Genomic DNA, 57,671 nt, shown 5'->3' with positions numbered 1-57,671 from the left:
AAGTGCGTTCTTGTATTCGAGGACCAGGCTCGAATAGCCGGCGACGCCGGGCACGGTCTGGCTGACGATCACGCCCTCGGCGTAGCGCGGTCCGAGCAGCATCAGCTCGCTGGCGAGCGCCGAGCCCGCGACCGCGGAGATGTTGGCGAAGATGACGCCCGGAAATACGCCTTGGGCCTTCTCGATGAATTTGGCCGCGGCGCGCGTCGTCGCCAGCATCACCACCGCCTTGACCGGGGTCTTCAGCAGCTTCAACTGATTGATGGCGTCGTCGACCTCGACCGTGTTGCGCGGGTAGTTGACCCGCACGATCGAATTGTCGCTGGCGCCGAGCGTGCGGAACGCCTTGGCCACGCCGGCGAAGCCCGCGTCGCCGAAGGCGTCATTCTGCGCGAACACGACGATCTGGCGCGGATGCAGCCTTCGCATCTTCACGAGATAATGGACCAGCGCGTCGGTCTCCTCGGCATAGCTCGGCCGGTAGTTGAAGACGTAGCGGTCGGGCGGATCGTGGCGCACGACGTTGGCGCCGGTATAGGGCGCGAAGAACAGCGTGCGGCGCTCGAGCGCGTAGGGGATGGCGACCGCGGCGGTGGCCGAGCCGAAATTGCTGATATAGCCGAACACCTGCTCCTTCTCGTAGAGCAGCTTCATCGCATCCAGCGTGCGCGCGGGATCGTAGCCGTCATCGGCGGTGACGAGCTTCAGCATGCGGCCGTTGACGCCACCGGCCTCGTTGGCGCGATTGAACGCCGCCTCGACGCCGATCTTGAGCAGCCGGCCGCTCTCCTTCACCGGTCCGCTGTAGGGAATGACCATGCCGAGCTTGATCTCGCTCTGCGTCACTCCGCGCACGTTGCCGGCCGGCGGCAGCAGTTGCGCCGGTACGGTCGCGGCCTGCGCGGTCGCAGGTCCGATGCTCACGGCGGGCAGGTTCGCGCGCGTCGGAGGCGGCGCGGCGATGGATCGTTCGAGATCGGCAAGCTGCCGATCGGCGCCGCCGCAATCCATCCGGCCTGACGTGACGAGACTGCGACCTTCGGCCACGTAGCGGTCGAGCAGGCGCGTCAGCTCGTCACGGTCGGCCTCGCTGGAGGCGGCCTCGCGGATGACGAGCTGGAATTTCTCGATGATGGCCTGGATGCGCGGCCGGGCGATGTCGCGGCACGCGAGCGCGGCGCCAATGATCGGGCCGACGCGGCCGCCGAGCTGGCGCGCCACGCTCACATTCTCGCCGGGCGCAGCAACGGCCTCGCTGGCCACGAGGGACGCGAGCAGGATGGCTGCCACACGGGCATGAGCCAGCGGACGGCGTGCTGCCGCTTTCTGCGGTAGGACGTCGATCATCGTCGCCTGTGATGTGTTGGAAGTCGGATCAGTCGTGTAGAGGGTTTAGCGAACCCGCTCCATCTGACCCGTCTTCTGGTTCCACTGCATGAACTGCTGCAGCATGGGCTTTTCGGGAGTGTCGGCCTCTGCCGTCGGCGCCGGAGCGTCCGCGAGCAGCGACTTGAACTGCGACAGCGCGGGAGCCTGCGGCTCGACCCGCTCCGGCAGCGCACTGGTCTGGTCCGCCTTGGCGTCCTGCACGTCGGCGGCGACCGGTGGCAGCGTCTTCATCGACTGCACGGCGGCGACGAAGGACGAGCTCGCGTCGGGCTGGCGCCACACCGGCACGATGTTGACGAAGAACAGCGCGACGACGGCGGCGACGCCGGTTGCGGCGGCGAAGCGGCCAGCCACCTTGAACACGACCGAGCGGCGGTCGCGCTCGCGCTCCAGATCCGGCGGCTCGCGCATGACCTGCGGATTCAGCGACTGACGAAGGGATTCGAACACGGCGGTCTCCAGGCGAGCATCGAGCGGTCCTTGCTGTCCCGAAGCGGGACGCTCGGCCGCCTCCGCTGCCTTGGCATTGTCACCGACGAGAGATAGACGCGCGGCTTCCGGACGTTCGCGCAGCCACCGCGGTGCGTAGTGCAGCGGGTCCTGCGGGTTCATCGGATTCTGTTCACTCAACGAACTCATACGCTACTCCTCTGACGCTCGATTCCGGAAACTGATACGCTTCTGCCACGGTTCGTATGAGAGCTAGTTTCAAACGAAGAGCGGGAGCTGGTCTGCCACTTCAGTCCACACGGAATCACTCGCAGAATCAGACGTTTCGCGTCGATCAACGATCGCACGCCAGCGGTCCCTTCCTGCAAGGCGCCGTGGCACGTTTGCCGTGCCTTGGGCGCCTCTATCGATCCCATGCCCCGCCCCCTGACGAGTGTCAATCGATCGGAACCTCCTAAAGTCGTCGGTTCCGAATTATATGTACGTTAAAGTTATCATCATGATGTGATTAAAATGAGGCATGATAGGTCTTGACGCAGATGCTCATGAATTGCGTCTCATTGATGCCAAGATTGCGCCTTGATTCGATCATCATCGAACTATGTCGGGCGGGCCGCTGTCGATTTTTGAGCGGCTTAGCGTCGATTTAACCATCCGTTAACCATCTGGCGCCGACAGTTAACCAATCACTAAGAAGGTTGGGTCGGATGGTCATGAGTGCCAGCGCTGAAACGGTGCGTCCTGTTATTCGTCTGCGCGGGCGCTCCTACGTAGCCTTCGTGTTTTCGCCGGTGGTGCCGATTGCCGACTGGCTCAGCGAGCTCGATGCAACGCTCGCGGGCTCGCCCGGCTTCTTCGTCGGCAAGCCGATCGTGCTCGATCTCTCCGCGGTGGATCTGAGCCCGCTCGCCATCACGCACCTCATCAAGAGCATCGAGTCGCGCAACATCCGCGTGCTCGGGCTTGAAGGCGTCGAGCAGGGCCGGCTGTCGCTCGGCATGCCCCCCTTGTTGTCCGGCGGCCGTCATTGCGCCGTGCAGGAGATCGAGCCGGAGAAGCCACAGCTGCAGCAGCCGACGTCGCTCTTGCTCGACCAGCCCGTGCGCTCCGGCCAGTCGATCGTGTTTCCCGACGGCGACGTCACCGTGCTCGGCGCGGTGTCGTCGGGCGCCGAGATCGTCGCCGGCGGCTCGATCCACGTCTATGGCGCGCTGCGCGGTCGCGCGATGGCCGGCATCAACGGCAACGCGGCGGCGCGCATCTACTGCCAGAAGATCGAGGCCGAGCTGGTCGCGATCGACGGCTACTACCAGACGGCCGAGCAGATCGACGCCGCGTTGCGCGGCCGGGCCGCGCAGGCGCGGCTCGAAGGTCATTCCATGAAGATCGTTGCATTGAACTGAGTAGCAGGAGGATTCGTGACATGTCGAAAGTACTCGTAGTGACGTCGGGCAAGGGTGGCGTCGGCAAGACCACCACGACGGCGGCGATGGGCGCGGCGCTGGCGCAGGCCGGCGAGAAGGTCGTCGTCGTCGATTTCGACGTCGGCCTGCGCAATCTCGACTTGGTCATGGGCGCCGAGCGCCGCGTCGTGTTCGATCTCATCAACGTCGTGCACGGCGTCGCCAAGCTGCCGCAAGCCCTGATCCGCGACAAGCGGCTGGAAAATCTGTGGCTGCTGCCGGCCTCGCAGACCAAGGACAAGGACGCGCTCACCGAGGACGGCGTCGGCCGCGTCATCGCCGAATTGCGCAAGACGTTCGACTGGGTGATCTGCGACAGCCCGGCCGGCATCGAGCGCGGCGCCATGCTGGCGATGCGCTATGCCGACGAGGCGGTCATCGTCACCAATCCGGAGGTGTCGTCGGTGCGCGATTCCGACCGCATCATCGGCATGCTCGATTCCAAGACGGTGCGCGCCGAGAACGGCGAGCGCGTCGAGAAGCACATTCTCATCACGCGCTATGATGCCGGCCGCGCCGCGCGCGGCGAGATGCTGTCGATCGAGGATGTGCTGGAGATTCTCGCGACGCCGCTGCTCGGCATCGTGCCGGAGAGCCAGGACGTGCTGCGCGCTTCCAACGTCGGCTGTCCCGTGACGCTCAACAGCCCCGCGAGCGCCCCCGCGCGCGCCTATCACGATGCGATGCGCCGCCTCCTCGGCGAGGAGGTCGAGATGCAGATCCCGACCGAGCGCAAGGGCCTGATGAACCTGCTCTTGGGACGGAGGGCTGCATGAGCGTGCTGCGGCTCTTTACGGGGCGTGCGGCCTCCGCGCCTGTCGCGCGGGAGCGGCTGCAGATCCTGCTCGCGCATGAGCGCAGCCTGCGCGGACAGCCCGATCTCCTGATGCAGCTGCGCGAGGAAATCCTCGCCGTGGTTTCGCGCCATGTGGTACTCGATCCGGACAAGGTCATCGTTCGCATGGATCGGGGAAAGCATGTCTCGACGCTCGAGGTCGACATCGAACTGCCCAATGGCGCCGACCGCGCCTTTGCCAGCGCCGGCTGAGACGTGGCGAGGCGCGCGCTGATGCGGCCGATCTTCCGCATCGCGGACAATCGGGTCGCCGTCAGCTCCGATGCTGCAGGACCGTGGGATCCGACCATGCAACACGGGTCCGCGCCGTCGGCGCTGGCCGTATGGGCGGCCGAGCGCATTCCGACGACGTCGCCGATGCGCATCGCCCGCGTCACCATCGACCTGATGCGCCCGGTGCCGCTCGCAGAGCTCCTCATCGAGACCGATGTGCTGCGCGAGGGCCGCAAAATCCAGCTCTGCGCGGTGCGGCTGCGCGCCGGCGATACGGTGGTGGTCACGGCGACGGTGCTCAAGATCAGGCAGGATGCCGTGCCGCTTCCGGACGATGTCCGCGAGCTGCCGGTCGATCTGGTCGGTCCTGACGATGCGTTGCCGGAGCCTGCGGATTTCTCGACCAGCCCGTTCGTGCGCGGCATGACCCTGCGCGCCGCGCGCGGCCGGTTCGGCGTCAAGGGACCCGGCGCGATCTGGTACCGCGTCGACTGGCCGCTGGTCGAAGGCCACGCCGTGTCGCAGGCGATGCGCGCCGTGGTCGCGAGCGACTTCTGCAACGGCACCTCCGCTGCTCTCGACTTCCACAGCTACACCTTCCTCAACGCCGACCTCACCGTGAACATGGCCCGCGAGCCGGTCGGCGACTGGATCCTGCTCGATGCCGAAAGCTGGATCGGCCCGGACGGCGCCGGTCTGGCGATGGCGCGGCTGGGTGATGTCAGGGGCTATTTCGGCCGCGTGGTGCAGAGCCTCGTGATCGAGAAGCGGTGAGGGGGCGGTCAGCCGTCCGGATTGCGTTCACAGCGAGTTGGCGAACTGATCACCGCACCGGCGCTGCTTCGTTTCCAACGGCGCGCCGCGGCGAGGTGTTATTAAGTTGGGCCGGTGATCGGCAGTTGCCTGCTTCGTTTCCGGTGAACCGATCAACCCCGCGCCAAGCTCCGCTGCGCCCTCTCCCCCGCTTGCGGGGGAGAGTTGGAGAGGGGACGCCACGCACACCGCCGCTGGAGCGGCCCACTCCCTAGCCCTCCCCCGCAAGCGGGAGAGGGAACACACTGCCGTTGTCGCGAGTGAACGAGTTCAACGACGAACGATTTCGCTCTTGCGCCGCCCGCACCGTGTTCAAGAATCGTCCCACCTCCAGCTTCAGCCGGTTGCTGTCCTGTGACAGCGACTGCGCCGCCGACAGCACCTGGGACGAGGCCGAGCCGTTCTCGTTGGCAGCCGTGCTGCACCTCGGTGATGTTGGACGACACCTCGTTGGTGCACTGTGCCGCTTGGCCGTGGAGTTATCAATATTGCTCTAAACTTGAGCAGGCCAAGATGGTCGTATAACTACGACGCGGACTACACGCAGGTGAAACGACAAGCAGGTGGACGGGAACAAGCGTCATGGCGAAACCAACGAAGGCCACGAGCGTCGGCGAGGGGAGCCAGTCTCCGTCGGAGCCGATCGACGCCCGGATCAAGGAGCTCGGGGATTGGCGCGGCGTCACGCTCAGCTACGTCCGCGATCTCATCAAACGGGCCGATCCCGATATCGTCGAAGAGTGGAAGTGGCGCGGCGTTCCCGTATGGTCGCATGCCGGCATCGTCTGCACCGGCGAGACCTACAAGGCCGCGGTGAAGCTGACCTTCGCCAAGGGAGCCTCGCTGCCGGACCCTTCCGGCCTCTTCAACGCCAGCCTCGACGGCAACACCCGCCGCGCCATCGACCTTCATGAAGGCGACGTGATCGATGAGACGGCGTTCATGGCGCTGATCCGCGCCGCGGTGGCGCTGAACATGACGAAGGGGAAGCGCTAGGGCTGGTGCATCGCTCCGCGCAGTCAGTATCAACGATCCAGGTCGCTGCTCACTCACCACGTCGTCGCGAGCGCAGCGAAGCAATCCAGGGCCAAGTCGAATCATCTGTCTGGAAGGCCTGGATCGCTTCGTCGTTTCGGGAGGGCCCGCGACGGCGGTGCCGGTCGCCGACAACCTTTCGCAACGATGACCCGTGTGCATCGGGCTGGGAGGAGGCGGCAGCCATGGTTGCGCTCTGCCGAGAAACACGCTAGTTCAGCGCATCCCAACTTCAACGCAGGAGGCGACGATGTCCAGACTCACGCGCTTCCCGGGCTCGCTGCGCGATCATTGACGCGGCCGACCGGGATGATTGTCCCGGCCATGATTTGACCCTTTCGCATCTCATCGAAAAGCCCGCGGCCCTCGTGGCCTGCGCTTGAACCGTCGTGTCATGACATCAAATCTCTTGCTGACTCCCAGCCGGGAGCCGGAGCGTTCCGACCTGCGCGAACGCCGGCTGCGGCGCTATTCGTCTCGTCTTCAATCCCGCGTGCGCGCATGCGCGATGCGACATCCTCATCTCGCCGACCTCGCGCTCAGCTTTCCGGCGCTGCTGTTCGCGCTGGCGGTGCCGCGCCCGGACGTCGATCCGGAGCGGGCGATCGCGTGCGTGATCGCGGGGCGTCCGCTGGCCGAGGCGGCGGCCGCGGCCGGTCTGCCGCTCTGGCTGCGCAAGCTGCCACCGGAGGCGTTCGTCCGTCAGATCCCGCCCCTGCCAAACGGCGAGCTGTTCCGGCGGCAGATCGGCAACCATTTGCCGCGCTCGCCGAAGCTGATGCCGACCTGGCTGCAGCTCGTGGCGGAGATGGCGGCGCTGGCGCATGAGGCCGCCGCCGTCTGGATCGCTCGCGAGTATCTGCGGGCGCCGAAGCGCGATCACATGCATCTGCTCGGTCTGTGGATCTGGTTCTCGGGACAGCCCGGCTGCTTCGGCCGCGAGCTCATCGAACGGCCGTGGACTCCGGCCATGAAGCTCGACGCCGCACGGACAGCCGCCTTCGCCTGGCGAGCGAACACGACGCTGCACCTCAACATCGGTCAGCGGCCGATCCGCAACATGTGGCTCAACCCGGGCCGTGTGGGTGATTATGAATTCAGGCCGCTCGATGACATCCCGGCCATCGTCGAGGAAGCGGTCGTCATGCGCAACTGCGTCCGCACCTATGATGACGACATCGCCCATAACCGCTCGCGGCTGTGGAGCGTCTGGCGCAATGGCGAGCGCGTCGCGACGTTGGAGACCGGGCTCCATTGTCATGATCCGTTGCTCAACATCATCCAGCTCGAAGGCCCCGGGAATGCCGCCGCGCCGCGCGAGCTGTGGTGGATCGCACGGCGGTGGCTGCACCTGCACGACCTGCCGCAGATCGAGACGGGCAGGATCAAATGGCGCCAGGCCCCGCTCGATCTCGCCACCTGGCGCAGGCTGTGGCGACCGTACTGGCTCGCCAAGCGCCGCATCCCGGACTGGTTGCCGCTCGCACCGTCGCGCGCTGCGTTCGCGGCGTTGTGAGATGGTTGTCGTGTCCGGACGCTCGTTCGACAAAATCAGTGTCGTCCCGGCGAACGCCGGGACCCATAACCCCAGGGCCATATTCGAGGCACGCGCGTTGATGCATCTGGGCTCGCCACGTCCTGTGGTATCGGTCCTGGGTCGCGCGAACGCGCCGATGCCTGCACATCGTCCGGCTTCGCTTGTTCGGCACGACAGCGGGTCGGAGTGCAGACCGGCTTTACGTTGGGCCCTCTGTTGCGCGTCGCGTGGGATTCGTTGTGCCGCAGCGAGGTTGATTTGGCCGACGAGCAGGCTTGCTTCCCCATCGATACCTTCCGGCGCAGGTCGGGCGTCCGCAGCGGCGCGCGCAAAGACGAAATTCGCTCGCGCGATCAAGCTGATTTGGGCTGTCCAGATGCGGAGCGAAAAATATTCGACTTTGCATTTTCAGAAATCCATGGTCTTTTCTCCCCATCCCGCTTCACTGACGAGGGGCGCTTCGCGAACGTCACGATGCGTTGGGGTGGGATGCGGTGGCCGCGATGGGGCGCAGCATGCTTTGGGCATGCCGACGTACGCCACGTCGCGGACGGTGAAGTCGCAGGGTCCTGGCCTCCCGACGCTGAGGCCCGCGCAACGCGTGAAACGCGTTGTCGCCACGGTGGCAAACAAGCCGGTCACCGAGGAGACTGCGTATAAATCGTAAAGCCACCGCGCAGGGAAGGCCGGGTCTATCCGGCCGAACCTGTGGTTCTGCCGCGTGCTTTTTTGCTGCACGCGGACCGCAGGCCTCGGTCGAGGCCTGGCCTTCCCTGCACCCTCCGTGAGTTGGAGGGGAACGACACCAGCAAGACTCGGACGCAGGTGCGCCGCGAGGCAGCAATGTCATGTCTGCAATGGGGGCAACGCATTCAGTGGTGTTTGGAGACAGCGGATCGCGTGGCGAGTATCGCGCCACACAGAGGCTGTCGTCCCGGCGAACGCCGGGACCCATAATCACAGGACGATGGTCGAGGCACGCGGGTCGCGACGTCAGCGCTTACGACGCTGCCCTGCGGTTATGGATCCCGGGTCGCGCTTCGCTTGCCCGGGACGACAGCGGAGCGCGGCGGCTACGGGCGAGAGCTTCCATCGGCATTGCAGAGCCGCGAGTCTGGATTGCCGTCGTTGCGAGCGGAGCGAAGCAATCCAGGGCCTCATCCGCGGCCCTGGATTGCTTCGGCGCAAGAGCGCCTCGCAATGACGGTGGCGATCGAGGGAGCTGATGATGCCGCTACCCCACCATCCGCCCGCGGCCCTCCCAGAACCGTGCGCGCAGCACCTTCTTGTCGACCTTGCCGACGCCGGTCATCGGCAGCTCCTTGACGAACGAGATGCTCTTGGGCGCATGGGCCGAGCCCTTGCGCGCCTTCACGAGCTCGATCAGCTCGGCAGCGTCGATCTGCGCGCCGGCGCGGGGCACCACGATCGCGGTGACGGCCTCGCCCCATTTGTCGTCGGGCACGCCCACCACCGCACACATCGCGACGTCGGCGTGCTGCGTCAGCACGTCCTCGATCTCGCGCGGGAAGATGTTGAAGCCGCCGGAGACGATCATGTCCTTCTTGCGGTCGAGAATGTACATGTAGCCGCGCTCGTCGCGGCGGGCGATGTCGCCGGTGTGCAGCCAGCCGTTCTTCAACGTCTCCGCCGTGGTGTCCGGCCGCTTCCAATACTCCGCCATCACATGCGGCGCGCGCACGCAGATCTCGCCCGCTTCGCCCTGCGCGACCTCCCGATCGTCGTCGTCGAGGATTTTGACCTCGCAGGCCGCGATCGGGAAGCCGCAGGACAGGAACAGCTCCGGCTGCTTCGGATCATGATCGGCCTTGCGCAGCACCGAGACGGGATAGCATTCGGTCTGGCCGTAGAGCTGCGAGAACACCGGGCCGATGCGCTCGATGCCCTCGACGAGCCGCGTCGGCGACATCGCCGAGGCGCCGTACAGCACGAGCTCGAGCGAGGAGAGATCGGTCCTAGCCAACGCGGGATGATCGAGCAGCACGTAGATCATCGTCGGCACGAACAGCGTGAAGTCGATGCGCTCGCGGGCGATGGTCGCCAGCACGGCCTCGGGATCGAATCCCTTCAGCATGTGCACGGTGCCGCCGCGCATCAGGGTCGGCAGCACCTTGGTGCCGGCGACATGGCTGATCGGCGCCACCGTCAGGTAGCGCGCACGCTCCGGAATCTCGAAATCGGCGAGGATCGCGGTGGCGAAGCCGCCATACTCCCGGTGATGGCGCAGCGCGCCCTTCGACTTTCCGGTGGTGCCGCCGGTGTAGTTCAGGGTCGCGATGTCGTCGGGCGTGGCGAAATTGCGTGCGGTGGCGTGGCCGGCCTGCTCGATTGCGGCGAGCAGGTCAGCGCCATAGCCGGCCTGCCCCAGCGTGAACACGTGACGGAGGCCGTCGGCGCGCGCGGCGAGCTCACCGCCGCGGTCGCGGAACGCTGCCGCATCGATCACCAGCACCTGCGATTCCGAATCCGACAGCTGGAACAGCTGGTCCTCCAGCGATCCGAGCGGATGCAGCCAGGTGATGGCGAGCCGCGACAGCTGTGCCGCCGTGCCGGCGCACCAGGTATCGGCGCGGTTCGCGGTGAGCAACGCGACACGTGTTCCCGGCGAAAGGCCGAGGCGCATGAACACGCCTTGCATGCGCCCGATCAGGTCGATCGCGCCCTGATACGACAGCGATCCGCCGGGCCAGCTGAAAGCGGTGCGCGAGGGGTGACGCGACAGGGTGAGCAGGGTCTGCTCGCAGACGACTGGAAACGTGTGAAGCTGATGGCTCATGGAACGTCCTCCCGGGAGGCCGCGATCGTTGTGGCGTCGCATGGCTTGTTGCCGACGCTATCAGAAAGTGCCTCGCGCTCAAGGCGCGCTCTGCCGTTCCCGGAACATCGCAGCGCGCCCCGCGTTGCCCGGCCGAAGAATAAGGAGCAAGGCCATGCGCACCTCGACAGCCTTTTTTGCAGGAGCCGGAACGGTCGCCATCGCCGTCGCGGCCGGTCTCGGCGGTGGGCTCATTCTGGCCGAGGGCATGCATCCGCGATCGCTGGTGATGGAATCGACCAAGCTCGAGCGCTCCGGACCGGACGCGCCGTCGCCAAGTCCGACCGCCACCTCGTATCTTGCGGCGACGCAGGCGGCTGCGAAGACGCCGATCAAGGTGTCGCCTGCAGCAGCCGAGACGGCGCCTGCGACGTCGGCCTCGGCCAGTCCCGCGCCGTCGCAGCAGGCGGCTGCGCCGGACGCGAACGCTGCGCCCGCGGCTTCTGCGGTGGCGGCCACCACCCCGGCCACCACGTCCGACGAAGCCCAGGCCAAGCTCCAGGAGAAGGCCGCAGAAAAAGTTCAGGACGCGGACCTGAAGGCGCGCGGGGCCGAGCGCAAGCGCGTCGCCGAGCAGCGCCGCGCCGACCGGCACCGGCAATATGTCGAGCGCCGGCGCCAGCGCCGCGAGCAGGATCTGCGCGCCGTCGAGCAGGCGGTGCGCGAGGATACGACGCCCCGCGCCTATGCGGCGCAGCCGCTCGGCATGGAGGGGCCGCGCTTCAGCTTCTTCGGCAACGATTGATCGCATGCGGCTGCGTCGTTATCCCTGAGCCGAACAGAGATCAGGGAGGAAGCGCCGTGCGGGAGACTCGATGGGCCGGGCTGCGGACGCGGCTGCGCCTGCCGCTGATCGCAGCGCCGATGTTTCTGGTGTCGGGAATCGAGCTGGTGAGCGCGGCCTGCGCCAATGGCGTGATCGGCGCGTTCCCGACGGTCAATTGCCGCACCCCCGACGAGCTCGACGCCTGGCTGTTCCGGATTGCGGATCGGCTTGCGCGCAGCAGCGATACCAGCGGGGCGGCGACTGCGCCGGTCTGCCCGAATCTGATCGTGCATCACTCCAACGCGCGGCTGAAGGACGATCTCGCGGTGCTATTGCGGCACCGGCCGGAGATCGTGATCACATCGGTCGGCTCGCCGGCGAAGGTCGTTGCGCCCTTGCATGATGCGGGCGCGCTGGTGTTGGCCGACGTCGCCTCGATCCGTCATGCCGAGCGCGCGGTGGAAGCCGGCGCCGATGGGCTGGTGCTGCTCACGGCCGGCGCGGGTGGCCAGACCGGCTGGCTCAACCCGTTCGCCTTCGTGCGCGCGGTCAGGGCGTTCTTCGCCGGGCCGATCGTGCTCGCGGGCGGCATCAGCGACGGCGTGGCCTTGCGGGCGGCCGAAGTGCTCGGCTGCGATCTCGCTTATATGGGCACGAAGTTCATCGCCACGCGCGAAAGCATGGCCGATGATCGCTACAAGGCGATGCTGGTGGCAAGCTCGGCCGACGACGTGCTGCTCACCTCGGCCTTCACGGGCCTGCCGACCAGCATGCTGCGGCCGTCGATCGTCGCGGCCGGGCTCGATCCCGAAGCGTTGCCGGCGCGCGGCGCGATCGAGATCGGCAGCGACATCGACATCGCCGCGCGCGAGGCGCGGCCGAGACGCTGGCGCGACATCTGGAGCGCGGGGCACGCGACCTCGGGGGTCACCGACATCCCGTCGGTCGCCGTGCTGGTCGCGCGGACGGCTGATGAGTACGGCGGCGCGGGTGGCCTCCGATCATGAGAGAAAACGTGATGTGTGTCCTTAAGGCACCATTAACCATCGGGTCCCACAATCCGCGGAGCTTGAACTTGGCGGAATCGTGCGATGGGCATCGGGCTACGGCAGGACAAGGAGCGGGCGACGCTCGAGGAGATCCGGATCCGCGTCGGGCATGCTTTGCAGCGGCATCCGCTGTGCCGCAACGTCCAGTTCGACATCATGAGCGTTCCCCGCACCGCTCGCGGCGGGAACTGGACCATCAGCCTGCATTCGGTGGAACCGGCGGCGCTTTGGGAGGCCTCCGACATCGTCGCCGACATCCAGGCCGCGTACGATCTGCTGATGCCGGCCGAGCTGTATTCGGCGGCGTGAAAAAATATCCGTCATGTTCACAGGGCAGAATGGTGGCCTCTGTGTTTCTGTGGCATCGTAAAGCCTTAATTAACTCCCACTTTTCGGCAAGCTGCGGCTTTCCGCCGGGATACGGAGAATTGCGTGACGAAGTCGATCGCTTTTGTCGCTGTGCTGGGCGTGCTGATCGCAGGCGCGGCCGTGACAAGCGTCCTGATGCGGGACAGCGTGCCTTCGGCCGGTGCGATGATGCCGCCTGTGGTGGCGAAGAGCCCAATCTCCAACCGTGAAGCCAAGGGCGACCGCCTGGCGATGGTCACACTTGCGGCTCCCGAGGTGCAGCAGCCGAGTGCCCCGTCGAAGGCGACGCTGCGCCAGGCCTTTGCCTATGCGCCGTCCGAGCCGGAAATGGCGAAAGCGTCGGCCGTCGTCGCTGCCGAGCCGGTGGTGCCGAAGTCAAAGATTCTCGCCAGGAGCGAGCCGGCCCCGGCGCCGCTGAAGCCGGAGGTGCAGAAGGCCTATTCGTTGCTGTCGGACGGCCAGATCGCGGGCATCAAGGAGCGGCTGCGGCTGTCGTCGAGCCAGGAATATTATTGGCCGGCGGTCGAGACGGCGCTGCGCGCCGTCGCCCGCAAGATCCACGCCGGCCGCCAGGGCGCGGCGAAGCCGGGCGCGGTGGCGATCGATCCGGATTCGGATGAAGTGCAACAGCTGAAGTCGGCCGCGATGCCGCTGCTGTGGCAGCTGCGCGAGGACCAGAAGGACGAAGTGCGGCGGCTTGCGCGTACCATCGGCCTCGACAAGGTCGCAGCCGCGATCTGATTGGTCCGGCCACGTGAACATCAGAGAAGGCCGCGCATTGCGCGGCCTTCTTACTTCCAGGGGGTATTTTTTACCTCGCCGGCGGATTGGCCTCCGGATGCCCGCCGCTCTCGGCACCGGCTCCAGTCGGCGACGACGCGGGCGCGGTGCGCAGGTCCGGCCGGGCCCGCCGCGATCTCGCGGTTGTGTCGCGAGCGCAGGAAGGCCAGGAACGCGCCGGCGGCAATGATGATCGCGGCCGCGAGCGTGAAACATCAGCCAGCTGATGGGTTGATCGCCTTGCACGTCGAACATCCGTCGTGTGAGGGGTGCACGACGTGCAGTCGCGTCAAACCCGCATGACAATCTCTGTTCGTGGCAATCGCGAGCGCGGCGGAAGGTTTCGCCGGTGTCCCAGAAAATCTCGCGTCAGCGCCCTTCGCCCGCGGCCCACAGCGCGTCGAGCCCGGCACGATATGTCGGGTAGGCAAAGACGACGCCGAGCTCCTGCTTGGCGCGGACGTTCCGGATGCGGCGGTTGCTGGCATAGAAGCTGCGCGCCATCGGCGACAGCTCGGCGCGGTCGAACGGCTGCTCGGGCGGCGGCGCGATGCCCGTCAGCGCGGCGGCGTAGGCGATGACATCCTGCGGCGGCGCCGGCTCGTCGTCGACAATGTTCCAGGCGCCGCCTTGCCGGCGCTCGATCGCGCCCATGATCGCGCGGCCCGCATCATCGACATGGATGCGGTTGAACACCTGTCCCGGCTTGACGATGCGCCGCGCCCGCCCGGCCCGCAGCTCGACCAGCGCATTGCGGCCCGGCCCGTAGATGCCGCCGAGCCGGAGCACCGCGAGCCGGTCGCCGATCCGCGCGCGCCAGTCCGCCTCGACGCGGACCCGGGCCTGCACCCGGTCGTGCTCAGGCGCCAGCGGCGTGTCCTCGTCGATCCAGCCGCCCTGATGGTCGCCATAGACGCCGACAGTCGAGAGATAGACTACGCGGCGCGCGCGCCCTGCCGTGATAGCGTCGCCGAACGTGGCCAGCACCGGGTCGTCGCCGGCTCCCGGAGGCACCGAGATCAGCACGACGTCGGCGCCCGCGGCTTTCGCCAGCGTCGCGGCCGGCGCCGTGCCGTCGAACAGGTCGATGTCATCAGGCGCCAGCTGCGCGCGCTTGTCGGCGCCGCGCACCGTGCCGCCGACGCGCGCGAACGCGCCGCGGTGCAGTTCGACGAAGCGCTGCGCGGTGTAGCCGAAGCCGATGACGAAGAGGTTCATGGATGCCGTTCACCCGGATGGCGCGAAGAAGCGAGCCTCGAGTTACCCGGCACCGGGTGGCCCGCGCAATTCAAATGACGCGTGCGGAGGTCACAGCCTGCGCCCCTGGCGGTGCTGGCCTGCCGCCCTTGTTATGGCTCCCGTCATGGTCCATGTCGTATGATCAGGTGACAGGAGATGGACTGCCACGATGAATTTCCATTCGATCTACCGGCACGGTTTTGCCCGCGTCGCCGCCTGCGTCACCGCCTCCAGCGTCGCCAACCCCACCGCCAACGCGGCGGCGATCCTGGCGGCGGCGCGCGCCTGCCATGACCAGGGGGCGGCGGTCGCGGTGTTTCCGGAGCTCTGCCTGTCCGGCTACGCGATCGAGGACCTGGTCAAGCAGGATCCGCTGCTCGACGCCGTCCAGCGCGGCCTGCTCACCTTGGTCGAAGCCTCGCACGACCTGATGCCGGTCATGATCGTCGGCGCGCCGCTGCGCTTTGCGCATCGCGTCTACAATTGCGCCGTCGTGATCCATCGCGGCGAGGTACTCGGCGTCATCCCGAAGAGCTACCTGCCGACCTATCGCGAGTTCTACGAGGGCCGTCACTTCGCCTCCGGCGCCGGCATCCGCGGCGAGATGATCGAGGTCGCCGAGACCATGGCGCCATTCGGCACGGATCTGCTGTTCGCCGCCGCTGACGTCGCCGGGCTCGTCATCGGCGTCGAGATCTGCGAGGACATGTGGATCCCGGTGACGCCGGCGTCCGAGCTGGCGCTCGCCGGCGCCACCGTGCTCGCCAATCTCTCGGGCAGCCCGATCACGGTCGGCCGCGCCGAGTCCCGCTCACTCTTGTGCCGCTCGACCTCGGCGCGCTGCCTCGCAGCCTATGTCTATGCGGCGGCGGGCGTCGGCGAATCCACCACGGATCTCGCCTGGGACGGCCAGACCTCGATCTTCGAGAACGGCGCGCTGCTGGCCGAGAGCGAGCGCTTCCGCCAGATCGGCCAGACCATCTTCGCCGATGTCGATCTCGATCTGCTGCGCCAGGAGCGGGCGCTGATGGGCACGTTCGACGACAATGCGCGCGCGCAACGCGCCGGCGTGCACTACCGCCGCATCGGCTTCGAGCTGCAGCCGACCCTCGATGACATCGGCTTCATGCGCAGCATCGAGCGCTTTCCGTTCGTGCCGAGTGATCCCGCGAGGCTCGATCAGGACTGCTACGAGGCCTACAACATCCAAGTCGCGGGTCTCGTCCAGCGGCTGCGCGCCACCGGCACCAAGCGCATCGTGATCGGCGTCTCCGGCGGGCTCGATTCCACGCATGCGCTGATCGTCGCGGCGAAGGCGATCGACCTGCTCGGCCTTCCCCGCACCAACATCCTGGCCTATACGATGCCCGGCTTCGCCACGGGCGCGCAGAGCAAGTCCTACGCGCATGCGCTGATGTCGTCGCTTCAAGTCAGCGCCGCCGAACTCGACATCCGCCCCGCGGCGACGCAGATGCTGAAGGACATCGACCATCCCTTCGGCCGCGGCGAACAGGTCTACGACGTCACCTTCGAGAACGTGCAGGCCGGGCTGCGCACCGACTATCTGTTCCGCCTCGCCAACGACCGCGGCGGCCTCGTGCTCGGCACCGGCGATCTCTCGGAGCTGGCGCTGGGCTGGTGCACCTACGGCGTCGGCGATCAGATGGCGCACTACAACGTCAATGCCGGCGTGCCGAAGACCCTGATCCAGCATCTCATCCGCTGGGTCATCGCCTCCCATCAGTTCTCGGCCGATGTCGACCGCACGCTCGAGGCGGTGCTGTCGGCCGAGATCTCGCCGGAGCTGGTCCCGGTGAAGGAGGGCGAGACGCCGCAGAGCACCCAGGCCACGATCGGCCCCTATGAGCTGCAGGACTTCAATTTGTTCTACACGCTGCGCTACGGCATGCGCCCGTCGAAGATCGCCTTCATGGCGCATCACGCCTGGAAGAATGTCGGCGACGGCGCCTGGCCGCCGCATTTCCCTGCCGACAAGCGCCACGCCTATACGCTTCCCGAGATCAGGAAGTGGCTGGAGGTGTTCCTCAAGCGCTTCTTCGCCTTCAGCCAGTTCAAGCGCTCGGCGATGCCGAACGGCCCGAAGGTGGTGGCCGGCGGCGCCCTGTCGCCGCGCGGCGACTGGCGCGCCCCGTCCGACGGCAACGCCACCGCGTGGCTGGAGGACCTGGAGCGCAACGTGCCGAAGTGACGACCATCTTGCTCCGCCGCCGCGCTTGCCATATCCGAGACGTGCGCGTCCGCCTTTGCGGCGTCGTCATCGACATCGTTGAACGGAGCAGATCATGAGCGTGACCGCCGCCGGCATTTCCTCGATGGCGACGAGGCAGATCCTCGCTGAGCTCGCCGCCGCCTATGAGGAGGCGACCGGCGAGGTGATCACGATCGAATCCGTCGGCGGCGTCGATGCCGCCAAGCGCATCCGCGCCGGCGAAGCGTTCGACTTCGCGGTGCTCGCCTCGGATGCGCTGCAGAAGCTCGAGGCCGACGGCCATCTCGTGCCCGGCAGCATCATCGAGATCGCGGAATCACCGATGGCGATGGCGGTGCGCGCGGGCGCCGCGAAGCCAGATCCGTTGGACGAGGCCGCCGTGCGCAAGGCGATGGAGAATGCCAAGGCGATCGGCATCTCCACGGGCCCGAGCGGAACGCACGTGCAGAAGCTCGCCCGCGACTGGGGCCTGGAAGGCGAGGGTGCGTCGCGCCTGGTCCAGGCCAAGCCGGGCATTCCGGTTGCAAAACTGCTCGCCGATGGCGAGGTCGAGGTCGGCTTCCAGCAGCTCAGCGAGATGCTCGGCGCGCCTGGCATCGACATCGTCGGCCTGCTGCCCGCGTCGCTGCAGCCCGGCACCGTGTTCGCGGCGGCGTTGTGCAAGGCCGGCGCGCATACCGAGGCGGCGCGGGCCTTCATCGAATATCTCGTCTCGGAGGAGACCGCCGAAACCAAGCGCCAGCACGGCATGACGCCGGTGTGAGGCGCCGGCTCCACAGCCCGCGAAAAAATCCGATCGCCGCGTGTCGTCTCGGCCTTGTCCCGATCGTCTTCCAACCGAACAATCGGGAAGGAGACGGCGGATGAGCACATCGTACTATCGCTGGGTGATCGTGGCGGCCGGGGGCGTGCTCGGCTGCGTCGCCGTCGGCGGCCTGTTCTCGCTGCCGGTGTTCCTCAAGCCGATGGCCGCCGAGACCGGGTGGTCGGTCGCGGGGATCTCCACCGCGATGACGATCGGCTTCCTGGCGATGGCCGTCACCAGCATGGGCTGGGGCACGCTGTCCGACCGCATCGGCCCGCGTCCCGTGCTGCTGATCGGATCGATCCTGCTCGCCGTCAGCCTGCTGCTGGCAAGCCTGACATCCTCGCTGTTGGCGTTCCAACTGCTGTTCGGCCTGATCGCAGGCATCGCGACAGCGGCGATCTTCCCGCCGGTCATGGCGACCGTCACCGGCTGGTTCGACACCCATCGCAGCCTCGCGGTGTCGCTGGTCTCGGCCGGCATGGGCGTGGCGCCGATGACGATGTCGCCGCTCGCGGCCTGGCTCGTCTCCAGCTACGACTGGCGGACCGCGATGCAGTGCATCGCCGCGATCGTGGCCGCCATCATGATTCCCACGTCGCTGCTCGTGGGCCGCCCGCCATCGTCAGCGCCCCGCGACGCCGTCGCGTCGGGTCCTGCCGCCGGGCCGGCCGAGATGACGCGATCGGCGGCGCTGCGCTCGCCGCAGTTCCTGATCCTGCTCGCCACCAACTTCTTCTGCTGCGCCACGCATTCCGGCCCCATCATCCACACCGTGAGCTACGCCGTCACCTGCGGCATCCCGCTGATGGCGGCGGTGACGATCTACAGCATCGAGGGGCTCGCCGGGCTCGGCGGCCGCATCGCCTTCGGCCTGCTCGGCGACCGCTTCGGCGCCAAGCGGGTACTTGTTCTCGGCCTGCTCGCGCAGGCGTTCGGCGCGCTCGCCTACGTGGTCGTGCGCGACCTCGCCGCGTTCTATGCGGTCGCGGCGATCTTCGGCTTCCTCTATGCCGGCACCATGCCGCTCTACGCCGCCATCGCGCGTGACAATTTTCCGCAAGGCATCATGGGCACGGTGATCGGCGGCACGGCGATGGCCGGCAGCCTCGGCATGGCGACCGGCCCGCTGGCCGGCGGCCTGATCTACGACAGCTTTGCGAGCTACACTTGGCTCTATGTCGGCTCGTGGGTGATGGGCCTCGGCGCTGTCATGATGATGATGACCTTCCGGCCGTTTCCCAAGCCGACGTCGCAGCCTGGCGCCGTGCCCATGCAAGCGCCGGCCTGACGCTGCTGCATCGCACCTTCACGCGCGCCGTCGGAATCGAACAACAACGCTTGATCCCCCGGCAGGAACTGTGATGTCGCAGCCGGGTTGGGCGAGCGTGGAGTTCAACCGGATAGAGATCGGATCCATGAAGAAGACCCAACTCGCCATTGCACCCTCGTCGCCGCCACCCTCGCCGCCGTCCCGCTCGCCGCGCAAGCGAAGCACCACAAGAAGCACAACGCCGCGACGTCGACCACCTCGTCGCAGACCACCGGCAGCAACATGAAGTCCGGCCGCGATTCCACCTCGTCGAGCCAGGGCAATGTCGGCCCGGGCACGAACCAGGCGGGAAGCATGGGGAAGTAGGACGGATTCGTCCGTCGGATTCAGCGTCGGAGTGCCCGGTGCCCGGGCTTTCCGACGCGCGATGGCGCTCCGCGCAGCGGGACAGCACGAAACCACGGGAGCGAACAAACGTTGCGACCACCAATCGGCCTCGCCAATCGGGCGAGGGATCCCGATCAGCAAAACCCGATCACTTCGAGGCTTCCTTGATCTTGTGATCCAAATGCCCGGTGCCGTGATCCCGGCGCAACTGGCTCAGCGACGTCTCGTTGAGCTGCAGCAGCACGTCACTGAGCTTCGTCGAATCCGGGTAGCCGGCCGCAAACGACTTCCCATAGATCTTGCGCAACGTGGCGACCAACGTATTGCCGTGCTTCCTGCTGATCTCGCCATCCTTGTCCCGATGGCGGCCGTCGAGTCCCGGTTCCTTCATGCGTCTCTCCCCATGATGCGACTTGCGCGCTTGGGGAGGAGCCTGCGCTCAATTCGCCCGATTGGCAACGCTGCAGCGCGAAGAAGCGAGAGTGAACAGTATTCTTGGATGCCTTCGCTCTGCATCTATCATCCTCTGTCAGGCGGTGGCGGTGTTAACTATTCCGTCCGCGGTTCGCTCAGCTACCCTACAGGTGGGCTAGGCGCGGCAGTCGTGGTCATGGCAGCGGATGCTGGTCTTCTCGGTGACGTGCTCGGAGCTGGCGAATAGTAAGGATAGAAATTCTGCTCGATGGTCCGCTGCAGGCACTTGTAGCGCGTCTTGTTTGAAAGGCCGGTTTCATCCCTGTTGCGTGAGTAGAATTTGCAGTTTTGGGATGTCGCCCAGTCGGCAAGGTTCCGGGTAGCCGCGGCGAAATCTCGTTCATTGATCTCGATGCCACGCATAAAATGATCCCATCATCTTTCCAAGCCGGATCTTTCGATCGGGTTTGGGCGCATCGCTGACCCGAATCCCGCGATCGCCGAACGTGATATCGAAGATGTATTCCGCTTGTCCCGTCGGCGTCCTCCAGCATGATGGATAGGCGAGGCCGTTTCCATTTCGGCGCATTAGATTGAGCACGTCGAGGTGATACCTCTCCCGTTCAGCTTCCGCCGTTGCAAGTTTTTGGGCAACTTCAGATAGCGGCTTGATCTGGCTCCGCTGCGGATCTTTGCCTAAGGGCTGAGAACATCGACCGCACGCTTCAGAACGGCCGGCGGATCATTAGGACCGATTTCCGACGCCTGCGCGGTGGAAAACGAGTGGAGTGTCTGCGCGCTGTCGAGGCCGAGTGACTTAAACAGCTCAGATTGCTCAGCCCGCTTGGCTGCCTCCCCCTTTGAGGGCTGTCTTTTCCGCTTCCAAGTCTGGGAGCCGTTCGAAACGCTCAACGAGCTGCCGCACGCCGGTGATATCGACCGCGCCACCTACATACAGTACTTGCTGAAGCGGCTTCAGCTGCTCTTCAGCCGCATTAGCTCTGTCCTGCCAAATCTTGAGTTCGGATGTAAGCGTGAGCAGGAGCAGGATCTCCGCCAAAGTTAGCGCGAGAATGAGGCCCCGGCGCTGTTCGCGTTCACGGATGGGAGACGCGGTCAATCGCAGTGCGACTCAAGACGCTTGACGGGGTAAGAAAACGGATCGCGCCATAGATCCCGTACCTCGCGGGGACAGCTACAAGCCCAGCGCCTTCCAATCGCTTCTTCATCGGAAACCACGGAGCGTTCGTGTCTATCCGATGAACGAGGACAACGAGATGCTCCACGCCGCCGGCTTTTGCATCACGATTGGCCTCAGCGATAGAGAGCTCCACTCGGCAAACGACAATTGAAGAAGGATGTCGAAACAGTATCACGTTGAGGTTGTATTGAGAAGGCTTGGGTGTAAAATCTTTACGATGCCAGATTTCCGATGGGAGCGACGGGCTTCCCAATAGTTCTACTGGCTGAGAGAGGGTTGTGCCGGCATGCCTCTCATTGTCTACCCGCATTGCGACATGCACGTCGCGCTGAAGAAGCCCGCGACTAAGGTGCTGCCGTTCCGCGTGTTCGACCAGGATTTGCCGAGCGGGTCGACGACCTACACGCTGACCGACGTCACCGCGGATTGCAATTTTCGGATCCTGGCGCCGTACAACCCGGTCGGCTCCCGGCTGACCAGCTTCGTGACGATCGATCCTGCGGCGCGCACCATCACCGGCGACGACGTCGGCATCAATCTCGTGGTGATCGAATATGGCCCCGGCTACGTCGTCGCGCGTATCCAGGTGCACGACGATGTGCTCGGCTGGTGGTTCGGCAACTCCTCGATCACCACGGCGCTGCATCCGACGGTCGGCCACAGCCAGCCGACGCTGTGCGCGCTGTTCAGCGACGATCCGACCGGGACCGATCTCGTCGGCGACATCACCGGGCACGGCTTCGTCACGCTCAGCTCGGCCAGCCCCGGTACCTTCGTGGTAGCAAATACGAACAATGAGGGACGGTTGAGGGGCGTGAGCGAGGGGGCGGCCCAGCTCAACGGCAGCTTCCTCGGCGTCAACCAGAGCCTGTCGGTGAAGGTGGTCGACTACGCCAAGACTCGCGACAACATCTCGACGGTGCGCGCCGGCGACCTCGCCAATGCCGCCGAGATGCACAACATCCTGTTCCTCGCCGAGGGCTTTCGCGCGTCCGAGAAGGACAAGTTCGACAAGATCGTGCAGGAAGCGGCGGACGGTCTGTTCTCGCAGAAGCGCCACGAGCCCTACGGCACGCTCGCGGGCAGCTTCAACGTATTCAAGGCCTTCCAGGCGTCGGAAGAGCAGGCGGTGACCTGCGGCTGGCGCGTCAACGACGAGGAGACCTCGGAGCTCGGCAGGGGCGGACCGATTCCGTGGAACTACAGCGTTTCGGACGACAAGAGCATCTACGAGGTCGACGAGTTCGTGGCCCGCGTCGGCCTGCCGCTCCGCAACGAGACTGCGACGCCGGCGCAATTGAAGGCGCGCTGGGCGAGCCAGTCGCTGTCCAACTACGACGCGGCGAAGGTCAACGACACCCTGATCGAAGCGTGGAGGAAGCAGAAATCGCTCGGCATCCTGGAGGCACGTGACACCTTCTACGGCCTGATGCTCGGCTCCCGCTGGGGCGATCAGTCGGCGAAGTCCGGGGCCGCTTTGACGATGCCGGCGGCGGATGCGGCGGGCGATGCCAACCTCGCGCCCCTGATCGCCCGCGCCTATCAGTTCTTCAAGCCGGCCAGCGCCACCCGGCACCTTGCCCCGGATCCGCGCCGGCACCCGCCGGAACTCGCTAGGACCGGCCGCGCGAACGTTGCGGCGCCGATCATGGCCTACCTGTCCGGACTGCGGCTCGGGTCGTCGCCGCACACCGCGCTGGGCGCCGAGTGGATACCGGACGGCACCTTCAAGCGCAGCCGCGGCCTGATCGCCATGATCACCAACGAGGACATGATCGGCGGCACCAATTTCAACCAGTCGACCGTGACCGCCAATTCGCTGCAGAGCCTGAAGACGCTCGACTTCGAATATCCGGCGACCAACACGGCGACGAAGAAAGTGATGCGGCGCAAGCCCGCCAGCGACATCGACGCCGACCTCACCGATATCATCGACACGGTTGCGCACGAATTCGGCCATTCCTTCAATCTCGGCGACGAATACGAAACGAGCGCCGAAGACAATGCGACCGCTTCGAGCGAGCACGACAACATCGTCGCGCTCGCCGGCATCTTTCAGGATCCGAACTACGCCGCCAATCACTCCCGTCTGGTCGATCCGTCCAAGGTGAAATGGTTCGAACTTCTCAGGGTCCAGCTTTCGGCCAAGCTGACCCAGGCTTCGACCCAGCAGGGTGGCTCGATCGAGGTCAGGATCGACCCGCGCCAGATCCCGCGCTGGGTGCAGGCGAAGGCGGCCGGCCGCCAGGCGTTTCTCCGCCGCATCCAGATCACGGCGATCGGCCGGCAACTGCCGCTCACGTTCACCGATTCCGATTACCTCGTCAGACTCGACATCGGCGACATCGACCAGAACCTCGGCTCGATCCGGCTCGGCGGGCTGGAATTGCCGCCGGCGCCGTTTCCCGTGTTTCCGAAAGGCTCGCTGCTGTTCGTGCCGCGCCGCGACGATGCGGACGCGCTGGTCTATGTGGTGGAAAAGAAGGTGCGCGACTTCATCGCAGGCAACCATCTGCCGCTCAACAAGGATCCCGACTTCGCTCATGTGAACGACGAGGGCGACGACCCGAAGGACATCCCGAACTTCAAGCCGCCATGCAAGGCGCAGCGGCTGGTCGGCCTGTACGAAGGCGCATACAACTTCACCGGGCTGGTCTATCGTCCGGCCGGCGACTGCAAGATGCGGAACAACAGCGGCACTTTTTGCCATGTCTGCAAATGGCTGATCACCAACCGCGTCGATCCCGCGCTGCACGACGTCGTCGACCGCGAATTCTATCCGGAGGCCAAGAAAAATGGCTGAACCGGGCGCCCTCGAAACGATCGTTGCCGAGATCGGCAAGCTGCTGCTGCCACTGCGGGCGGCGGTGGAGTCGCCGGCCGCGTTCCAGGGCCTGCTGCTCAAGCTGGGCTGGGATTCCGACGTGATTCCGAAGCCGATCGCCGATCTCGCGGTCGACTTGCAGCTGCTGTTCGATCGGCTGCAGGCGCTGGTCGGCGGTGGGCTGTCGCTCGATGGCGAAGTGGCGTCCGACGGCGAGACGACGGTCGTGTCCGGCTCGCTCGAAGACGCCTTCAAGACCATCGAGGCGATCGCCGGCGTCGTGCAGGCGATCGACGACCTCGTCTCGGCGCCCGGCGGCGCATTTTCGGCGACGCTGAACGCCGATAATTTCAAGGGCGAGTTTCCGGAGCAGCTCGTCGGCTATCTCTTCATCGCCTATCTGCGCAACCATCATCCGGGCATCGGTTTCGCGCTGCAGGCGCTCGGCGTCATCCGCACCCGCTACACCGCGCCCGCCGGCAACCGCCCGGACTACATCGACTACAAGTTCAGTTTCCCGGACCTGCCGAAGATCGTCTCCGACCCGATGACCCTGTTCGAGAACGCCTTCGGCTGGGGCACCGACAGCTTCGACTTCTCCAGCTTCGCGCGGCAGATCGACAGCCTCGCGGCCGGGCTCGGGCTCGACGTCCGGATGGTGGAGGTGCCGGATCGGGTCGCGCGCGCGCTCGAAGGCGGCCCTCCGATCGGGCGTGCCGCCGTGCGCAAGCGGCTGCGCTTGGTGTTCTTCGAGCGGGCGCGCGACGCGGGACGGCTATCGGCCGAGCTCGGACTGTTCCCGCTGCCGAAGTCCGGGAGCAAGAAGCCGGGCTTCGCGCTGCTGCCGTCTTTCAGCGGGCTGCTGTCGGTGCGGATGCAGCTCGGTCCGACGATCGCGGTGACGATCTCGAGCGACCTCGATCTCACCGGCGGTGTCGGCCTGATGGTGCGGCCGAGCAGCGGCATCGACATGGTGATCGGCTTCGCAGGCAGCGGCGCGCCGACGTCGGCCAAGGGCACCGCGCGCGTCGAAGTGGAATACTCCGCCGCATCCGGCAGCCCGACCATCGTTCTCGGCACCGGCGAGGGCACGCGGCTCGAATACCAATCGGCGAGCGGTGCCGGCGGTTTCACGCTGGTGGCAGGCAAGGACGTCGAGGTGTTCGCCGAGGCGGACCTCAAGGGCCTCGCTTTCGTCCTCGACGCGTCCGGCTCGGACGGCTTCATCTCGACCATCCTGTCGGGTATCTCGACGCGGTTCGAGTTCGATCTCGGCCTCGGCGTCGCCTATCCGCGCGGCGTGTATTTCCGCGGCACCTCGCATCTCGAGATCCAGATCCCAGCGCATATCGACCTCGGTCCGATCGAGGTGCAGGGACTGACGCTCGCGGTGACACCGTCGGGTGACGGCCTCCCGATCGATGTCGGCGCGACGCTGAAGGCGGCGCTCGGTCCGCTCGTCGCGGTGGTGGAAAACATCGGGCTGCGGACCGATCTCGCTTTTCCGGGGAGCGGCGGCAATCTCGGCCCGATCGATCTATCCTTCGGATTCAAGCCACCGAACGGCGTCGGGCTGTCGATCGATGCCGGGGCGGTGAAGGGCGGCGGCTATCTCTTCATCGATCCGGACCGCGGCGAATATGCCGGCGCGCTGGAACTGAAGATCCTCGACTTCCTCTCGGTGACGGCAATCGGCGTCATCACCACCAAGATGCCGGACGGGTCAAAGGGCTTTTCCTTCATCGCCATCATCACGGTCGAGTTCAATCCCGGACTGCAGCTCGGCTTCGGCTTCACCCTGCTGGGAGTCGGCGGACTGGTCGGGCTCAACCGCTCGATGGACCTCGACGCGCTAGTCAACGGCGTGCGCGCCGGCTCGCTGGACTCGGTGCTATTCCCGCACGACGTCGTCGCCAACGCGCACCGGATCATCTCCGACCTCCGCACCTTTTTCCCGCCCGAGCAGGGGACCTTCCTCATCGGCCCGATGGCGAAGTTCGGCTGGGGCACGCCGACGCTGATCAGCCTGTCGCTCGGGATCATCATCGAGATTCCCGGCAACATCGCCATCATCGGCAAGCTGACGGTGGCGATCCCGGACGAGCGGCTGCCGCTCATCATCATCCAGGTCGCCTTCATGGGCGCGATCGAATTCGACAAGAAGCGCGGCTGGTTCTTCGCCATCCTGTACGAATCCCGCGTGATCTTCATGCCGCTCGACGGCGGCATGGGCGTACTCGCGTCGTTCGGCGGCGACGCCACTTTCATCGTCTCCGTCGGCGGCTTCCACCCGGCCTACAATCCACCGGCGCTGCCGTTCCCGCCGATCCCCCGGATCGCGATCAACATCCTCAACACGCCAGTGGCCCGCATCCGGGTCGACGCCTATTTCGCGGTGACGTCGAACACCGTGCAGTTCGGCGCACATGCGGAGCTGTATTTCGGCGTCTCGATCGCCAACATCGAGGGCCATCTCGCCTTCGACGCGCTGTTCCAGTTCTCGCCGTTCTATTTCATCATCACGATCTCTGCCTCGCTGTCGGTGAAGCTGTTCGGCGCGGGGCTGTTCAGTATCCGCTTCCGCGGCTCGCTCGAAGGCACATCGCCCTGGCACGTCGAGGGCACCGGGAGCATCTCGCTGCTGTTCTGGGACGTCGACGTCGACTTCTCCCACACCTGGGGCGACAAGGAGGACACCAGCCTTCCGCCGGTCTCCGTGCTGCCCCTGCTGGTGGCGGAATACTCGAAGGCGGAGAACTGGACTGCCGCGCTGCAGAACGGCAGCAGGCTGTTGGTGACGCTCAAGACCGTGGACGCGGGCTCCGACCTTGTCCTGCATCCGGTCGGTTCGCTCAAGATCACCCAGCGTGCGATCCCGCTCGGCATCACCCTCGACAAGATCGGCGCGCAGCGCCCGGACGACGCCAATTACTTCTCCGTCGCGACCGCGACGTCGGGCATCGAGAAGCGCGCCACCATCCGGGAGTCGTTCGCGATCGCCCAATTCAAGGACCTCAAGGACGGCGAGAAGCTCAGCGCGTCCGACTACGAGGCCGAGGAGGCGGGGCTGGAGCTGTCGGTCACTGGCAACCAGGCAAAGACCAGCTATGTCACCAAGCGCATCGCCCGCTACGAAGAGATCATCGTCGACAACAATTTCAAGCGGGCCCGCCGGCGCTTCGTCACGCTCATCTCCGGGCTGTTCACGCACTTCCTGGCCAACAACGCCGTGGCGCGGTCGGAGATCTCGGCGAAGTCACGCGATCTGAAGCACGCATTCGACGACAAGATCGCGGTCGATCAGGCGTCCTATGTGGTGGTGAGCCTGGCCGACAATTCGCCGATCGCCGGCGCGCCTGCGTCGTTCCAATCGCGCGCCAGCGCCGGTGAATTCATGGCGGCGGAGACGCGGCGCAATCCGAACTTCGCCAGCGAGGCCCATATCGTGCGCCCGCACGAGATGAAGCGCGCGGCGTAGCGGAGGCACGATGATGGCGGGCGGTCCGGCGAGGTGGCGGGGAGGGACGGGATGAGTGATACGATCGGCACCTATTCCTTCCTGCCCTGGCTGCGGCTCGGCGTGGCGAACAACATCACGGCGGCCGACAACGACAACTCGGTGGCGCTGCGCGCGACGATCAAGGTCGACTTGTCGCTGGCCGGGCGGCCGGTCCAGGGCGACACGGATCTGACGGCGACGATTTCGCGCGACGTCGCGCTCTATGGTCCCGGCGACATCGTCGGCATCGATCCGAAGGCGGTGGTGAAGGTGGAGCCGCGCGACTGGATCACCAATTTCGAGCCGAACTACCTGCCCTTCGTTGAGTTCTACGACGAGGATTTTCCGTGGCGCTACACGCCAGCGGCGCCGGACGAGTCGAGCCACCGGCTGCGCCCGTGGCTCGCACTGCTGGTACTCAAGATGGAGGAGTTCAAGGAAGTCGCGGTGTCGTCGGCGCGGCCGCTGCCGGCGATCGACGTGACGGGCGATCCGGCCTCGGTATTTCCGCCCGCCGACCAGCTTTGGGCCTGGGCGCACGTCCACGTCAACCGCGACCTGATCCAGCAGGACGGCGTGGTGGAATCGACCAATGCCGACCAGGCGAGGGCACGGCTAGAGAGCCTGCTGGCCAGCAATCCGGACTACGCCTATTCGCGCGTCCTGTCGCCGCGTCAGTTGGAGCCGAATACGTCCTACCATGCATTCGTGGTGCCGACCTTCGAGAGCGGCCGTCTCGCCGGCCTCGGAATCGCGCCGGCGGCGAATCCCGCATTCTTCGCCACCCTGTCGGCCTGGGCGGACTATACCGACCGGCCGTCCCCGACGCTGCATCCGGTGTACAAGCGGTGGTACTTCAAGACTGGGACGGTGGGCGATTTCGAGTACCTCGTCCGTCTGCTGAAGCCGCGTCCGCCGGACTCGCGGCTCGGCCGCCGCGACATGGACACGCAGACGCCCGGCTCCGGGATGCCGCCCATCGCGGTCGCCGGGCTCCACGGGGTGCTGCGGCTCGGCGGCGCGCTCAAGGTGCCGGACGAGGCGCTGACCGGCGCGCAGGAGGCGGAAGCTGCGGCCTACGAGGGCTGGGACGAACCCTACGCGCACGAATTCGAGAAGGCGCTGGCGGGCTTCGTCAACCTGACCGACGACTATGCCCGCGAAGGCGCGCCCGACCCAGTGATCACGCCGCCGCTGTACGGCCGCTGGCACGCGCTCACCGAGCGGCTGCTTGAGGAGGCGGACGGCAGCGACGCGCCGCAGCCGCGCAACTGGGTGCACGAGCTCAATCTGGACCCGCGGTTTCGCGTTCCCGCCGCGTTCGGCACCGCGGTCGTGCAGAAGAACCAGGAGGCCTATATGGACGCCGCCTGGGACCAGGTCGGCGACATCCTTGCGGCGAACCGGCGGATCAGGCTGGCGCAATTCGCCAAGGCCGCGGCCGCGATCTGGCATGCGCGCCATCTCGGGCCGCTGAAGGATCTCAGTGCGGAACGCGGGCTGACGATGATGGCGCCGGTGCAGCGCCGGGTGATCGCCGACGGCTTCACGCTGCGCCATCGGCTCAAGGAAAGCACGGTGCCCCGCGCGGCGCTGTCTGCGCCGTTCCGGCGCGCGGTCCGGCCGCGCGACCACATCGCGGCGACGCTCGGCTTCGACTCGCCGAAAGGCGCCGAAGAGCTGCTGGAGAAGATCAATCGCGGCGAGGTCAGCGCGGCGCCGCCGCGGGTCACCCCGGAAGCCTTGCCGGCGGTGGAGGATGTCGCCGCGCAGCTTCAGCCGAAGTCGCTGCCCGCGGAGCTGACCAACTGGCTCACCAAGCACCGCTGGGCGAAGTGGGTATTGCTGGTCGTTCTGCTGCTGCTCGCCGTGCTGCTGCTGGCCGTCGCCATTCCGCTCGCGATCATGGTCGCGGCAGCGGCGCTGGCGCTGTTCCGATGGCTGGTGCGGCTGGAGAAGCAGGCCGGCATCGCGACCGGCGTGTTGCCGCAAGGGGCTTCGCCCGACATCATCGACGCGCTGCCTGGCTTTCCGTCTTTCACCATCCGCGATCCCGATCCCGCCGCGCCTGAGCCGGTCGGCGGCGCCTCGTCCGCCGACAGCCCGGAGGCGGCGCGCTTCAAACTAGCCCTCAAGGACCTCAACCGGCTGCTCACAGTCAGCGCCGATCTCGGCAAGCCGCCGTTGCGTAAGCCGATCGACATCGCCGCGCTCGGAGCGTCGACCTTCGCTGCGATTGATCCCGACAAGACGGTGCCCGCCTTCACCTTCTCCTCGATCACCATTCCGCCGCGAGTGCTGGCCATCAACGGGATCGCGACGCTGCTGCAGCCGGAAGTGTTCAAGCCGGTGATGGCATATCCGGAAATCGACCTGCCGATGTACAAGCCGCTTCTCGGCCTGTCCGACGAGCACTTCCTGCCGAACATCGACAAGATTCCGCAGAACACGATCACGCTGCTCGAGACCAATCAGCGTTTCATCGAGGCCTACATGGTCGGCCTCAACCATGAATTCGCCCGCGAGCTGCTGTGGCGTGAATATCCCACCGACCAGCGCGGCAGCTGCTTCCGCCAATTCTGGGACCCGAGCGGCGTGATCGACCGGGAGGGCCTGTCGAAGGACGAACTGCGCGAAAAGCTCCGCGATATTCCGCCGCTCCACACCTGGTCGCTGTTCTCCAAGCTAGGCGATCACGACCATCGCGAGAAGCCGGGTGAGAACGAGGAGGAAGTCGTCCTCGTCATCCGCGGCGAGCTGCTGAAGAAATATCCCACCGCGGTGATCTACGCCCAGAAGGCGCGCTGGCAGCGCGACGACGGCGGCGCGATCAATCCCCGCGTCGAGCGGGTGCTGGAGACCGACGGTCCGGTGGAAGACCGCCTGCGCACACCGCTCTACGAAGCCAAGGTCGATCCCGACATCACCTTCATTGGCTTCGACCTGACCTCGAAGGAGGCAAAGGGAGGCACCGGCCGCGGCAATTCGACGGCGCCGGGCTGGTTCTTCGTCATCAAGGAGCGGCCCGGCGAACCGCGCTTCGGCCTTGATATTTCTCGCGACGGGCCGCTCAACGTCTGGAACGACCTCGCCTGGCCTGACGTGCTGTCCGACGCCGACAAGGGCTTTCTGCAGATCAGGCCGGGCGGGCCGACGCTCACCCTGGACGATCCGGTGGCGCCGGAGCTGCAGGAGAAGAAACAACAGTACGACGAGGACAAGGCGCTACGCTGGCATCCGGACAGCAACTCCGCGGAGCTCGCCTACATCCTCTACCAGGTTCCCGTGCTGGTCGCGGTGCACGGCAGCGAGATGCTGCCGAACTGATCGCGCAGCGGACACGACAGGGGGCGGCGGAGGCGAAATGTCCGAGTTCGATGATATCCGCAAGGAGCTGGAAGCGTCGCGCGCCGCGGTCGATGCGACGTCGCGCGAGATCGGCCGGCTTCGCCACACCCGCGCGCGGCTGATCCGCGACCGCGCACGGGCCGAGCGCGTCAGCAAGGGCGCCGACGATCCGGCGCTGGCGGCGATCGACAAGGAGATCAAGGCGGCGGCCTCCGAGATCGAGCGGCTGGGCGGTGCGCTGAAGGCGGCGAAGGACGAAGTGGTCCGCAATATCGGGCTGTTCGCGAACTTCACCGACCCGCGCCGCAACATCGGCCTGCTGTCCGATCAGACGCCGATCCTGCTGATGCCGCTGCGGATCGAAACGCGCTTCAAGCAAGCGACGGAATTCGGCGGCGACCGCGACGAGCTGTGGGTCCGGGCTTATCCGGACGACATCGCGGTCGACAGCTTCGAGGAGGCGTTGTCGGAAGACGAGGTGAAGCGCGCCCAGGCCTATTGGGCCGACGTCTGGCGGGCGAACCGCGACACCGCCGGGGAGCGGGCCGCCTGGCGAACGCTGCTGAGCGGACAGGGCTCGGGGCGGTCCTACTACGTGACCCAGACTCATCGCCCGCTCAACGAGGCGGCGCGACCGGCCAGGGTGGAAGGCGTGCCGACTGTGATCCTGACGGTGGTGACCAGCGCGCCGCTGGCCGATCCCGAGCGAGGTGCGGTCAGCACGTTCTGGACGGCGCTGTGGCGCGCGGGGACGGATGCGGCCGCGCAGATGAACGCGATCGCCGCGCTGGACAACGCGCTCGGCGCCGAGCGCGCCGCGGCGGTCCGTGAGGCGTACCGGCCGCGGAATCTCGCCGACGCGCCGCCCGAGGGCGCGGATCGCACGACCACCACGGTCATCGCCGCGTATCTGGAGTTTCCCGCCGCGGACGCCACGCCGATGCGCGAGACCGGCTGGTCGCAGCCGGCGACCGCCCGGACCTTGCCTGATCGCCTCGTCCTGCTCGGCTACAACGGCGGAACGCTCGAACTCGAGCAGCTCGGAAAACCGATTCCGTCGCCGCTGCCGGTCACGCCGTCGCCGACCGGAACGGACGACGCATCGGTCGCGCACGACGGCGACGACATCAAGTTCGGTCCGGAGCTCGAATGGGTGCGCAACTTCGACCGCGCCGTCGAGATCGGCATGGGATTCCGGGTGCCGCTAACGCCGCCCGCCTTCCGTCGTGGCTTCGATCAGTTGATGGTGCTCGGTGTGCGGCTCGGGGCCGATGCAGACGCCGGCCGGGTCGCGCTGGAGCAGTTGTTCACCCATCATCATCAGTCGAAGGCGGGGTTCTCGATCCTGCCGCAGGGCCAGCCGACCAACAACGTCGAGGGCGAGGGCGCCGCCTACAGCTGGCGCGAGGAGTCCGACGTCAGCTTCGATCACTACTTCGGCACTCCGCCCCTGGACCCCGACGGATGGTTCGAGCGGACAGACGGACGCTGCCTCGCCGCCACGCTCGGTCTCGATCCGGCCGCGCTGGCGGCGATCCCCTTCTACCATCGCCACGACGTCAACGACGCCCGCGCCATGAACACGGCGCTGTGGCCGGCCACGCTCGGTTACTTCATGGAGAGCATGCTTCATCCGGTCTTCGACGATTCGACGGTGGAGCGGACCCGCGACTTCTTCGTCCGGCACGTGTCGGCACGCGGGCCGATGCCCACGATCCGCGTCGGTCGTCAGCCCTACGGCATCCTGCCGGCGACGCCGCGCTCGCGCATCCAGTGGATCTTCGCGGGGTCGAACGTCGTAGTCGGGGCCGCGCACGCGCCGGACGATCCGGAACTTCGGTTCCTGACGCGGTTGTATCAGTTGCTGCGCAAGGTCGAGGCCGATCTCGAGCCGCTGATGTCGCGGGTGTCGTACATCGGCAAGCCGGACGGCGACCGTCATCAGATACTGCTCGATGTCCTCGGCCTGCACGCCGGATCGGTGGAATTCCAGCAGCGCTTCGCCGAAAGCTTCAAGGAACTGTACAACCGCCTCGCGATGCAGGGGGCGGGCGGCGCCTTGGTCGCGCTCCTGCTCGCCGCGGGCTATGTTGGAAGCGGGCTCGATCTGCTGAAGCAGCTCGGCTACACGCCGCCCGAGGGGATCGAGGTGCCGGACATCCTTGAGAAACTCTTTCTCAAGGCGCCCAACCAGCTCAAGGGCCCGCTGATCGACGACCGTCCGTTGTCGGAGACCGAGCAGATCCGCGCCTACACCGCCGGCGGCGACAACTACATCGGCTGGCTGATCAAGGCTGCGGCGACCTCCCACGACGCGCTGCGGCTGCAGCAGGGCTTCACCCAGCGCCCGAACGCGCTGCTGTATCTCATGCTGCATCACGCGCTCGACCTGAGCTTCGTCGAGACCAGCATCCGCCTGTTCTTCAATGCCGGGCTGATCGGCGAGACCGAGCTGAAGGCGGCGCGGCGCGAGCCGAAGTTCTTTCAGGTCGAGGAGGCGAGCCTCGCCGTGCCGGCTGCGGCCGGCGGCAGCCGCTGGTGCTACCTCCACCGCAGCGACGCCGCGGTCACCGGAACGGGACTGAGGACGGTCGGCGAGTTCATCCCGACGGTGCTGACCTCGATGGTCGCCACCGCGTATCTCAAGCGCCAGCTCGATGCGCTCGAACGGCTGAAGAGGTCCCCGACGGCGGTTCTGGAACGGGTGTTCGCCGAGCATCTCGACCTCTGCACCTACCGGTTCGACGCCTGGTACGGCGGCATCATGAGCCGCCAACTGGAGCGGATGCGCTATCCGAACGGTGCCGGCCAGGGGACCGCCCAGCCGGGCGCACCGACCGGCGAGGCGAAGACCGGAATCTATCTCGGCGCCTATGGCTGGCTCGAGAACGTCAAGCCGGAGTTCAAGAAGCTGACGGCGGTCGAACTGCCGGCAAACCTCGCGGCGATCTTCGCCGATCCGGATGCGCCGCAGCTGATGCGCGACCGCAGCAACCAGGGCTACATCCACGCGCCGTCGCTGAACCAAGCGGTGACCGCCGCGGTGCTGCGCAACGGCTATCTGTCCAACGCCACGCCCGACAATCCCGGCAGCCTCGCCGTCAATCTCAGCTCGGAACGAGTCCGCATCGCGCTGTCGATCATCGAGGGAATGAAGGGCGAGCAGAGCCTCGGCGCGCTGCTCGGCTATCAGTTCGAGCGCGGCCTGCACGATCGCCACGACGTCGAAGTGGACGGGTTCATCTACGACCTCCGCAAGGTGTTCCCGCTGGTCGGCGACCGGCTGGCTCCGACGCGTACCGGCCGGCTCGACGCGTTCGGTCGGCGACTGCGGATCAACCGGGTGGAGGCGCGCAACGTCATCGACGGCCTTGCTTTGGTCGAGCACATCAAGACCAGCGGCGTGAGCAGCTACCCGTTCGGCCACGATGCCGACCTGCCGGCGGCGAGCCCGCAGCAGGCCGCGGCGATCACCGCCGAGGCCGCGCGGATTGCCGACATCGCCGACGCAGTCGCCGACCTCGCGATGGCAGAGAGCGTGCATCAGGTGGTGCAGGGCAATTACGACCGCGCCGGCGCCGTGCTCGACACCTACTCCAAGGGAAAATTCCCGGCGACCCCCGACGTGGTCCGCACGCCGCGGTCGGGGGTGACGCTGACCCATCGGGTGGCGCTGCATCTCAAGGCCGGGCTCGACCCGAACGACGGCGCGCTGACATCGCCGCGGGCGAAGGCGGAGCCTGCGCTCAACGCCTGGCTCGCGGGCATTCTGCCGCCGCCGGCAGCGGTCGCCTGCTCGGTGACGGTCACCGACCCGCTCGATCTTTCCTCCGTCGCCTACAACGTGACGCAGGCCGATCTCGGCCTGCTGCCGATCGACCTGCTGTATCTACTCGATCCGGACAACGATCCAGCCGCCAAGGCGCTCGACGATCTGATCGAAGCGCATGTGATCGCCGTCCATGCACCGCGCCCGGACGCAATGCTGACGATCGCCTACCGCGAGAGGATTGCGGCGATCGCCGGGCATGTGCCGCTGTTCGAGCTGTCGGCGTTGGTGCGGCATCTCAGAAGCCTGCTGCTGCGCTCGCGTCCGCTCAAGGCGAGCGACATGGCGATGGCCGGCGAGGCGAACGAGGCCGCCGATCTTGACGCGGCGCTCGCGCGCGAGCGGGCGACGCTGCCGCGCGATCTGCTCGCCGCGCGGCTTGCGGATCTCGACGCCTTCCGTACGGCGCTGCAGGCCCGCCTCGACGCCAAGCAGGAGGCCCAGATCGCCACCGAGATCGAGCAGACGATCACCGGCTTCGTGTCGGTGATGCAGGGTCTCGGTCCGTTCGCGGCGCTGCAGACCGGTACCGGTGCCGTCTACGCCGACCGGCGGCGGATCTTCTCCCAGGTGCACGCCGCACTCGCCGGCTACATCGCTCGATGGACCAGGCAACTCGCCGAGTTCGACGCACGCATAGTCGCCTACGACGCTGATTCCGCCGCGCCGGACGCGGCGAAGTTCCTGGCGCTGCGGGTGGCCGAAAAGCTGATCGCGACCACGGCGACCGACCCTCTACCGGCGCAGCCGGACGATTTCCGCGACGATCTCATGAGCGGCAAGCGCGCCGCCTTCGTTGGACAGCGCGCCGTTCTGATCATGCTCTACGACAATGCGTCCGATCTCGCCGCCCTGCATGACGGCATCGAGGCGTCGAAGGCTGCGAACGCCGCGTTCGACGCGGCGGCGATCGACATCGCGGCACAGCGCACGGCGATCGTCGCGCTCGCAGAGGACATGGCGAAGCGCACCGCCGCGCTCGCGCTCGAGCTGACGACGCGGCTGCCGGCGATCCAGGCCCGGCTCGATCAATACGATGCCGCGGCGGAGGCGAAGAACAAGATCGAGGCGTTGACCGCGGCGGCGAAGCTGCTGTTCGGCGAAGATTTCAAGATCGTTCCGGATTTCGGCCTGCCAGCGGCGCAGGCCGGTGAATGGAGCAACGCCTGGGGCGCGGGCGCGCAGGCGGACGAGACCATTCTCGGGTTCGTCAAGACCACGATCGGACGCCGCTTTCCGCTCGACGACTGGTTCATGGGTGTCGCGCGGGTGCGGTCGAAGCTGCACGATCTGGAAGCCTCGCAGCATCTCGCCGACGCGTTCACGGGGGCGGGCGTCGCGCTGCAGGCGCTGCAATTTCCGCATCGTCCCGAGTTGCCGTGGCTCGGACTCGAATTCCCGGAGACCGATGCCGACGGAAAGCCGTTCGTGATCGACGAGGACAAGCTGCTCTATACCGCGCATTTCGCCGAAAGCTTCGATCCGGCGCGGCGGCAACTCGGGCTGTTGCTCGACGAGTGGACCGAAGTGATCCCGCGCCCGACCGAGGATACCGGTCTGGCGTTCCACTTCGACCGGCCAAACGCCGAGCCGCCGCAGACTCTGCTGCTGGCGCTGCCGCCGAAATTTGTCGGCTCGTGGCAGTGGCAGGATCTCGTCGACACGGTGCGCGAGACGATGGACCTCGCCAAGAAGCGCGCGATCGAGCCCGACCACGTCGACACGACCGCCTATGCCCGCTTCCTGCCGGCGCTGGTGTCCGCCGTGACCTTCCATCCGATCACGGCCTCGCTCAACTTCGCTTTCAACAACAACCTCGCCGCGGTGCTGGCCGAGACGGAGACGGGCAATGGCTGACTATGTCGCGGTTCAGAACCTCTCCGCCGTGTTCTCCGGCAAGGTGAAGCTGCCCACCATCACGTTGTGGAACAGGCTCGAGGGTCGCCCACGCACGCACGACTTCGACCGCGCGCTCAAGGCCGAGGTCCGTGATCCGCTGTGGCTGCTGACGAAGCAGTGGCAGATGGGCGAGTTTCAGGGCGACGACGCCGGCTCGCCCGTCGTCGCCAAGGTGCACATCGAGACCACCGAACTGACGAAATACCGCGCGGCCGGCAATCCGCCGGAAGCGTTCGCCGACGACGTGCCGCTCGAAGCCAAGGTCGAGCGGCGGCCGATCCCGTTCCGTCTCGCCGGCCAGAAGATCGCGTTCGATCTCCGCATCGCCCTGGGCCGGCGCTGGCTGAAGCTCGTCGCCGGCATCGAGCCGGGGCTTGCCCAGCAATTCATCGCGGCGCTGCCGGTCGCCATGCCAGATCCCGCGCTCAAGGCCGATGCGCCGGTCGCCGCCCATCGCGAAGCCTGGCAGACGATGGCGGCGCTGGCCGGCCGGTCGATGGACGGCTACGACCTCGTCGAGCATCTGACGGCCGCGCCCGGCAATCACGCGCACGACCTCGTCGTGCTCGGCAATCCGGCCAGCGCCGCTGCGATCGAGACGGCCGAGGCGGAATTCCTTGGCTGGTACCGGGAGGCGTTCTACCAGTCCGCCGCGGGGGCCGCCGATGCCTGGCTGCCCGATCGCCTCGAATACGCCTTCGCAGCGTCGGCGCCCAAGGCGGGCGGTGAGAAGCTCGTGGTCGCCGACGAATACTTCCAGGGGCATCTCGACTGGTACAATTTCGACGTCGACGCCTCCGGCGCAGGACTCGGTGACCTGGCGGACGCGCCGCCGCCGGCCGCCGTCGAGACGACCTTCACGGCGTCGTTCATCCCGGCGCCGATCCAGTTCGACGGCATGCCGAACACACGCTGGTGGACCTTTGAGGAGGGACGAACGAATTTCGGCGACATCGATCCGGAGACGACGGACGTCAACAAGCTGCTGCTGATCGAATTCGGCCTCGTCTACGCCAACGATTGGTTTTTGATGCCGTTCACGGTGCCGGCCGGGACGATCACCCGGGTCGCCGGCATGAGCGTGACCAACGTCTTCGGAGAGCGGATCTGGGTCGAGGCCGCGGGCAAGGGCGGGGACGCGGATTGGCAACGCTGGTCGATGTTTACGCTGGCGACGAAGGGGAGCGACGACATTCCCGCCGATCTCAGCCTGTTCATCGTGCCCAGCGTGCCGAAGATCCAGGAGAGCGAGCCGCTGGAGTCGGTGGAACTGTTCCGCGACGAGATGGCCAACATGGTGTGGGGCGTCGAGTCGCGGGTGATGTTGGCTTCGGGCGACAGCAAGAGCGGGCGCAGCGCCGCGCTCGACACTCGCCGCTATTTCCGTCGCCTGGTCGAGGAGAGCCTGCCGCCGGGCCCACCACCTGCGCCGCCGATCGAGAACGACGCCGCGATCCGCTATCGGCTGATGAGCGAGATGCCGGAGAACTGGATTCCATTCATCCCGGTGCACATCGACAACGACAGCCGCGAGATCCAGCTGCGTCGCGCAGCAATGCTGCGGGTCATCGACCGCGACCCGGATCCGCCGGTGCGCGTCGAACCTCGCACCGATCTGCTGCGCCACGGTCTCGACCTCCCGCAGCAGCAGGGCTACAATCTCCATGAGGAGGAGGTGCCGCGCGCGGGCATTCGTGTCACCCAGAGCTTCCAGCGCACGCGCTGGTACAACGGCCGCACTTTCGTCTGGCTCGGCATCCGCAAGGAGACCGATCGCGGCGAGCGGTCGAGCAGGCTCGCTTTCGACGCGATCCTTCCGAAGCGGAAGGCATGAACGCATGAAACGTCATCGTCGAAATATAGCGGTGGCGCGGCCGCCGGAGATGGAGGGTTGAACGGGCGCGCGCCATTCCCAAGTCGGCAATTTCTCGCGCGACGGCAGACGCTCGGCGCCCCAAGATTACGTAGCGGCAGGCAAGTGTTATCCGAAGACCCATTCCCGACCTCAGCGCTTCCTTCATGACATAGGAGAAGCAACGGAGAGCCAGCACGAGGAACACCGCTCAAGGTTGAGCGCGGAGAAGTTCGTCTTGATTGTTCCGAATCTGGAGTCACTGCGTTATTGTACGTTGCGGCCTGAGCCTCTTCGGCAGAGGCCCATAGCCATAAGGGCAGAGATCACGCGGCATCGCTTCTAGCATGGGCAACCGCCGGCTCTGCTCAAACCTGGTGACGGGTAGTCCCACCGCAGGCCGTCTCAGCCGGGCTCGTGACTTCTGTGCAGCCCCGTCATCAAGGCTGCAATCACGCTTATCAACGCGTTCGTACCATGGTCATTCAAGAACGAATCTCTGCGTCATAGTTGTCACGGCACCCCAGTCTGCCACGTGGAGCGCGACGATGGTGCTGGTTGGTGACACCGTCGCACTTTAGGGGAGAACGGTGATCGACACTCCGAAGTTTGGATCCCTTGAAGCCGTCGAATCCGCTAAAGCTCGACAAAGATTCGCAGGCTTGCCTAGCATTCGTCAATTCAGCACGAGAATTCAGTGACCACTGCTCTTCGTACGCTCCGTGGCTCAACGCCGCGCAAGAACACATCAGCAAAGCGCTCCGCGTCACCAAAGGCCGCCCCGCGGAAGAAGACATCGGTTGCGACAACAACGAAGGCTCCGATTCGGACTGGCATTTCCTCCTCGTCTCCACTGGGCATGTTGGCGCTGTATCTTACGGCGCGATGGCGTGCTTCGGGCCGAGGCGGACTTGTGTTCCTCGCCGAAAATGAGAGCCGAGCCGAGCTGTTGGGTTCGATCATCCCAGTTATCGAGCCGGGCTGTGATGTGCTCGTCTATCCCCGTTTGAACACGCTTCCGTTCGATCAGCTTGAGCCTTCACGTGATATCGCGGGCCGGCGGAGCTCCGTCTTGAGACGCCTTGCCAGGGCAAAGAAGCCGATCCTGCTGATCACGGCGGCGGAGGCCATAATGGAGCTCCTGCCGTTGCCTGCGAACTGGTCTCGTATCGGATTTCCACTTCGGACCGGGGCCGTCTATTCCGAGGAAGACCTTGAGGCCCGTCTGAAAGCTCTCGGGTACGACCTGGACGATAGTCCGGATTATCCCGGTGGAGTTTTGTTTCACGGCAACACCTTCGAGATATTCCCAGCCGGCGCGTTCGGACCTTTTAGGATAGAGCATTCCGGAGGGAGAATCCGGCGCATTGCAGCGATCAATCCGATAGACCAAGAGGTGATTTCCGAAACGAAGGAGCTCCTGATTGACCCGATGTCCGAGCGGCTGACGTTCACGGGCCGGGCTCGAAGAAGGTCCAGCCTATTGGACTATTGTGCGCGCGCCAAATGGATCGCCGACAGCACCGTGCCCAGGCACGCCGACACCTGGTTGAGCACGATCGAGGATGCGGCCGCCCGCAGTGAGCGCGACCGTGCCTATCTCAGCCGACGCGAATGGGAGCTGGCGGCGAAGAAGATCACTGTGTTGCCGCCAACCACTCCGTATCGTGCGACGCCAGAGTTCTACAAGGCAGCCTCTCCGCGGAAGGCCCTCCGTGCATTTGTCGAGGAAGCCCAGCGCGGTAGGGCACGTGTGCTTTTCGTCGCTGCGGTCGAAGCGGATTTGCGTGTGATGGCCCGGATGAGCGCTATCAAGGCCGAATGCGTGCCGGATTGGACGCACGCGACCGCAACGGGCAGGCAGCAGGCCGCATTGCTGGCAGGCTTCGATGCGGGCTTTGTCGTTCCTGGAAAGAAGCCGCTCGTGGTCATCACTGCTGCCGACGTGCTCGGCAGCAGGGCACACCAACCGCAACCGATGAACTGGGCATGGACGCCCGGCTTCGATTCGGGAGACCTCCCCGAACTCGGATCCGTGGTCGTTCATCTGCAACGTGGACTCGCACGCCTTGGCGGCTTGAGATCCATGGGCACGGGAGATCTTTCGGCGCGCGAGATGGTCAGGTTGGTATTCGCCGGAAACGATGCCGTTCTCGTCCCTCTTGCAGAATTGGCCCTGATCTGGCCCTACGCCGCTGAGCTCGGAGACACCTCGCTGGACAAGGCCGACGGCAGCTCATGGCGGCCGCGGCGAGCTGCTGCCGAGACGGAGATTCATGTGGTCGCAAAGGAGCTGGCCAAGCAGATGAGTCAGCGCCGTCGGCGTCCGGCTCCGAAGCTCGTGCCGCGCCCTGCTGTCTATGAGAAGTTCGTCGCGCGTTTTCCCTATTTCACTACCCCCGATCAGGCGAAGGCCATCCGCGACGTTCTGGATGATCTTGCATCGGGGCACCCGATGGACCGGATCGTCTGTGGGGACGTCGGCTTTGGCAAAACCGAGGTGGCACTGCGAGCAGCGGCAGCCGCCGTGCTGGCCGGAAAGCAGGTCGCTATCGTCGTGCCGACGACAGTGCTGGCACGACAGCATGTCGAAACGTTCCGCAAGCGCTTCGCGCCTCTTGGCATCGATGTTGGAAACCTGTCGCGGGTTGCCTCGACCGCCGAAGCGCGAAAGGTAAGGGAGCGCCTCAAGAGCGGAGAACTCAGGGTCGTCGTCGGGACCCTCTCGCTCGCATCCAAGGAGGTGAGATTTGCCGAGCTTGGCCTGATCATCATTGACGAGGAGCAGCATTTCGGCGCTGCTGAGAAGGCCATGCTGTCGGGCCTCAATAAGAACGGCCACAGGCTCTGGATGAGTGCGACTCCGATCCCCCGCACACTTGCGGCCGGCTTGACGGGCTTGAGGGATCTCAGCGTGATCGCGACCCCGCCGGTCCATCGTGTTCCGGTTGCCACCAAGGTGGCACCGCTCTCGGACATAGCTATCGCCGCTGCCCTGGTTCGTGAGCACAGACGTAACGGTCAGAGTTTTGTCATTTGTCCGCGGATCCAGGATCTCGATCCCCTGCTGGCCAGGATCCACGCGCTGGTGCCGGAACTACGTATCATTACCATTCACGGCAAGTTGCCAACGGACGAGATTGACGAGCGATTGATGGGGTTCGTCGAAGGTCGCGCCGATGTACTACTTGCAACCAACATCGTGGAAAGCGGCCTCGACATTCCACGTGCGAACACTATCGTTGTGTGCTGGCCAGAAAAATTTGGCCTGGCACAATTGCATCAGCTCAGGGGACGCGTAGGACGCGGCGGCATCCGGGCGTTTGCACATTTCCTGACGGAAGGCGGCTCCGAACGCTCGGAAAAACGGCTTTCCGCCCTCGAGGAATTGAGCCGTCCGGGCGCCGGCTTCGCGATCAGCGCTCGCGACCTCGACCTCCGCGGCGGCGGCGACCTGCGCTCCGATCGACAATCCGGCCACACGCAGGTGTTCGGACCGACGCTTTACGGCCACCTTCTTACGCTAGCCCTGGAGGGAGACCGCGATGGAATGTCCGCGCTCTGGATCCCTGAGTTGAATCTTCCCATCCCTGAGCTGCTTCCCGCGAGCTATGTGCAATCGGAGGCGGTCAGGCTGGAGATCTACGCTCGAGCCGCTCGGTGCCGGAGTGATGACGAGCTGGAGGAGCTCGAGGATGAAACGCACCGTCGATTCGGCAAGCTGCCATCCGAGGCCAGCAATTTCTTTGCTGTCGCCAAGCTCAGGGTAGATTGCCGGCAACGGGGGATCATGCGTCTCGATGTCGGCCCGGATGCGATTGCTGCAACGATGCTCGCAGGGAGGATCGGTAAATTACGCTCGCGGTCACTGCAGCGCGAGGGCGATCGCGTCGTCTATCCCGGACGCAGCGATGAGCCTGCCCTACGAAGGGTCGAACAGTTCTTGGATCTATTGGACGAATGAAGGGTGACGCGTCACTCGACTTGAAGCGATCCTGTGGACCCTCCTCGGCGCCTGAAATGAAAGCGATGGAGCTTGACCCTTGGCAAGGACGATTGAGAGAACCTTGTTGCGCTGACGCAGAGACGATCGTTGTTCTGAAGCGGCTCGTCGGAGGAGGCTTCCTTTGGCTTTTCTTTCGTGGCCTTCGCCCGCGTCATCAGTCGTGCGCGTGGACTGCGTTGCGACCGTAAGCGATCGCGTCTGCCGCTCCACAACCTCTCGGATGAAGCGTGACGCCGCTAGAACTGTTGGGCTGGCAGCGAGTTGATGATTGATGTCCGATGGAGGCCAGCCGCGGGATAGGCCTTATCCCTCAGCTTGTCATATGAGAAGTCTGGTTCCGTTGTCTGTAGCTTGCGAACCATCTCGAAAGAAAGCTCACGGTGCCCATTATGCGCATAGAGAGCCGACAAATATCGCAAGGGGGGAGCAAAGGTCGGAGCAAGAGCATGGCTGGCTTCTGCAAGATGGACGGCCTTGTCCAGTTCTCCCGCCATCGTCCCCGCAATGCAGCTCAGGGCATCGAGCTGAAAACGGAATGGTGCCGCACCAGCGATCGTACGGGCAAGCAATGTGTGCTGGAAGCCGTCCTCTGGTTTGCCGAGATAGCTCTTTGCGATTCCCAGGCAGGCCCAGGCGATCGGGTTGGCGTGGTTCAGTTGAATGGCTCGCTCGGCCAGCTCATAGGCGGCAACGTACGAGCGTCGCATCATGGAGTGGACATGCGCGCTCAGGCCAGCAACATAGGAGTTGTAGGGTTCGAGCTCCAGCGCCCGGTACATCAGATCGAAAGCCTCCGCCTCGATCGTCTGGCGGCAGTTGAATTGGCGCTCGGCGAGCATGAAGGTGCGCAAATAGGCGCGCCACGCGAGGTAGATACCGCGTGGCTCGGCCGCGAAAGCAGCCGCGAACAGCTTGTCGGCGGACTCGAAGTTGGCTCTGCCAAGTCGAAACAGGCGCAGGATACCAGCATAGCATAGATGGGAGGCAGACCTCGGAGCGCCATCCTCGATATGAGCGAGCTGATCGACGGCGAAGTTGACCACCAGGTTGATGGTTCTCATCACATTGGTGTCGTTCAGGTCGAGCGTACCGTCGCCGTTGATCTGCAATGTCGACGACCATGCCAGCGTGTTCGCAGGGCGCTGCAGCAGCGCGAGCCGAACGATCTTGCTCGTGTCAGATCCGAACACATCAGAGCGCAGGGACAGCGTGCTGACCGAGGCGCCATCGTCACCAGTCAAGCCATCTCCGGGCAAAGTGTCCGCCGGCCAGGCGGCCGACGCGCTCATGTCGCGACGATCTTGGATCGTGGCTACGCCCAGTTCCTTGATCGTCTTGGCGATGGAATCGACGAGGCTATCCGTCACGACCGCGGCATCCGACGGGCCTGTCCGGCAGCCGGGGATCAGGACGATCCGGTTTCGTGAGGGCCGCTCCTTGGGGGGCTGCAGGTGCTCTGCAAGGTCGGTCGCGAGATTGGCGGCGTGGTGGAGTTCAGGCGCCGGCGCGACGTGCGTCTGGAATCGCGCACGCTCCTCGCGCAGCCAATCCTCGAACTCCTCCTCTGCAATGTCAAAGCCTTCAAGAAACTCACCTTGGGGAGGCGCCATCGTCTGCTGCGGTGACGCGGTAGCGTAACGGGCGATGTCGGTCTCAAATAGCTTTGGATCGAGCGAAATGACGAAGCTGTCAGCGCAAAGCAGAGAGCGGTAGTCGCCCAGCGCCTTGCGGATTTCGGTCAGGCTTTGGCGAAGGCTGGCCGCGCCTTGCTCCTTGCCGCGGCTACCCCAGAGCCTGTCCTGGATCCAGACCCGCGATCGCTTGTGCTCACGCGCCAGCGCCAACATCGCAATGAGGGCGCAAGCCTTGCGTCCTCTGGGCGTGCAATCCTCGCCAGAAGCCTTGACCACGCGAAACGGACCAAGAAGCTTGATCAGCAATTTTGGATCGGAGCTCACATTCGTCGCCCACAACCATGATGTAATCAGTCGTTAAAATACGGAAACCAATGATTGAGTAGTGAAGTCTCCAACACCCTTGCTGTCAACGTGAAAAATCCGTGAAACGCCGTCATTTCGAAAGCGGGCGGCTTGACCGCGCGTGCCGTCAAAACGACCATTCAGTGGTAACGGGCGGAGCAAGTCCGCCGGGCCAGGCAGGGAGGCGGCAGATGGCATGGCTAAGCGGTGAGAGCGGAGAAAGCGGAGAAAGTGGTGAGAGCGGCGAAAGCGGTGAAAGCGGCGAGGGCCGCCGTGCCCACGCCTCATCGCGCGCACGCGCGCTGATTACCAGCCGGGAGGGCGTCGTCGGCTACTGGAACCAGCCGTCACACATTCCTGATCACTATACTGCCGGGCCGGAGGCGCTCGATCGCTGGTCGCGCGACGTGCGACTGCGCATCTTCGCTGGCGAGCTGTTGTCGGGCCTTGTCTATGACGAAGGCGAGACCTCGATCTCGCTTCAGTACCGTGGCCGCAGCGATGAGACGTTCACGCCGATCGTGCACATGATCCGTCCCAATGCCGCGGACTTCGCCAGACAAGCGGCTTGGGTGTTCAACTATGCCGCGCTGCGGATGGAACGCAGCAGCGAGATCCTCGCCGAGCTGCACGATTTCACCAGCTTCTTGGGCCTGGTCGGATACTGGAATCCGAGCCGCAGCCCGCACACCGCCGAGCTGCTGGCGCTGATCCTGCAGGTGACGACCACGATCGAAATGCGGGTCAAGCATGCGCTCACCTGCCGGCGCCCAATCGAATACTCACCGCAGATACAGCCGATGATCCAGACGCCGGGGCATGGGTCGCTGCCGAGCGGCCATGCCACGGAATCCTTTGCCGCGGCCTTCGTGATCAATGCCCTCATGCGCAAGGCGAGGACCGGGCGAGACGATGTCGATGCGACCGATCCAGTGTTCGTGCAGCTGATGCGCCACGCCGAGCGCATTGCCATCAACCGGACGGTCGCCGGCGTGCATTTTCCGGTCGACAGCGTGGCCGGTATGGTGCTGGGCTGGACCTTGGCGGAGCTGTTCATTGCGCGCTGCTCCGGCTGCGGCCAGGTCACGATGCGCAAGTTCGACGGGCGGGGGTTCAACGACGATTTCCGCTACGACGATGTGCTGGCGATGTCCTACAGGCGATCGGCCGCTGCGAACGTCGCCAGCGAGCAGGGTGGGGGCGGCGCGATCATCGAGGCCGGCACGCCATCGACCGTTCCAGCCTCGCCGATCTTGCAGCATCTCTGGACGCAGGCGTTCGCCGAGTGCCGCCTGATCGTCGGCTGACACGAAAGGACAGACGCATGAGAGACTGGCGAGGAGATCGGGCCGAACGAGCCAATCCCTATCAGGACTGGGAGCTGCGCAACAGGCCACTTGGCAAGAGGCTGGACTGGTGCAGCGCGCAGATCCAACTGCTGCCGGAGGCCAACGGCAGCTATGTGGCCCATCTCGGCCAGTTGGCCGCCATCGTGGCCGCCGGCCACGAGCCGGATGAGCCTGTAGGCGCGCTGACCATCCGCATGTCGGCCGACGAATTCGATCTGCTGACGAAGCTGATCGACGACATCCGCATCGGTCGCGTCCGGCCGCCGGACGATCCGCGCGATGTGCAGTTCTTCATCTACCGGCCCGAAGACATCGCCAATCGCACTGCCGCCAACGATCTCTTCACGACGATCCATGTCGGCCCGCCGATTCCAGGGCTCCGCTTCGACGCAGTCATCGCCGCGCCGACCGATCTCGGCAAGCCGTTGACGGATTTGACGCGGCAGGTCGCTATCGGCGTCATCGATGACGGCATCGCCTTTGCCAACCGCCGTTTTCGCAGCAGGAGCGGCAGATCGCGCATCCGAGCGATCTGGTTGCAGGATGTCGAGCGCCGGACCAAGGATTTCGGCGTCGCCGCCGGGCAGCGGCTCACCGGCGATGAGCTCGACGTGCTGTTTGCGGCGAACGCGAGCGAGGCCGACATCTATCGCGCGTTCGGCATGACCGATTTCGGCAATGAGCAACGCAAGCCGCTGGCGCAACGCGTCTCGCACGGCACACACATCCTCGATCTCTCCAGTGGCTACGATCCGACCGCGGAAGATATCGGCAGCAAGCGGCCTCTGTTGGCGGTGCAGCTGCCGTCGCCGGTGTCGGGCGATACGACGGGCGTTACCATGGCGAGCTACGTGCTGCAGGGAGCGCGTCAGATCATGCTGTGGGCCGATCGGATCAGCCCGAAGCTGCCGCTCGTCATCAATTTCAGCTACGGCATCGCGGCCGGCCCCAAGAACGGCAGCCACGAGATCGAGCAGGCTCTGTCGCGGATGATCGAGCGCCGCAACCAGCGCGGCGGGCCGACCTATCTGGTGCTGCCGGCCGGCAACAGCTATCGCGAGCGGACTACGGGCCGGATGGCTGTGCAGCCCGGCGCCTCTGCTCAGATCGATTGGATCATGCTGCCGGATGACGGTACGTCCAATCATCTCGAGATCTGGCTCGACGGCGAAGCGATCGCGCAGCAATGGCCGCGTGTCGGCGTCAGCCTGACGCCGCCCGGCGGCGTGCCGCGCATGATCGATGGATTCGGTGATGGCGATGTGCAGGTGCTGGAGGATGACGGCAAGCCGATCGCCGCCATCAATGGCCACCTGGCCAAGGTGGCCGGCCAGCCCGACCGCGTTCGCTTTCATCTGTCGGTCAATCCGACCACCGCGCGCTGGAGCGTGAGGCATCCAGCGCCGGCCGGACGCTGGCGGCTTTCCGTCACCAACGGATCGGAGGCGCCGCTGACCGCACATCTCTACATCCAGCGCGACGATACCCCGCTGGGCTACGTGCAGCATGGACGTCAGTCCTATTTCGATCATGCAGGGGGCTATCAGCGTGCGGCGTTGGATGGCAGCTACAGCGATCCGGACAGCAGCGGCTGCCCCATGACTCGCGAGGACACCCTGTCGGCGCTCGCGACCGGCGCGGGCGCGCTCGTGGTCGGCGCCGTCGATGCCGCGGGCCAGCCGACGGATTATACGGCGAGCGGTCCGACGCCGGGGCGCGCCGAGCCCGATTGTGCTGCCATCGCCGACCAGGGGCCCGCGCATTGGGGCGTGCTCGCGGCCGGTACGCGGAGCGGTTCGGTGGTGGCGATGCGCGGCACCAGCGTGGCAGCGCCGCAACTCGTACGTCGGCTCGCAGATTATCTCGCATCGCTGCAACCAGGCCCGGTGCTTGCGTCGCTTGCGGTGACCGACGGTCCCGTGGCCAGCTCCGACGTCCCGCCGCCGGGCGCCGCCGTGCTCGAGCCGATCAAGCAGGATGCGGTCGCCGCTTCGCCGTGTGACCATGCCCGTATCGGCGGTTTCATCCTGCGTGCGAGCGGCCACCCCGGCGTGCCGCCGCGGACCTATCCGCGCAGCCCAAACTTGCGCTGAGCCCGACTCCCTGGTTCGCCGCCGCGCAATTGCAGCATGCTGGCAGACAGTGAGCCAGCACAGGCGCGCCTCGACTCCCAGCCTGCATCCGATGCTTCTTGCGCCGCGCCGTTGCCGACGCGCGTCGTAAGCGCAAGTGCGTGAGTGCAGATGGCGTCGTTCCAATGCATTTTTGACGATGCTCTTGCGATGTCCTGACGATCGTCTCACACCACCTCGGCATAGTTCCTCCCGTGCAAACGAGACAACAGGAGGATTCAATGCGCAGATCCAATATCCGTATCGTGATGGGCTTGATCATCTCGCCCTTGCTGATGTCCCAGGCCTCCGGTCAGAACCTCAAGGACCTGGTGCCGACCTATCAGCCGCATCAACAAACCGACAGCGAGCGGTTGCAGAACTTCCACGCTCCAGCCCCGCCTCCGACCAACTATCCGAACATCAGCCGTGATCCTTCCACCAACGAGCCGCGGCTCAACGTCAACCGCGATGTCTCGCTCGGCGGCAACGTGACCCGCAACAGCGCCGAGGGAAACGTCCGCTTCCCGATTCCGGGATCTCGCTAGGCGCTGTTCGGCGACCTGGATGGCAGCTCGCCGTCCAGGCGCGGCGTCTCGAAAGCGGGCCGCTGATTCAAACAATCATGATGACCTGAGGAGATTGCAGATGAAGAGTCTTCGACTGATGGCCTGCTCCGCCATGCTGTTGCCCAGCGTCGCTCTGGCGCAACAGCAGATTCCGACAGGCTCACTGCCGCCCGACATCGCGGCCGCGATCAAGGCGGCTCCGCTGACGCAGACGCTGATTCCGATCAGCGGTGAGGAGAAATTCGCGCAGCAGATCATCAAGGCAGACGAGATTTCCTTCGCGGCGGGGGCAAAGCTGACGCTGACCGGATTGAACTATCCCTACATCGTGGTGGCCGCGCAACGCATCAAGTTCGCCAACCCCGACAGCTACAGCATCATCCAGCGCGATCCGCAGGCCGTGGCCGCCGTCGGCAGTGACGGCCCTGCAGGTCCCAATGGCGCCGACAATCCCGGCGAGACCAACCGGACCGGCAATCCAGGCTATCCCGGCGGCCCCGGCGGGCCTGCCGTGGCCGGACAGACCCGGCAACTGCCCGACGTCTATCTGGTCGCCGGAGAGCTCTCCGATCCGAAAGGGCCGATCCCGGCTGGTCTTCTCAACCTCGTCCTTCTCTTCCGCGGCATTGGCGGCGGCGATGGTGGGACCGGGGGGAAAGGCGGCAACGGCGGCCGGGCCGGAAACGGCAAGGAAGGGGCCACGAGCCTGTTCGACTGCAAGGAGGGTGGCGGCCCCGGCGGGACGGGAGGCGCTGCCGGTCCCGGAGGACGCGGCGGTGACGCCGGCGCTGGGGGACAAGGCGCCGATCTCGTCTTCGTCACGACCAGACCTGCCTACGAAGTCCTGAGCTATTCGCGGATCAACAATGTCGGCGGGCGGGCCGGGCTCCCCGGTCGGGGCGGCAGCCCGGGCAATCCGGGCCCCGGCGGCCAGGGCGCGCCGGCCAATGGCTGGTGCAAGGGCACGGGCGGAGGATCGCCAGGCAATTTCCCGTCGCCTGCAAACCTCGGCTTCGGCAATCCGTCTGCGGACGGCGCAAAGGGCACGGTCACGGCGGTCATTCTTCCGTCCGTCGGTCCTCTGTTTGGCAAGTGATGCGGCGAGCGGCGGATGAAACCTGCAGGCCGCGTCCTGCAGTTTTCATCGGCCTGCGCGCGAACGTCGCGCTCGCCTTCTCCTACCAGAACGGGCGCAACGAGGAGACGGCCAAGCGAACGGACCTGTACAAGCTCTCGCTCAATTTCAAGACCTGTGCCGCCTTCGCTGGCTTCTCGGGCGGACGCTGCACCGCCGACAAGGACTGAGCCGGTAGTCATGACCGGGTTCTGGAAGCTCTACGGCTTCACGACGGAGGGAGACGATATGGACAAGGCCATCGATGGTTTCGTTCAGGTGCTGAGCTTCGTGCTCGCCTCATCCTCGACCGCAGCGCTGCTGGCGGTCGGACTGATCCTGCTGCTCATCACCACGGTGTTCGCCTGCATCGCGCTCAGGTCAAAACCGGAAGAGGTCACCTCGTTCTTCAAGGCGGCGTTCTTCCTTTGCCTGGTTGGTGGCATCCTGTTCTCCGCGGCCGGCCCGTCCCTGGCGCTGTTCTACGTGTCGCAGGATCCGATTCGCAGGAAGTCGGTCAATGAAGCGATCGACGATCTCGCCAGCAACAGACGTGTGCGCTATGTCATCCGCATGATCTCGCGCAGCCCCTCCGATGCCGCCCTCGGCATCGACGCGCTGACCCAGCTCGGTCCGCCCCGGCAGAGATATTCCTTCGTCGCCGACTACGAGGAGTTGAAGGGTCATACGGTCAAGGAAGCGCTCGACCTGTTCGGCATCGGCTATGTCGCCGGATACCGTGTATCAGTCGTGATCTTTCCCCTGCAGATCGATCTCTATCCGGCCAATGCGCGGGGTCTGTTGCAGGTCGTCAGCAATGTCGAGGCCGGGGTTGCGCCGGAGGATCGCTTTCTCAAGCCGGGCAAGCTTCACGACGCGGAGCTCAAGGAGTTCGGCGACACCGGCATTCAGACCTACCGTATCGACAACTTCAAGCCGTTCTACCCGCATTATTGCGAGCTGGCGCAGACCTTCTTCTGCGGGCACTACGCCGCCAAGGAGCTCGTCGGCGGCCTCTACCGCGATTGGCATCCGCTCGGCTTCTCGCAGAAGAATCCACCGACCCAACCCTGCACGATTCCCAAGGAGAAGTTCTGCGCCTTCTCGGACTGGGACAAGGTGCGGCAGGACTTCAAGGGCCACTTCGGTGTTCGCGCGTTCCTGATCGAAAATCTTGAGATTGGCAAGATTCCCGGGCGCATGCTGTTCGACTTCCAGGATCCGCAGCGCGACAGGATCCCCGAGTTGGGGCTTCCGCCGGCGTTCGACTGACCTACGCTTGTCAGCGAAGGAAGCCTATGGAGGTTAGTTGGCGAGCGGTTTCTGCTTGCCGTCGTAGCGATAGGCGAAGCGCCAAAGCTACGATCCGGTCGCGGTGACGAGCATGAAGAGCCCGCCTTCATTTGAGCGTTTGTCGTCTTTCGCTGCCGGCTTCAGGTGCCGGAAATAGGGGGCGGATACCAACAGAACGGGCCGGACGCCGGCGAAGGGCAAATGGCGGCTTAAGCTTGATTTTGAGGGTGAAACACGCTGGCGAACGCCCAAATGGTGCCCCTGGCCGATAGTCCACTAGACAAGCAAGCATTTGAATATAAAGTATTTTCCGGTACCAATTATTCTCGATACCAACAGAAATACCAACAAGATGACACCCGGTATAGCGGGCATGAAAAACTGCGGGCCCCGACGCGCACTCGCGCGCCAGCGGCGGGCTTAGGGAGTTTGGGACGGAGTTGGTCAGCGACCCTGCGCCGCTGCGCCCTGGCGGCCCGGGTATGGGCAAAGGCGGTGGTGATGAAGGCGGAGACGACGCGGCGCCCGCTTTTGCTGGCATGCGCCAGCACGTTGCCCATGAGTGCACACGGCAGCGCTGCCAAGTGACATTGAGCACCCTGCTGACTGCGGCCTTGATGACCTCGTGAGCGTCCGAGATCACCAGCTTGACGCCGCGAAGCCCCCGGCGGGCGAGCTTGCGCAGGAACGCAGTCCAGAACGTCTCGGTCTCGGACGGGCCGATGTCTATGCCGAGCACGTCGCGCCCTCGTCGGCGGGGAGATCTACGACAAGAGCCTGCCCCCGCGAAGGCGGGGGTGAAAGCCTTTCTCAGCCGTCCGGTCGACGGCGATTGACCCTATTTGTGGGATGGACGGCTCCGGGAGGCTCGGGAACTAGCTTCCCTTGCACAGCTTGGGGATGCGCAGCTCGACCTTGCCGACCCGGGTTTCCGAGCTCCGCTCGCGTAGCTGTAGCGCTGCGCCAGCCACTCGGCGCTCTTCTTGCCATAGGCCGCGCCCGTCAGATCGCCGACCTCCATCTCCATCAGCCGCTGGGCGACAAATCCGATCATCTCGCGCAGGACATCGGCATCGGGGCCTTCTCCACGAGCGCACGACGGTGCATCATCTTTTCGATCATCGGTGGTCCCCGGAAAAAGGTTGGGGTCAGCACTCCGACCCTACCGGGCAATCGCCGGTGACCACTGCAAACCCGTCCGCCCGCTACGGCGCTATTTGAGGGCGAGCGTGCGGACAGGTTTGCTATACCGAGCTACACCACCTCCGCGGACACGACCACTGCCCGCGATTCAACGCGCGGCAGCACGGCGTGATATTCATCAATGCTGTCGAGGTCGATGAGTGTCTTGCCTCCCATTTTGTACGCCCTGATCCGCCCCTGCGCGATCAGTTCATAGGCCTTTGTTTTGCCGAATTTGCCATAACGGCAGCCTTCCTTGAACTCGACGAGACGGCGCTGCTTGATGTTGTCGTTATCGGTTTTGCCAATTGAGGTGCCTTGATCGAGTGGATTCGACGCTTGAACAGGAAAATTGATTCTGACCACGTTGCAGATGCTCCACTCCTGGAGGGCTTTGCGCGATATCGATGTGAGTAATCGTGCACGCGCGTCGCAGGCAGGGACGCTCGTGACTGCTTGAAGTTCGCAGCGCCTTCTGCCTTGCGGAATGCAGTCAATTTGCCTCCGTACGAATTTGGAAGAGCGACAATGCTTCGATGTGTGCTTCGGATACGGTGGCGTAGAATTAAGTCATTTTGGCCCTTTGCAACGACCTCGAACACAAGCGGGGCCGGCGAGTTGACCCCGCAGAATTCGTCCGGACACGGCCGACTACATATGGTGTCGCTCGCCGGAGGCTCTCGCGTTAGGGGCTCCCGCTTCGCGGCATCGCTGTCACTGCCCCGAACGCGGGTGCCTTGTTAACCGGTCTCGCGACTGCACTCGGCCCCGGGTCCCACCGCTGGCGCAGTGACCGCCATGCCGACCCTCCTACGGGTGCCTTCTCTGCCTTCGCTCCGCTCCGGCTGATACTTAGAGCGTGCCGCAGCTACCGTCCTGGCGGGAAAGCAGGTCGCTATCGTGGTCCCGACGACGGTGTTGGCTCGGCAGCATGTGGAGACGTTCCGCAAGCGCTTTGCGACGCTCGGCATTGAGGTCGGAAATCTGCCGCGGGTCGCCTCGACGGCCGAGGAGCGCAAGGTGCGAGAGGGACAGAGAAGCGGTGAGCTCAAGGTCGTGGTTGGGACGCTTTCGCTCGCATCGAAGGAGATCAATTGTGCCGATCTGGGGCTCGTCATCTGCTCTCAAGGGCGATCGAGACGGAATGTCCGCTCTCTGGATTCCGGAGCTGAACCTGCCGATCGCGGAGCTTCTTCCCTCAGATTATGTGCAGTCTCAAGCAGTCAGGCTCGATATCTACGCGCGCGCCGCTCGATGCCGGACCGATGATGAGCTGGAGGAGCTGCAGGACGAAACGCAGCGCCGCTTCGGACCGCTGCCGCCGGCGGCAAGCAACTTTTTCGCAATTGCCACGCTCAGGATGAGTTGCAGAGAGTGCGGGATCATGCCTCTCTTGACGTGAGGCCGGAAGCGATTGCGGCAATGCTGCTGCCGGGGGACGGATCCGGAGGTCGTGCTCACGGTTGCTGCAGCGATGGCATTTGGGTCATCATGCCGGGCGGAGCAGCGCGCCTGTCTTGCAAAAGAATCGAACAGTTTTTGGATCTGCTGGATGAATAGCGGTTGCCACTACGGCATCTCTGATGCTCGGTATCGAGACAAACCGCGCTCGACGCGCCCGTAACGAAGCTGGATGGAAATCTTCCTTTGCAAGGTATCGATCCGTCTCTTTGAAGGACGATCTCCCCGGTACCGGCGGGCAAATCGGCTAGATGGCCAAATTGAAATGGATGGGGAGGAGATCTAGGCCTCCGGCCAACTCCCAGCAATTGCCCGAGCTCACAGCGGGATAGCGATGATGGGCCTTCCAGCAGAGCTCCCTATCATGACGCAATTGTTCTTGTCAGCTCACCAAAGGAGGCGTTTGATCCTGCCGACGCAGCTGCTGGGGGCATGATGATGGTCAATGCGCTCATCGTTCGCGAGACCCACCTTCCGCAATCACCAAACGGGCGTGCAGCGCAATACGTTCGCATGTCGACGGACTATCAGCGCTACTCCATCCAGAATCAGGCTGCAGTGATTGCGGCCTATGCTCACGCCCACGGGCTTTCGATCGTCAAGACCTATGCGGATCATGGCGAGAGCGGTCTCAAGATCAAGAACAGGCCGGGGCTCGCCAAGCTGATCGAAGACGTCAGCAACAGGCGGGCCGACTTTGACCATATCCTGGTCTATGACATCAGCCGGTGGGGGCGCTTTCAGGATGTCGACGAAGCCGCACATTATGAGTTCATCTGCAAGCAGGCAGGGATCAGGGTCAGCTATTGCGCTGAGCAGTTCGACAATGACGGCAGCATGCTGTCCAACATCGTGAAGAACCTGAAGAGGGTTATGGCCGCGGAATATAGTCGCGAGCTCTCGCAAAAGGTTCACGCCGGTTCATGCAGGTTTGCGCGGATGGGATTCGCGCTGGGTGGCCAAACGATGTTCGGCCTTCAGCGTGTACTCGTCGACGAGAAGCTGCAGCAGAAAAAGGTGTTGGTCAGGGGAGACCGAAAGTACCTGATGACCGATCACGTCAGGCTGCGGCCGGGCGAAATGAATGATCGTGCTGCGATCGCGTGGATCTTCAGACGCTTTATCGAGTTGCGATCCGAAACAGCGATTGCCCGCGAACTCAACGACCGGGGGGCGCCCACCGCCAACGGCCGAGTCTGGAATCGGGCGATGGTGGGCAGGATTCTGCGCAACGAGAACTATCTGGGAAACATCGTCTACAATCGTCGTTCTCGCAGGCTCGGCGGTGTCTCGGTTTACAACCCGCCAGAGGATTGGGTTCGTGGCGAAGCCGCCCTTGAGCCGACTATCGATCAAGATCTCTTCCGGCAGGTGCAAAAGATCATAGCGGAACGGCGGGTCGACCTTTCCGAGGAGGAAATGCTGCTCCGGTTGCGACAGACACTGAAGAAGAAGGGGTGCCTCAGCCCCTCGATCATCAATTCAACTATTGGTCTGCCGTGCTGCAAGACATACTTGGATCACTTCGGGTCTCTCAGAAGGGCATATGAACTGGTCGGATATACGTCAAGCCGGCGCTGCGACTATTTCGATGTGCGACGCACCTGGTCAAGCGACCTCGTGACGCTATCGTCGCGCATCTGCGAGGAGATAAAAAGGAAGTCGAGGATCAGTGTCCGCTTCGGCAAAGTCAGAGGATACGTCTATTCTGCTCCGGAACACCATCTGGTCGTCGGGTCCAAGTGCCATCTCTTTTTCCGAATAGCCTTTTGGACCGCAGCATGTCGGCGAAGTGTTTCTCCATTTTGGACAGTATCTTGCCGGCACCTGCCGGAGGGATTGATCATTGCCATCCGACTTGGCGAGCGCAACGGATCGATTCTGGATTATGTTGTTCTCCCGACCGTCGCTAACGCCAGTCTGACGATCAGATTTCAGGAGCAGGGACGCGTGGATCATGGCGTCTTGTACTTCAAGACAGAGGGCGCCCTGGCTCGTGCAGTTGCTCGTCTCGTCACCACGCGGAACCATACCGGGCGAACACGGCCGCAAGCGCTGATCCGAGCACTGAAAGAAACCCCAACCAACGAACAGGGCGCCGGCCGGCGGCGTCGATAGAACGAAGATAAAGATACGCTCCGAGCAGCGGCCCATAGTTTCGTCGGAAGTCGCCGTTCAGTTTCGAAATATGAACGAGGTCAGACTTCGGACCTGAGTAGTCAGCCATTGCTGTCTCCCTTAGTTGAGTCAGCACCCTATGAACCACTGATTTGCCCGTCGGCGCAAGACAGAAATTCTGTTTTTTCGAATTTGATCCGGCGTGCGCACGAGGGCCGGGGTCACCGTTTCAGGCAGGAGGGCCGGATTTGGTATGGAGGTTCGTCGTAAGCGGGGCGAGCAGACCACGGCGGCGGGATCTGCGGCAATACCTGCTCGCGTCCAGTATTGGCGCATGGCCTCGACGGCGGCCGGAATATCCGCGTGGGCATTACGCAGGAATCCTTGCCTTCGCGGCCTTTCTTGGTCGGTCCAAAGAGCGGTCGGCCGTGGTCATCGACTGAGTGCAGGAGGATCGGTAGCAGCAGGCCGTGGTTGATGTCGGCGAGATTGAGGAGCCGCGCCCAGGCGGGCATCCTGAGCTGCATCGCCGCGTAGAATCCTCGGCACCAGGGGCGCGCGTCGCCGTTGGCCTTGCGCCGATGCACGGGCCTGAACTTGTCGGGCGCGGCCGAGAGCGTGTCGCTTATGTGGTTGTGCCGCATGGCGCCGGCGGAGATGGCGGCGAACTCCTGCGTGCCGCCGTGATTGAACGCGTCGGCGCCGATAGCGAGCAACGGGCAGATCCAGTCAGGTGGATCGAGCAGAATAGGGGACAGACTGCGTTTTTCTCTCCCAGCGATCAAAAATCAGTTCAAGCCGCTTTGACCCGGCTAAAACTTTACACATACCCCACTATGTTTATCATGCCAGCTTTTGGCATCCTTTTCCTTACGTTTACAATCCCGTTCTGATATATTTACACGCAAGCGTTTGCCGTCGCAAAAAATATCAGCGCAACACTCCTTCTCCGGTGCATTAAGCTTGCAATTTACTGCCAACGCTTTTCCGCCGGTCGCGAGAGTGGCAAGCACCCCTACGGCCAATACCATCATCCTCGTATTCATGGCTATAGTCCCTCGTTGTGGCGCTGGCGGCGGTGTCGCCCCAGGTAGAACATATTTGCCGGAAGCCATCACAGGTTGCAAGGCCTCTGCGCCCCTCCAAGGCGCGCCTCTGCCCACCCCGGAAGCGACTGGCGCGCCAATGCACACCAAGTTGCTGGCCGTTCGACAGAATAAGTAAGGCGGAACGTATCGCAAATCCGCACATGCCATGTTCAATGGCCCGTCGACCAGTGCATTGGTCTCCCTCATACTGCGGCTCGAGGTACTTGCCAGGGAGCGCAACACAGCGGCCTTGATCCATCCCATCGCAGTCATGGGAGGATGAAACTGAGCGATTGATCGACGCCGGGTCTGCCCGCGAATCCTGACTGTCCCGCGGCCCGGAAATTGCCCGGATATTCACCTCGAGACATGCGGAATGTAAGTAACCGGCATGAGCGTCCACGTAGGCAGCAATCAGCCAGTACGGGCGTAGCGGGTCGGCATCCAGTACTGGCGCATGGCTTCGACAACCGCCGGGATATCGGTATGGGCGTTGCGCAGAAATTCCTTGGTCTCCCGGCCTTTCCTTGCCGGTCCGAGCAGCGGACGGCCCTGATCGTCAACACAGTGCAGCAGGATGGGTAGCAGCAGGCCGTGGTTGATGTTGCGGGTGTCGAGCAGTGGTGCCCAAGCCGGTAGTCGCGGCTGCATGGCGGCGTGGAATCCCCGGCACCAGGGACGCGCATCGACGTCGCCGTTCGGCTTGCGCGGATGGATCGGCTCGAACTGCTTCGGGTTGGTCGAGAGGGTATTGCTGTTGGCGTTGTGGCGCTGCACGACGGCGGAGATCGCCGCGAACTCCGCCGTGCCGCCGTGGTTGAAGGCGTCGGCGTCGATGGCAAGTAGTGGACAGATCCAATCGAGCGGACTGATCGACACCGGCCCGGCCACGATCGCGGCAACGTAGCCGTCCAGCATCGGCAGGCTGATGACGACAGGACGCCGCTCGGCGCGGTCCTGCAGCCATCGATCGAGTTCCGCGAGCGACATAGTGGCGGCCGTGGTCGAGGACGAAGCCGAATGGCGACGCCGGCTCATGCGGCCA

General features: G+C 65.0%; 38 protein-coding genes and 3 pseudogenes (1 of these 41 cut by a window edge). 29 read left to right on the top strand and 12 right to left on the bottom strand.

Annotated features, from left to right (window positions below; translation table 11 throughout):
* On the bottom strand, positions 1 to 1,347 hold the 5' portion of the coding sequence (locus QW868_RS13335) for an ABC transporter substrate-binding protein (RefSeq protein WP_316230721.1). The gene continues 264 nt to the left of window position 1, outside the view; only the first 1,347 of its 1,611 coding nucleotides appear in the window; the start codon lies at positions 1,345 to 1,347; the stop codon falls past the left edge of the window.
* A gap of 45 nt (positions 1,348 to 1,392) precedes the next feature.
* Entirely contained in the window at positions 1,393 to 2,028 is a 636-nt protein-coding gene (locus QW868_RS13330) for a hypothetical protein (RefSeq protein ID WP_315736138.1), read from the bottom strand.
* 524 nt (positions 2,029 to 2,552) lie between these two features.
* On the opposite strand from QW868_RS13330, the gene minC reads away from it, so the two are divergent.
* Genes minC through QW868_RS13310 form a run of 4 tightly spaced genes read left to right on the top strand, consistent with a single transcriptional unit; the run spans position 2,553 to position 5,145 of the window.
* Complete coding sequence (minC, locus tag QW868_RS13325; RefSeq protein WP_409999111.1) at positions 2,553 to 3,242, top strand: septum site-determining protein MinC; 690 nt, start codon at positions 2,553 to 2,555, stop codon at positions 3,240 to 3,242.
* 20 nt (positions 3,243 to 3,262) lie between these two features.
* Positions 3,263 to 4,078, top strand: coding sequence for a septum site-determining protein MinD (gene minD / locus QW868_RS13320; protein ID WP_315736140.1), 816 nt, complete (start codon positions 3,263 to 3,265; stop codon positions 4,076 to 4,078).
* Positions 4,075 to 4,350: a cell division topological specificity factor MinE gene (gene minE / locus QW868_RS13315; RefSeq protein ID WP_315716282.1), complete on the top strand. Its 276-nt coding sequence runs from the start codon at positions 4,075 to 4,077 to the stop codon at positions 4,348 to 4,350. The genes minD and minE overlap by 4 nt, the downstream gene beginning before the upstream one ends.
* Before the next feature lie 21 nt (positions 4,351 to 4,371).
* Positions 4,372 to 5,145, top strand: coding sequence for a thioesterase family protein (locus QW868_RS13310; protein ID WP_316230720.1), 774 nt, complete (start codon positions 4,372 to 4,374; stop codon positions 5,143 to 5,145).
* A 334-nt stretch (positions 5,146 to 5,479) separates the two neighbouring features.
* On the opposite strand, the pseudogene QW868_RS13305 reads toward QW868_RS13310, so the two are convergent.
* A pseudogene (locus QW868_RS13305) lies at positions 5,480 to 5,654 on the bottom strand (methyl-accepting chemotaxis protein); the annotation flags it as partial.
* 112 nt (positions 5,655 to 5,766) lie between these two features.
* On the opposite strand from QW868_RS13305, the gene QW868_RS13300 reads away from it, so the two are divergent.
* Positions 5,767 to 6,180: a DUF1801 domain-containing protein gene (locus QW868_RS13300; RefSeq protein WP_316230719.1), complete on the top strand. Its 414-nt coding sequence runs from the start codon at positions 5,767 to 5,769 to the stop codon at positions 6,178 to 6,180.
* 547 nt (positions 6,181 to 6,727) lie between these two features.
* Complete coding sequence (locus tag QW868_RS13295) at positions 6,728 to 7,735, top strand: hypothetical protein (protein ID WP_316230718.1); 1,008 nt, start codon at positions 6,728 to 6,730, stop codon at positions 7,733 to 7,735.
* Between the two features lie 1,255 nt (positions 7,736 to 8,990).
* Here the strand turns inward: QW868_RS13295 and QW868_RS13290 are convergent.
* Positions 8,991 to 10,553 (bottom strand): AMP-binding protein, encoded by a 1,563-nt coding sequence (locus QW868_RS13290; RefSeq protein WP_316230717.1) that lies wholly within the window; start codon positions 10,551 to 10,553, stop codon positions 8,991 to 8,993.
* A 154-nt stretch (positions 10,554 to 10,707) separates the two neighbouring features.
* On the opposite strand from QW868_RS13290, the gene QW868_RS13285 reads away from it, so the two are divergent.
* The 4 genes from QW868_RS13285 to QW868_RS13270 all read left to right on the top strand — a co-directional run bounded on the left by QW868_RS13285 (position 10,708) and on the right by QW868_RS13270 (position 13,517).
* A complete protein-coding gene (locus QW868_RS13285) occupies positions 10,708 to 11,337 on the top strand; it encodes a hypothetical protein (RefSeq protein WP_316230716.1) in 630 nt (209 codons plus the stop codon).
* A 56-nt stretch (positions 11,338 to 11,393) separates the two neighbouring features.
* The gene (locus tag QW868_RS13280) at positions 11,394 to 12,365 is read left to right on the top strand and encodes a nitronate monooxygenase (protein WP_316230715.1); all 972 of its coding nucleotides are present in this window, start codon (positions 11,394 to 11,396) and stop codon (positions 12,363 to 12,365) included.
* A gap of 84 nt (positions 12,366 to 12,449) precedes the next feature.
* Positions 12,450 to 12,716, top strand: coding sequence for a hypothetical protein (locus tag QW868_RS13275; RefSeq protein WP_315758836.1), 267 nt, complete (start codon positions 12,450 to 12,452; stop codon positions 12,714 to 12,716).
* A 180-nt stretch (positions 12,717 to 12,896) separates the two neighbouring features.
* Positions 12,897 to 13,517, top strand: a complete 621-nt coding sequence (locus QW868_RS13270; protein WP_315737021.1) for a hypothetical protein — start codon at positions 12,897 to 12,899, stop codon at positions 13,515 to 13,517.
* A 408-nt stretch (positions 13,518 to 13,925) separates the two neighbouring features.
* Here the strand turns inward: QW868_RS13270 and QW868_RS13265 are convergent, their stop codons facing one another.
* Positions 13,926 to 14,774, bottom strand: a complete 849-nt coding sequence (locus QW868_RS13265) for an SDR family oxidoreductase (RefSeq protein WP_316230714.1) — start codon at positions 14,772 to 14,774, stop codon at positions 13,926 to 13,928.
* Positions 14,775 to 14,964: 190 nt separating this feature from the next.
* On the opposite strand from QW868_RS13265, the gene QW868_RS13260 reads away from it, so the two are divergent.
* From QW868_RS13260 to QW868_RS13245, 4 genes are all read left to right on the top strand, one after another.
* Positions 14,965 to 17,004: an NAD(+) synthase gene (locus QW868_RS13260; RefSeq protein WP_316230713.1), complete on the top strand. Its 2,040-nt coding sequence runs from the start codon at positions 14,965 to 14,967 to the stop codon at positions 17,002 to 17,004.
* A gap of 94 nt (positions 17,005 to 17,098) precedes the next feature.
* Positions 17,099 to 17,788, top strand: coding sequence for a substrate-binding domain-containing protein (locus QW868_RS13255; protein ID WP_315782969.1), 690 nt, complete (start codon positions 17,099 to 17,101; stop codon positions 17,786 to 17,788).
* 100 nt (positions 17,789 to 17,888) lie between these two features.
* Positions 17,889 to 19,121, top strand: coding sequence for an MFS transporter (locus tag QW868_RS13250; RefSeq protein ID WP_316230712.1), 1,233 nt, complete (start codon positions 17,889 to 17,891; stop codon positions 19,119 to 19,121).
* Positions 19,122 to 19,208: 87 nt separating this feature from the next.
* Positions 19,209 to 19,469 carry a hypothetical protein gene (locus QW868_RS13245; RefSeq protein WP_410051295.1) on the top strand — a complete coding sequence of 87 codons (261 nt, stop codon included), beginning with the start codon at positions 19,209 to 19,211 and terminating at the stop codon, positions 19,467 to 19,469.
* Between the two features lie 169 nt (positions 19,470 to 19,638).
* On the opposite strand, the gene QW868_RS13240 is transcribed toward QW868_RS13245, so the two are convergent.
* Together QW868_RS13240 and QW868_RS13235 are read right to left on the bottom strand one after the other, a co-directional pair.
* Positions 19,639 to 19,881 carry a hypothetical protein gene (locus tag QW868_RS13240; RefSeq protein WP_315736152.1) on the bottom strand — a complete coding sequence of 81 codons (243 nt, stop codon included), beginning with the start codon at positions 19,879 to 19,881 and terminating at the stop codon, positions 19,639 to 19,641.
* Positions 19,882 to 20,739: 858 nt separating this feature from the next.
* Positions 20,740 to 21,024, bottom strand: a complete 285-nt coding sequence (locus QW868_RS13235) for a hypothetical protein (protein ID WP_315736153.1) — start codon at positions 21,022 to 21,024, stop codon at positions 20,740 to 20,742.
* Positions 21,025 to 21,391: 367 nt separating this feature from the next.
* Between QW868_RS13235 and QW868_RS13230 the strand changes: the two genes are divergently transcribed.
* The 6 genes from QW868_RS13230 (at position 21,392) to QW868_RS13205 (ending at position 42,320) form a co-directional block, all read left to right on the top strand.
* A complete protein-coding gene (locus QW868_RS13230; protein ID WP_316230711.1) occupies positions 21,392 to 23,908 on the top strand; it encodes a M64 family metallopeptidase in 2,517 nt (838 codons plus the stop codon).
* Positions 23,901 to 27,407 carry a DUF6603 domain-containing protein gene (locus tag QW868_RS13225; protein ID WP_316230710.1) on the top strand — a complete coding sequence of 1,169 codons (3,507 nt, stop codon included), beginning with the start codon at positions 23,901 to 23,903 and terminating at the stop codon, positions 27,405 to 27,407. Before QW868_RS13230 ends, QW868_RS13225 begins: the two co-directional genes overlap by 8 nt.
* 51 nt (positions 27,408 to 27,458) lie before the next feature.
* Positions 27,459 to 30,755 carry a hypothetical protein gene (locus QW868_RS13220; protein ID WP_316230709.1) on the top strand — a complete coding sequence of 1,099 codons (3,297 nt, stop codon included), beginning with the start codon at positions 27,459 to 27,461 and terminating at the stop codon, positions 30,753 to 30,755.
* A gap of 37 nt (positions 30,756 to 30,792) precedes the next feature.
* Positions 30,793 to 36,462 (top strand): hypothetical protein, encoded by a 5,670-nt coding sequence (locus QW868_RS13215; RefSeq protein WP_316230708.1) that lies wholly within the window; start codon positions 30,793 to 30,795, stop codon positions 36,460 to 36,462.
* Positions 36,455 to 38,338 carry a hypothetical protein gene (locus tag QW868_RS13210; RefSeq protein WP_315736158.1) on the top strand — a complete coding sequence of 628 codons (1,884 nt, stop codon included), beginning with the start codon at positions 36,455 to 36,457 and terminating at the stop codon, positions 38,336 to 38,338. Before QW868_RS13215 ends, QW868_RS13210 begins: the two co-directional genes overlap by 8 nt.
* Positions 38,339 to 39,215: 877 nt before the next feature.
* Positions 39,216 to 42,320, top strand: coding sequence for a DEAD/DEAH box helicase (locus QW868_RS13205; RefSeq protein WP_316230707.1), 3,105 nt, complete (start codon positions 39,216 to 39,218; stop codon positions 42,318 to 42,320).
* Positions 42,321 to 42,598: 278 nt separating this feature from the next.
* On the opposite strand, the gene QW868_RS13200 is transcribed toward QW868_RS13205, so the two are convergent.
* On the bottom strand, positions 42,599 to 44,302 hold the full coding sequence (locus QW868_RS13200) for a hypothetical protein (protein WP_315736160.1): 1,704 nt from the start codon (positions 44,300 to 44,302) through the stop codon (positions 42,599 to 42,601).
* A gap of 230 nt (positions 44,303 to 44,532) precedes the next feature.
* On the opposite strand from QW868_RS13200, the gene QW868_RS13195 reads away from it, so the two are divergent.
* The 6 genes from QW868_RS13195 to QW868_RS13170 all read left to right on the top strand — a co-directional run bounded on the left by QW868_RS13195 (position 44,533) and on the right by QW868_RS13170 (position 50,756).
* The gene (locus tag QW868_RS13195; RefSeq protein ID WP_316230706.1) at positions 44,533 to 45,648 is read left to right on the top strand and encodes a phosphatase PAP2 family protein; all 1,116 of its coding nucleotides are present in this window, start codon (positions 44,533 to 44,535) and stop codon (positions 45,646 to 45,648) included.
* Between the two features lie 17 nt (positions 45,649 to 45,665).
* Positions 45,666 to 47,783 (top strand): S8 family serine peptidase, encoded by a 2,118-nt coding sequence (locus QW868_RS13190; protein WP_316230705.1) that lies wholly within the window; start codon positions 45,666 to 45,668, stop codon positions 47,781 to 47,783.
* Between the two features lie 260 nt (positions 47,784 to 48,043).
* Complete coding sequence (locus QW868_RS13185; protein ID WP_315736163.1) at positions 48,044 to 48,349, top strand: hypothetical protein; 306 nt, start codon at positions 48,044 to 48,046, stop codon at positions 48,347 to 48,349.
* Positions 48,350 to 48,449: 100 nt separating this feature from the next.
* The gene (locus QW868_RS13180; protein WP_316230704.1) at positions 48,450 to 49,466 is read left to right on the top strand and encodes a hypothetical protein; all 1,017 of its coding nucleotides are present in this window, start codon (positions 48,450 to 48,452) and stop codon (positions 49,464 to 49,466) included.
* Positions 49,466 to 49,675, top strand: coding sequence for a hypothetical protein (locus QW868_RS13175; protein ID WP_315782989.1), 210 nt, complete (start codon positions 49,466 to 49,468; stop codon positions 49,673 to 49,675). Before QW868_RS13180 ends, QW868_RS13175 begins: the two co-directional genes overlap by 1 nt.
* A 10-nt stretch (positions 49,676 to 49,685) precedes the next feature.
* Positions 49,686 to 50,756 (top strand): hypothetical protein, encoded by a 1,071-nt coding sequence (locus QW868_RS13170; protein WP_315798983.1) that lies wholly within the window; start codon positions 49,686 to 49,688, stop codon positions 50,754 to 50,756.
* A gap of 431 nt (positions 50,757 to 51,187) precedes the next feature.
* On the opposite strand, the pseudogene QW868_RS33545 reads toward QW868_RS13170, so the two are convergent.
* Positions 51,188 to 51,899: pseudogene (locus QW868_RS33545) on the bottom strand (transposase); the annotation flags it as partial.
* Between the two features lie 132 nt (positions 51,900 to 52,031).
* Entirely contained in the window at positions 52,032 to 52,325 is a 294-nt protein-coding gene (locus tag QW868_RS13155; protein ID WP_316160999.1) for an excisionase family DNA-binding protein, read from the bottom strand.
* A gap of 510 nt (positions 52,326 to 52,835) precedes the next feature.
* Here QW868_RS13155 and QW868_RS33540 point away from each other — a divergent pair.
* The 3 genes and pseudogenes from QW868_RS33540 to QW868_RS13145 all read left to right on the top strand — a co-directional run.
* Positions 52,836 to 53,063, top strand: a pseudogene (locus QW868_RS33540) (DEAD/DEAH box helicase); the annotation flags it as partial.
* Positions 53,064 to 53,103: 40 nt separating this feature from the next.
* On the top strand, positions 53,104 to 53,361 hold the full coding sequence (locus QW868_RS13150; RefSeq protein WP_316170804.1) for a TRCF domain-containing protein: 258 nt from the start codon (positions 53,104 to 53,106) through the stop codon (positions 53,359 to 53,361).
* A gap of 497 nt (positions 53,362 to 53,858) precedes the next feature.
* Positions 53,859 to 55,538, top strand: a complete 1,680-nt coding sequence (locus QW868_RS13145; RefSeq protein ID WP_316230703.1) for a recombinase family protein — start codon at positions 53,859 to 53,861, stop codon at positions 55,536 to 55,538.
* A gap of 221 nt (positions 55,539 to 55,759) precedes the next feature.
* Here QW868_RS13145 and QW868_RS13140 read toward each other — a convergent pair whose 3' ends face one another.
* Positions 55,760 to 56,254, bottom strand: coding sequence for a UPF0149 family protein (locus QW868_RS13140; RefSeq protein ID WP_316170806.1), 495 nt, complete (start codon positions 56,252 to 56,254; stop codon positions 55,760 to 55,762).
* Positions 56,255 to 57,040: 786 nt separating this feature from the next.
* Positions 57,041 to 57,664: a UPF0149 family protein gene (locus tag QW868_RS13135; RefSeq protein WP_316230702.1), complete on the bottom strand. Its 624-nt coding sequence runs from the start codon at positions 57,662 to 57,664 to the stop codon at positions 57,041 to 57,043.
* Between the last annotated feature and the right edge of the window lie 7 nt (positions 57,665 to 57,671).

This window comes from Bradyrhizobium sp. SZCCHNR1051 (assembly GCF_032489615.1).
Taxonomy (GTDB): Bacteria; Pseudomonadota; Alphaproteobacteria; order Rhizobiales; family Xanthobacteraceae; genus Bradyrhizobium.
This window is presented reverse-complemented; position numbering and strand designations above follow the sequence as displayed.

Coding starts and splice junctions, on each gene's coding strand:
- minD (WP_315736140.1), top strand. CDS start 3,263: ATGTCGAAAGTACTCGTAGTGACGTCGGGCAAGGGTGGCGTCGGCAAG.
- QW868_RS13185 (WP_315736163.1), top strand. CDS start 48,044: ATGCGCAGATCCAATATCCGTATCGTGATGGGCTTGATCATCTCGCCC.
- QW868_RS13290 (WP_316230717.1), bottom strand. CDS start 10,553: ATGAGCCATCAGCTTCACACGTTTCCAGTCGTCTGCGAGCAGACCCTG.
- QW868_RS13255 (WP_315782969.1), top strand. CDS start 17,099: ATGAGCGTGACCGCCGCCGGCATTTCCTCGATGGCGACGAGGCAGATC.
- QW868_RS13150 (WP_316170804.1), top strand. CDS start 53,104: ATGTCCGCTCTCTGGATTCCGGAGCTGAACCTGCCGATCGCGGAGCTT.
- QW868_RS13225 (WP_316230710.1), top strand. CDS start 23,901: ATGGCTGAACCGGGCGCCCTCGAAACGATCGTTGCCGAGATCGGCAAG.
- minC (WP_409999111.1), top strand. CDS start 2,553: ATGAGTGCCAGCGCTGAAACGGTGCGTCCTGTTATTCGTCTGCGCGGG.
- QW868_RS13265 (WP_316230714.1), bottom strand. CDS start 14,774: ATGAACCTCTTCGTCATCGGCTTCGGCTACACCGCGCAGCGCTTCGTC.
- QW868_RS13175 (WP_315782989.1), top strand. CDS start 49,466: ATGCGGCGAGCGGCGGATGAAACCTGCAGGCCGCGTCCTGCAGTTTTC.
- QW868_RS13145 (WP_316230703.1), top strand. CDS start 53,859: ATGGTCAATGCGCTCATCGTTCGCGAGACCCACCTTCCGCAATCACCA.
- QW868_RS13310 (WP_316230720.1), top strand. CDS start 4,372: ATGCGGCCGATCTTCCGCATCGCGGACAATCGGGTCGCCGTCAGCTCC.
- QW868_RS13260 (WP_316230713.1), top strand. CDS start 14,965: ATGAATTTCCATTCGATCTACCGGCACGGTTTTGCCCGCGTCGCCGCC.
- QW868_RS13330 (WP_315736138.1), bottom strand. CDS start 2,028: ATGAGTTCGTTGAGTGAACAGAATCCGATGAACCCGCAGGACCCGCTG.
- QW868_RS13250 (WP_316230712.1), top strand. CDS start 17,889: ATGAGCACATCGTACTATCGCTGGGTGATCGTGGCGGCCGGGGGCGTG.
- QW868_RS13285 (WP_316230716.1), top strand. CDS start 10,708: ATGCGCACCTCGACAGCCTTTTTTGCAGGAGCCGGAACGGTCGCCATC.
- QW868_RS13220 (WP_316230709.1), top strand. CDS start 27,459: ATGAGTGATACGATCGGCACCTATTCCTTCCTGCCCTGGCTGCGGCTC.
- QW868_RS13240 (WP_315736152.1), bottom strand. CDS start 19,881: ATGAAGGAACCGGGACTCGACGGCCGCCATCGGGACAAGGATGGCGAG.
- QW868_RS13135 (WP_316230702.1), bottom strand. CDS start 57,664: ATGAGCCGGCGTCGCCATTCGGCTTCGTCCTCGACCACGGCCGCCACT.
- QW868_RS13215 (WP_316230708.1), top strand. CDS start 30,793: ATGTCCGAGTTCGATGATATCCGCAAGGAGCTGGAAGCGTCGCGCGCC.
- minE (WP_315716282.1), top strand. CDS start 4,075: ATGAGCGTGCTGCGGCTCTTTACGGGGCGTGCGGCCTCCGCGCCTGTC.
- QW868_RS13210 (WP_315736158.1), top strand. CDS start 36,455: ATGGCTGACTATGTCGCGGTTCAGAACCTCTCCGCCGTGTTCTCCGGC.
- QW868_RS13170 (WP_315798983.1), top strand. CDS start 49,686: ATGACCGGGTTCTGGAAGCTCTACGGCTTCACGACGGAGGGAGACGAT.
- QW868_RS13205 (WP_316230707.1), top strand. CDS start 39,216: ATGTTGGCGCTGTATCTTACGGCGCGATGGCGTGCTTCGGGCCGAGGC.
- QW868_RS13230 (WP_316230711.1), top strand. CDS start 21,392: ATGCCTCTCATTGTCTACCCGCATTGCGACATGCACGTCGCGCTGAAG.
- QW868_RS13295 (WP_316230718.1), top strand. CDS start 6,728: ATGCGACATCCTCATCTCGCCGACCTCGCGCTCAGCTTTCCGGCGCTG.
- QW868_RS13195 (WP_316230706.1), top strand. CDS start 44,533: ATGGCATGGCTAAGCGGTGAGAGCGGAGAAAGCGGAGAAAGTGGTGAG.
- QW868_RS13300 (WP_316230719.1), top strand. CDS start 5,767: ATGGCGAAACCAACGAAGGCCACGAGCGTCGGCGAGGGGAGCCAGTCT.
- QW868_RS13275 (WP_315758836.1), top strand. CDS start 12,450: ATGGGCATCGGGCTACGGCAGGACAAGGAGCGGGCGACGCTCGAGGAG.
- QW868_RS13180 (WP_316230704.1), top strand. CDS start 48,450: ATGAAGAGTCTTCGACTGATGGCCTGCTCCGCCATGCTGTTGCCCAGC.
- QW868_RS13190 (WP_316230705.1), top strand. CDS start 45,666: ATGAGAGACTGGCGAGGAGATCGGGCCGAACGAGCCAATCCCTATCAG.